General features: G+C 40.0%; 59 protein-coding genes and 4 pseudogenes (1 of these 63 running past the window's edge). 22 read left to right on the forward strand and 41 right to left on the reverse strand.

Features of this window, described 5'->3' with window-relative positions; all coding sequences use genetic code 11:
* Positions 1–118 (forward strand): annotated as a pseudogene (locus tag EAE89_RS13335) (RNA-guided endonuclease InsQ/TnpB family protein); the annotation flags it as partial.
* Positions 119–166: 48 nt separating this feature from the next.
* Here EAE89_RS13335 and EAE89_RS13340 read toward each other — a convergent pair.
* Both EAE89_RS13340 and envC read right to left on the reverse strand, forming a co-directional pair.
* A complete protein-coding gene (locus tag EAE89_RS13340; protein ID WP_054480838.1) occupies positions 167–1075 on the reverse strand; it encodes a divergent polysaccharide deacetylase family protein in 909 nt (302 codons plus the stop codon).
* 4 nt (positions 1076–1079) lie between these two features.
* Complete coding sequence (gene envC, locus EAE89_RS13345; RefSeq protein ID WP_054480840.1) at positions 1080–2387, reverse strand: murein hydrolase activator EnvC; 1308 nt, start codon at positions 2385–2387, stop codon at positions 1080–1082.
* A 487-nt stretch (positions 2388–2874) separates the two neighbouring features.
* Between envC and EAE89_RS13350 the strand changes: the two genes are divergently transcribed.
* From EAE89_RS13350 to cysE, 4 genes are all read left to right on the forward strand, one after another.
* Positions 2875–3312 (forward strand): rhodanese-like domain-containing protein, encoded by a 438-nt coding sequence (locus EAE89_RS13350; protein ID WP_054480842.1) that lies wholly within the window; start codon positions 2875–2877, stop codon positions 3310–3312.
* Positions 3313–3384: 72 nt separating this feature from the next.
* Entirely contained in the window at positions 3385–3861 is a 477-nt protein-coding gene (secB, locus tag EAE89_RS13355; protein ID WP_015836413.1) for a protein-export chaperone SecB, read from the forward strand.
* Entirely contained in the window at positions 3861–4883 is a 1023-nt protein-coding gene (gpsA, locus tag EAE89_RS13360; RefSeq protein ID WP_054480844.1) for an NAD(P)H-dependent glycerol-3-phosphate dehydrogenase, read from the forward strand. The genes secB and gpsA overlap by 1 nt, the downstream gene beginning before the upstream one ends.
* A 52-nt stretch (positions 4884–4935) precedes the next feature.
* Positions 4936–5757, forward strand: a complete 822-nt coding sequence (gene cysE, locus EAE89_RS13365) for a serine O-acetyltransferase (RefSeq protein ID WP_054480846.1) — start codon at positions 4936–4938, stop codon at positions 5755–5757.
* Between the two features lie 104 nt (positions 5758–5861).
* Here the strand turns inward: cysE and trmL are convergent, their stop codons facing one another.
* A complete protein-coding gene (gene trmL / locus EAE89_RS13370; protein WP_054480848.1) occupies positions 5862–6350 on the reverse strand; it encodes a tRNA (uridine(34)/cytosine(34)/5-carboxymethylaminomethyluridine(34)-2'-O)-methyltransferase TrmL in 489 nt (162 codons plus the stop codon).
* Between the two features lie 255 nt (positions 6351–6605).
* Here trmL and EAE89_RS13375 point away from each other — a divergent pair, with 255 nt between their 5' ends.
* Positions 6606–6863 (forward strand): type II toxin-antitoxin system RelB/DinJ family antitoxin, encoded by a 258-nt coding sequence (locus tag EAE89_RS13375; protein ID WP_149616353.1) that lies wholly within the window; start codon positions 6606–6608, stop codon positions 6861–6863.
* A gap of 3 nt (positions 6864–6866) precedes the next feature.
* Complete coding sequence (locus EAE89_RS13380) at positions 6867–7133, forward strand: type II toxin-antitoxin system RelE/ParE family toxin (RefSeq protein WP_214086037.1); 267 nt, start codon at positions 6867–6869, stop codon at positions 7131–7133.
* Positions 7134–7187: 54 nt separating this feature from the next.
* Here the strand turns inward: EAE89_RS13380 and galE are convergent, their stop codons facing one another.
* The 21 genes and pseudogenes from galE to cpxR all read right to left on the reverse strand — a co-directional run bounded on the left by galE (position 7188) and on the right by cpxR (position 29941).
* Positions 7188–8207 (reverse strand): UDP-glucose 4-epimerase GalE, encoded by a 1020-nt coding sequence (gene galE / locus EAE89_RS13385; RefSeq protein WP_214086038.1) that lies wholly within the window; start codon positions 8205–8207, stop codon positions 7188–7190.
* Between the two features lie 36 nt (positions 8208–8243).
* Complete coding sequence (locus EAE89_RS13390) at positions 8244–10124, reverse strand: polysaccharide biosynthesis protein (protein ID WP_214086039.1); 1881 nt, start codon at positions 10122–10124, stop codon at positions 8244–8246.
* A gap of 361 nt (positions 10125–10485) precedes the next feature.
* Positions 10486–11667, reverse strand: a complete 1182-nt coding sequence (locus tag EAE89_RS13395) for a DegT/DnrJ/EryC1/StrS family aminotransferase (protein ID WP_214086040.1) — start codon at positions 11665–11667, stop codon at positions 10486–10488.
* A 10-nt stretch (positions 11668–11677) separates the two neighbouring features.
* Positions 11678–12277, reverse strand: a complete 600-nt coding sequence (locus EAE89_RS13400) for a sugar transferase (RefSeq protein WP_214086041.1) — start codon at positions 12275–12277, stop codon at positions 11678–11680.
* 272 nt (positions 12278–12549) lie between these two features.
* Positions 12550–13317 (reverse strand): glycosyltransferase family 2 protein, encoded by a 768-nt coding sequence (locus EAE89_RS13405; protein WP_214086042.1) that lies wholly within the window; start codon positions 13315–13317, stop codon positions 12550–12552.
* A 102-nt stretch (positions 13318–13419) separates the two neighbouring features.
* Positions 13420–14589: a nucleotide sugar dehydrogenase gene (locus tag EAE89_RS13410; RefSeq protein WP_214086043.1), complete on the reverse strand. Its 1170-nt coding sequence runs from the start codon at positions 14587–14589 to the stop codon at positions 13420–13422.
* A gap of 41 nt (positions 14590–14630) precedes the next feature.
* Positions 14631–15059: a hypothetical protein gene (locus EAE89_RS23630; protein WP_244866443.1), complete on the reverse strand. Its 429-nt coding sequence runs from the start codon at positions 15057–15059 to the stop codon at positions 14631–14633.
* Between the two features lie 17 nt (positions 15060–15076).
* Positions 15077–15382 (reverse strand): glycosyltransferase family 2 protein, encoded by a 306-nt coding sequence (locus tag EAE89_RS23635; protein ID WP_244866444.1) that lies wholly within the window; start codon positions 15380–15382, stop codon positions 15077–15079.
* 360 nt (positions 15383–15742) lie between these two features.
* Positions 15743–15916 (reverse strand): annotated as a pseudogene (gene tnpA / locus EAE89_RS13420) (IS200/IS605 family transposase); the annotation flags it as partial.
* Positions 15917–16002: 86 nt separating this feature from the next.
* Complete coding sequence (gene wecB / locus EAE89_RS13425; RefSeq protein ID WP_214086044.1) at positions 16003–17073, reverse strand: non-hydrolyzing UDP-N-acetylglucosamine 2-epimerase; 1071 nt, start codon at positions 17071–17073, stop codon at positions 16003–16005.
* 5 nt (positions 17074–17078) lie between these two features.
* Positions 17079–18185, reverse strand: a complete 1107-nt coding sequence (locus tag EAE89_RS13430) for a glycosyltransferase family 4 protein (protein WP_214086045.1) — start codon at positions 18183–18185, stop codon at positions 17079–17081.
* Positions 18186–18352: 167 nt separating this feature from the next.
* A complete protein-coding gene (locus tag EAE89_RS13435) occupies positions 18353–19492 on the reverse strand; it encodes an N-acetyl sugar amidotransferase (RefSeq protein ID WP_214086046.1) in 1140 nt (379 codons plus the stop codon).
* A 27-nt stretch (positions 19493–19519) separates the two neighbouring features.
* Positions 19520–20278 carry an AglZ/HisF2 family acetamidino modification protein gene (locus EAE89_RS13440; protein WP_214086047.1) on the reverse strand — a complete coding sequence of 253 codons (759 nt, stop codon included), beginning with the start codon at positions 20276–20278 and terminating at the stop codon, positions 19520–19522.
* Complete coding sequence (gene hisH, locus EAE89_RS13445) at positions 20272–20901, reverse strand: imidazole glycerol phosphate synthase subunit HisH (protein WP_214086048.1); 630 nt, start codon at positions 20899–20901, stop codon at positions 20272–20274. The genes EAE89_RS13440 and hisH overlap by 7 nt, the downstream gene beginning before the upstream one ends.
* 1276 nt (positions 20902–22177) lie before the next feature.
* On the reverse strand, positions 22178–23413 hold the full coding sequence (locus EAE89_RS13450) for a lipopolysaccharide biosynthesis protein (RefSeq protein ID WP_214086049.1): 1236 nt from the start codon (positions 23411–23413) through the stop codon (positions 22178–22180).
* The gene (locus EAE89_RS13455) at positions 23410–24483 is read right to left on the reverse strand and encodes a DegT/DnrJ/EryC1/StrS family aminotransferase (RefSeq protein WP_214086050.1); all 1074 of its coding nucleotides are present in this window, start codon (positions 24481–24483) and stop codon (positions 23410–23412) included. The genes EAE89_RS13450 and EAE89_RS13455 overlap by 4 nt, the downstream gene beginning before the upstream one ends.
* A 14-nt stretch (positions 24484–24497) precedes the next feature.
* Positions 24498–25085, reverse strand: a complete 588-nt coding sequence (locus tag EAE89_RS13460) for an acyltransferase (protein WP_054477584.1) — start codon at positions 25083–25085, stop codon at positions 24498–24500.
* 18 nt (positions 25086–25103) lie between these two features.
* Positions 25104–26153 carry a Gfo/Idh/MocA family protein gene (locus EAE89_RS13465; protein WP_054477586.1) on the reverse strand — a complete coding sequence of 350 codons (1050 nt, stop codon included), beginning with the start codon at positions 26151–26153 and terminating at the stop codon, positions 25104–25106.
* Between the two features lie 13 nt (positions 26154–26166).
* Complete coding sequence (locus EAE89_RS13470; protein WP_149616328.1) at positions 26167–27477, reverse strand: nucleotide sugar dehydrogenase; 1311 nt, start codon at positions 27475–27477, stop codon at positions 26167–26169.
* 401 nt (positions 27478–27878) lie between these two features.
* The gene (cpxA, locus tag EAE89_RS13475) at positions 27879–29249 is read right to left on the reverse strand and encodes an envelope stress sensor histidine kinase CpxA (protein ID WP_149616327.1); all 1371 of its coding nucleotides are present in this window, start codon (positions 29247–29249) and stop codon (positions 27879–27881) included.
* Positions 29246–29941 (reverse strand): envelope stress response regulator transcription factor CpxR, encoded by a 696-nt coding sequence (cpxR, locus tag EAE89_RS13480; RefSeq protein ID WP_054477592.1) that lies wholly within the window; start codon positions 29939–29941, stop codon positions 29246–29248. The genes cpxA and cpxR overlap by 4 nt, the downstream gene beginning before the upstream one ends.
* A gap of 156 nt (positions 29942–30097) precedes the next feature.
* On the opposite strand from cpxR, the gene cpxP reads away from it, so the two are divergent.
* Positions 30098–30592 carry a cell-envelope stress modulator CpxP gene (cpxP, locus tag EAE89_RS13485; RefSeq protein WP_054477594.1) on the forward strand — a complete coding sequence of 165 codons (495 nt, stop codon included), beginning with the start codon at positions 30098–30100 and terminating at the stop codon, positions 30590–30592.
* 423 nt (positions 30593–31015) lie between these two features.
* On the opposite strand, the gene EAE89_RS13490 is transcribed toward cpxP, so the two are convergent.
* Together EAE89_RS13490 and EAE89_RS13495 are read right to left on the reverse strand one after the other, a co-directional pair.
* On the reverse strand, positions 31016–31354 hold the full coding sequence (locus EAE89_RS13490; protein WP_054477596.1) for a helix-turn-helix domain-containing protein: 339 nt from the start codon (positions 31352–31354) through the stop codon (positions 31016–31018).
* Positions 31351–31710: a type II toxin-antitoxin system RelE/ParE family toxin gene (locus tag EAE89_RS13495; RefSeq protein ID WP_054477599.1), complete on the reverse strand. Its 360-nt coding sequence runs from the start codon at positions 31708–31710 to the stop codon at positions 31351–31353. The genes EAE89_RS13490 and EAE89_RS13495 overlap by 4 nt, the downstream gene beginning before the upstream one ends.
* A 237-nt stretch (positions 31711–31947) precedes the next feature.
* On the opposite strand from EAE89_RS13495, the pseudogene EAE89_RS13500 reads away from it, so the two are divergent.
* Positions 31948–32341, forward strand: a pseudogene (locus EAE89_RS13500) (phage tail protein); the annotation flags it as partial.
* A 480-nt stretch (positions 32342–32821) separates the two neighbouring features.
* Here the strand turns inward: EAE89_RS13500 and EAE89_RS13505 are convergent.
* Entirely contained in the window at positions 32822–33106 is a 285-nt protein-coding gene (locus EAE89_RS13505) for a type II toxin-antitoxin system RelE/ParE family toxin (protein ID WP_054477603.1), read from the reverse strand.
* Positions 33099–33341, reverse strand: a complete 243-nt coding sequence (locus EAE89_RS13510; protein WP_036811444.1) for a type II toxin-antitoxin system ParD family antitoxin — start codon at positions 33339–33341, stop codon at positions 33099–33101. Before EAE89_RS13510 ends, EAE89_RS13505 begins: the two co-directional genes overlap by 8 nt.
* Before the next feature lie 420 nt (positions 33342–33761).
* On the opposite strand from EAE89_RS13510, the pseudogene EAE89_RS13520 reads away from it, so the two are divergent.
* The 7 genes and pseudogenes from EAE89_RS13520 (at position 33762) to EAE89_RS13555 (ending at position 39453) form a co-directional block, all read left to right on the forward strand.
* Positions 33762–34105, forward strand: a pseudogene (locus EAE89_RS13520) (type II toxin-antitoxin system HicB family antitoxin).
* Between the two features lie 37 nt (positions 34106–34142).
* Positions 34143–34496 carry a type II toxin-antitoxin system RelE/ParE family toxin gene (locus EAE89_RS13530; protein WP_214086052.1) on the forward strand — a complete coding sequence of 118 codons (354 nt, stop codon included), beginning with the start codon at positions 34143–34145 and terminating at the stop codon, positions 34494–34496.
* A 170-nt stretch (positions 34497–34666) separates the two neighbouring features.
* The gene (locus tag EAE89_RS13535; protein WP_054477609.1) at positions 34667–35341 is read left to right on the forward strand and encodes a CDP-alcohol phosphatidyltransferase family protein; all 675 of its coding nucleotides are present in this window, start codon (positions 34667–34669) and stop codon (positions 35339–35341) included.
* Positions 35334–35975: a lysophospholipid acyltransferase family protein gene (locus tag EAE89_RS13540; protein ID WP_054477611.1), complete on the forward strand. Its 642-nt coding sequence runs from the start codon at positions 35334–35336 to the stop codon at positions 35973–35975. Before EAE89_RS13535 ends, EAE89_RS13540 begins: the two co-directional genes overlap by 8 nt.
* Positions 35972–36916 carry a phosphatidate cytidylyltransferase gene (locus EAE89_RS13545; RefSeq protein WP_188093325.1) on the forward strand — a complete coding sequence of 315 codons (945 nt, stop codon included), beginning with the start codon at positions 35972–35974 and terminating at the stop codon, positions 36914–36916. Before EAE89_RS13540 ends, EAE89_RS13545 begins: the two co-directional genes overlap by 4 nt.
* Before the next feature lie 380 nt (positions 36917–37296).
* Positions 37297–38268 carry a 6-phosphofructokinase gene (pfkA, locus tag EAE89_RS13550; RefSeq protein ID WP_054477617.1) on the forward strand — a complete coding sequence of 324 codons (972 nt, stop codon included), beginning with the start codon at positions 37297–37299 and terminating at the stop codon, positions 38266–38268.
* Between the two features lie 183 nt (positions 38269–38451).
* On the forward strand, positions 38452–39453 hold the full coding sequence (locus EAE89_RS13555; protein ID WP_054477620.1) for a sulfate ABC transporter substrate-binding protein: 1002 nt from the start codon (positions 38452–38454) through the stop codon (positions 39451–39453).
* A gap of 63 nt (positions 39454–39516) precedes the next feature.
* On the opposite strand, the gene tpiA is transcribed toward EAE89_RS13555, so the two are convergent.
* Together tpiA and EAE89_RS13565 are read right to left on the reverse strand one after the other, a co-directional pair.
* Complete coding sequence (tpiA, locus tag EAE89_RS13560) at positions 39517–40284, reverse strand: triose-phosphate isomerase (RefSeq protein WP_054477621.1); 768 nt, start codon at positions 40282–40284, stop codon at positions 39517–39519.
* A gap of 134 nt (positions 40285–40418) precedes the next feature.
* Positions 40419–41015, reverse strand: coding sequence for a DUF1454 family protein (locus tag EAE89_RS13565; protein ID WP_054477623.1), 597 nt, complete (start codon positions 41013–41015; stop codon positions 40419–40421).
* A 61-nt stretch (positions 41016–41076) separates the two neighbouring features.
* Between EAE89_RS13565 and EAE89_RS13570 the strand changes: the two genes are divergently transcribed.
* Positions 41077–41511: a DUF805 domain-containing protein gene (locus EAE89_RS13570; protein WP_054477625.1), complete on the forward strand. Its 435-nt coding sequence runs from the start codon at positions 41077–41079 to the stop codon at positions 41509–41511.
* Positions 41512–41513: 2 nt separating this feature from the next.
* Here EAE89_RS13570 and fpr read toward each other — a convergent pair whose 3' ends face one another.
* The gene (fpr, locus tag EAE89_RS13575; protein ID WP_054477627.1) at positions 41514–42260 is read right to left on the reverse strand and encodes a ferredoxin--NADP(+) reductase; all 747 of its coding nucleotides are present in this window, start codon (positions 42258–42260) and stop codon (positions 41514–41516) included.
* 318 nt (positions 42261–42578) lie between these two features.
* Between fpr and emrD the strand changes: the two genes are divergently transcribed.
* Positions 42579–43763 (forward strand): multidrug efflux MFS transporter EmrD, encoded by a 1185-nt coding sequence (gene emrD, locus EAE89_RS13580; RefSeq protein WP_214086053.1) that lies wholly within the window; start codon positions 42579–42581, stop codon positions 43761–43763.
* Positions 43764–43820: 57 nt separating this feature from the next.
* On the opposite strand, the gene glpK is transcribed toward emrD, so the two are convergent.
* Both glpK and EAE89_RS13590 read right to left on the reverse strand, forming a co-directional pair.
* The gene (gene glpK, locus EAE89_RS13585; RefSeq protein WP_054477631.1) at positions 43821–45344 is read right to left on the reverse strand and encodes a glycerol kinase GlpK; all 1524 of its coding nucleotides are present in this window, start codon (positions 45342–45344) and stop codon (positions 43821–43823) included.
* 30 nt (positions 45345–45374) lie between these two features.
* Positions 45375–46205: an MIP/aquaporin family protein gene (locus EAE89_RS13590; RefSeq protein WP_054477632.1), complete on the reverse strand. Its 831-nt coding sequence runs from the start codon at positions 46203–46205 to the stop codon at positions 45375–45377.
* Positions 46206–46509: 304 nt separating this feature from the next.
* Here EAE89_RS13590 and zapB point away from each other — a divergent pair, with 304 nt between their 5' ends.
* Entirely contained in the window at positions 46510–46752 is a 243-nt protein-coding gene (gene zapB / locus EAE89_RS13595) for a septal ring assembly protein ZapB (RefSeq protein WP_054477634.1), read from the forward strand.
* A gap of 65 nt (positions 46753–46817) precedes the next feature.
* On the opposite strand, the gene rraA is transcribed toward zapB, so the two are convergent.
* The 7 genes from rraA to priA all read right to left on the reverse strand — a co-directional run bounded on the left by rraA (position 46818) and on the right by priA (position 55113).
* Positions 46818–47327, reverse strand: a complete 510-nt coding sequence (rraA, locus tag EAE89_RS13600) for a ribonuclease E activity regulator RraA (RefSeq protein WP_054477635.1) — start codon at positions 47325–47327, stop codon at positions 46818–46820.
* Positions 47328–47435: 108 nt separating this feature from the next.
* Positions 47436–48353, reverse strand: a complete 918-nt coding sequence (locus EAE89_RS13605; protein ID WP_054477636.1) for a 1,4-dihydroxy-2-naphthoate polyprenyltransferase — start codon at positions 48351–48353, stop codon at positions 47436–47438.
* Between the two features lie 94 nt (positions 48354–48447).
* Complete coding sequence (hslU, locus tag EAE89_RS13610; RefSeq protein WP_054477637.1) at positions 48448–49779, reverse strand: ATP-dependent protease ATPase subunit HslU; 1332 nt, start codon at positions 49777–49779, stop codon at positions 48448–48450.
* Positions 49780–49790: 11 nt separating this feature from the next.
* Positions 49791–50321: an ATP-dependent protease subunit HslV gene (hslV, locus tag EAE89_RS13615; RefSeq protein WP_054477639.1), complete on the reverse strand. Its 531-nt coding sequence runs from the start codon at positions 50319–50321 to the stop codon at positions 49791–49793.
* 123 nt (positions 50322–50444) lie between these two features.
* Positions 50445–51248 (reverse strand): cell division protein FtsN, encoded by an 804-nt coding sequence (gene ftsN, locus EAE89_RS13620; RefSeq protein WP_172910552.1) that lies wholly within the window; start codon positions 51246–51248, stop codon positions 50445–50447.
* Positions 51249–51317: 69 nt separating this feature from the next.
* The gene (cytR, locus tag EAE89_RS13625) at positions 51318–52346 is read right to left on the reverse strand and encodes a DNA-binding transcriptional regulator CytR (RefSeq protein WP_054477643.1); all 1029 of its coding nucleotides are present in this window, start codon (positions 52344–52346) and stop codon (positions 51318–51320) included.
* Positions 52347–52914: 568 nt separating this feature from the next.
* The gene (priA, locus tag EAE89_RS13630) at positions 52915–55113 is read right to left on the reverse strand and encodes a primosomal protein N' (protein ID WP_214086054.1); all 2199 of its coding nucleotides are present in this window, start codon (positions 55111–55113) and stop codon (positions 52915–52917) included.
* Positions 55114–55333: 220 nt separating this feature from the next.
* On the opposite strand from priA, the gene rpmE reads away from it, so the two are divergent.
* On the forward strand, positions 55334–55549 hold the full coding sequence (gene rpmE, locus EAE89_RS13635; protein ID WP_054477645.1) for a 50S ribosomal protein L31: 216 nt from the start codon (positions 55334–55336) through the stop codon (positions 55547–55549).
* A gap of 137 nt (positions 55550–55686) precedes the next feature.
* Here the strand turns inward: rpmE and metJ are convergent, their stop codons facing one another.
* Positions 55687–56004, reverse strand: coding sequence for a met regulon transcriptional regulator MetJ (metJ, locus tag EAE89_RS13640; protein WP_054477647.1), 318 nt, complete (start codon positions 56002–56004; stop codon positions 55687–55689).
* Between the two features lie 283 nt (positions 56005–56287).
* On the opposite strand from metJ, the gene metB reads away from it, so the two are divergent.
* Complete coding sequence (gene metB / locus EAE89_RS13645; RefSeq protein WP_054477649.1) at positions 56288–57448, forward strand: cystathionine gamma-synthase; 1161 nt, start codon at positions 56288–56290, stop codon at positions 57446–57448.
* A gap of 2 nt (positions 57449–57450) precedes the next feature.
* Positions 57451–57671 carry the 5' portion of a bifunctional aspartate kinase/homoserine dehydrogenase II gene (locus EAE89_RS13650; RefSeq protein WP_214086055.1) on the forward strand. 2215 nt of this gene lie beyond the right edge of the window, so 221 of the gene's 2436 nt are visible here — the first part of the coding sequence; the start codon lies at positions 57451–57453; the stop codon falls past the right edge of the window.

Genomic DNA, 57671 nt, shown 5'->3' on the forward strand with positions numbered 1-57671 from the left:
TATCAATGCGGCGCTCAACATCCGGCGCAAGGGCATACAGGAATTACAGGCGGCGGGACTCGTCGTTTCTGCCCATGGAGGCCAGCGTAAATCCGTCACACAGACGGTTGCGGCCTGAGAAGTGGGAAGCCTCGCCGTTTACGGCGGGGAGCAGTCACGTGAGTTTCTATTTTGTTTTATCCTGAGATTTATCTCCGGTCAATTTCTGAATATATTGGCTCACTGTATTCACAATAGGGTTATCAACCAGAGTATCGCCAATGATTGCCAGATAGTCTTTGCTGGTAACGGTATCTGGTGCCTCTTTTATTTCACACTGCTTGCCCCATTTATGCTGATTGCCACTAGCAGGTGTACCACTTAACAGCATGCTTGGGCTGACTAATTCAATATCAGCGGGAAGTGTTGGCAACATTTTTTGTAATGCACGAATGGTTGTTGGGTGAGGATGGCCGATAGCAATAGCTGAGCCATTCTTACGGGCAATAGAGATTGCCCGGTTTAACTGATAATGAGTTTCCGCCTCTGATTGTACATCGTCTAGAAAAATATTCCGGCGGATAACACGGACAGGCGTGCCTTGCGCTGCCTTTGTTACTTGGGAATTACCAATCGTTACACTATCGAGAAAATAGAGATGATAGCGGGACAGTGAATGCATAACTTTCTGCATTCCCGGCAAGCTTGAAGTCATGGCGCTGCCCATATGGTTATTCATTCCTACAGCATAAGGGACTTTTTGTATTGCTTGCTGGATGATACGGTCAATTTCTTCACTGCTCATTGTTGTCAGGAGTGTATCTGGCTCTAACCGTTGTTTACTGAGCGGTGCCATTGGTAGATGAATTAAGATTTCTCGTCTTTGCTTATGTGCTTTTTCCGCCATTTCCCTGCCATGTGGGGAATCTGGCAGAATGGCGATAGAAATCGCAACGGGCATCTGCAATATTTTGCTTTCATTATGAGGACGGTAGCCAAAGTCATCAATAACAATGGCCAGACGAGAGGCATTGGCTTGCAGACTCAAAAATAACAGAGCGATAGCAATGAATTTTGTGAACCAAAGTTGTCTCATCTGATTATCTCCCAAGCCATGGTTGTGGGTTTACAGCTCTTCCCTGACGGCGGATTTCGAAATAAAGTGCGGGTTGATTTTGGCCGCCGCTGTTACCGACCAGTGCGATAGGTTGCCCGGCACGAACTTGTTGACCAACGCTGACCAAGGCACTTTGATTATAGCCATAGAGACTCATATCGCCTTTACCGTGTTCTATAACGACGACCAGCCCATAGCCTTGCAACCAGTCAGCTAATAGTACCCGGCCATCGGATATCGCTTTGACTTCAGTACCTTCTGTGGCAGAAATCACCATACCTTTCCAGCGTAACTCACCTTGCAGGGCTTCCCCAAACCCATGTATCACTCGGCCGTGGACAGGCCAGATTGCCTGACCAGCCGGGCGTCCGAGGCCACCGGTACGCGCCATTAATGCACGTTCATCTTCAGTAGGTTTATAGCTAGAACCTCTTTGCTGTGCTTGCTTCTGTTTCGCTGCAACTTGCGCACGGACACGAGCTGCTTCTCTGGCTTCCCTTTCAGCACGAGCTTTCGCTTCTCGCTCTGCTTTGGCAATTTTATCTCTCAGACGGGTTTCATTTTGTTTTAACTCAGCAAGGTATTGCTGGTCTTTCTTCAGGGAAGATTCCAGCTCCGTTAGGGTTTTTTGCCGGGCATTGCGGGCAACTTCCATCTGCTGCTTTTGTTGCTGTTGTTCGGCCAGAATTTGTTTCTGTTCTTCTTGTTTTTGCTGCTCAAGTTTTTTCTGTTCAGTTAAATCAACGGTGGTTTGCTCAAGCTTAACAATAGTGTCTTGGCGGGCTTGATTAAGATAACTATAGTAAGCGAGGATGCGCTCACCACGTTTGCCTTCCTCACCTTTGAACATAAGTTCAAGCCCTTGATGTTGCCCCTGACGAAATGCTGCATCTAACTGGCGTGCCAGCATATCTTGTTGCAGTTTTTGCTGTTTTCTCAGTTTCTTGATATTGGCATTGAGAATAATAATTTCTTTATTCAGCTTACTGAGTTGAGTTTGGGTACTGTATAGAGAGCGACCAACTTTAGAAATTGTATTTTCCTGATCTTCCAGTTGACTTAACAACGTGCCGCGTTGTTGTTGTTGTTGTTGCACGCTCTTCTCTTTTTCTGCGATGTTTTGCTGAAGATCTTTAAGTTGGTTTTTATTGTCGGTAATCTGGTTGGCAAAGGTATTAAAACTGAAAACAGCAGACAGGAAAGCACAGAACAATAAGACATGGATTTTGTTCTGCCATAGGTTCTGATTGAGCCGATAATTACGGCTATATATTTCTTTGTTGTCAGCCATTTATATATACCTGTTATCTTTCAAGTTGCCCCTTTGTTGGCTGCACTCACTCACCCCGGTCACAGAGTTATCTATGCTCCCGGGGATTCGCTCCCTTGCCGTCGCGATGCATCTTGAAATCTATTGGGTATAGACATACCTTGCTACGATATACGCCATATTATTCCATGATGAACAATTACTTACCAGATGCTGTGTTGATTTTTTACACTTTCAGATAATGCTGTCTTAACATTGAAATTGGATAATAATAAACATATTAGCTACTTTAGCCTATTTATTGCCGAAATTCCTTATGTATTCAGTGTGGCAGAGAATATTCTGGGTATGAACTTAAAACCCACCACTTTCAAGATATTTTTATTTTTCTCGAAACTCTCCGCAAAATTTCATTGAGCTTGCGCTATTTGGCTGTAATTGACGCAACACAAAGGTATACTCTGGAACCTTAGCTATTTGTTATTAACCAACGGGAGTTTTTGCCCCCATGCTGCAAGAAATCATGCAATTTATTAACCAGAATATGATCCTTAGCCTCGCTTGGATTGCGTTGCTGGTTGCCGTTATTGTGACTACGGCGAGAGGTTTCTTCTCTAAAACCAAAGAGATAACCCGTGTACAAGCTATTAATTTGATCAATAAAGAAGAAGCTATCGTTGTGGATTTGCGTTCCCGTGAAGATTTCCGCAAAGGGCATATCATTGGTTCAATAAATTTGACTCCATCTGAAATTAAAGACAGCAATCTGGCAGAGTTGGAAAAACATAAAGGACAGCCTGTGATTGTTGTTTCAGCTAATGGTACTGAATCTCGTACTCCGGCTGAAAATCTTATCCGTGCTGGCTTTGAACACGTATGTTCTCTGAAAGAAGGATTAGCTGGCTGGACGGGTGAAAATTTGCCATTGGCGCGTGGTAAAAAGTAATCATTTGGGTGTGAGTGGTTACACTCACATAGAGAATTTAATAAGGACATCTAAAGAAAGGTAACAATTATTATGTCAGACCAAAACAACACAGAAATGACTTTCCAGATCCAACGTATCTATACCAAAGATATCTCTTTTGAAGCACCAAACGCGCCACAGGTGTTTCAGCAGGAATGGCAACCGGAAGTAAAACTGGACTTGGATACGGCTTCCAGTGAGTTGGCTCAAGGGGTTTATGAAGTTGTTCTGCGTGTCACTGTGACGGCAACTCTGGGTGAAGAGACTGCATTCTTATGTGAAATACAGCAAGGCGGTATTTTCTCTATCGAAGGTATCGAAGGAACCCAGCTGGCTCATTGTCTGGGTGCATATTGTCCAAATATCCTGTTCCCATATGCCCGTGAATGCATCACCAGCTTGGTGAGTCGTGGTACTTTCCCACAACTGAATCTGGCTCCGGTAAACTTTGATGCTTTGTTCATGAATTACCTGCAACAGCAGGCAGAACAATCTCAGGATGGTGAGCAGGCTCAACAGGAAGCCTAATGAATAACACTGCTTCTATGACAGTTATCGGTGCCGGTTCATACGGCACCGCATTAGCCATTACGTTAGCTCGTAATGGTCATGATGTTGTGCTCTGGGGGCATAATCCAGCGCATATTCAAGCTTTGCAGCAGGCACGTTGTAATCAGGAGTTTCTGCCGGATGTGACTTTTCCTGATAGTTTATTGCTTGAAGCAAACCTGACAAAAGCACTGGCGGCAAGCCGCAACATTCTTGTTGTCGTTCCCAGCCATGTGTTTGGTGAGGTGTTAAAGCAGGTGGAATCGCATCTGCGACCTGACTCTCGTATTGTCTGGGCAACTAAAGGCTTGGAAGCTGATACAGGCCGATTATTGCAGGATGTGGCTCGAGAGATACTCGGTAATGAAATACCGTTGGCGGTACTTTCTGGTCCAACGTTTGCCAAAGAACTTGCGGCGGGTTTACCCACTGCGATTGCTATCTCTGCTACTGAACCTGCTTTTGGTGATGAGCTTCAGCAATTATTCCATTGTGGCAAAAGTTTCCGTGTTTATAAAAACCCTGATTTTATTGGTGTTCAGCTTGGCGGTGCCGTAAAAAACGTCATTGCTATTGGCGCCGGAATATCTGACGGTATGGGATTTGGTGCTAATGCCCGCACAGCATTGATTACCCGTGGATTAACAGAAATGAGTCGTCTTGGTACAGCGCTTGGCGCTGATCCTTCCACCTTTATGGGCATGGCAGGACTGGGCGATTTGGTTTTAACTTGTACTGACAACCAATCACGTAACCGTCGCTTTGGCATGATGTTGGGGCAAGGAATAAATGTTGAAGAAGCCCAGAGCCAGATTGGGCAGGTTGTTGAAGGTTACCGCAACACCAAAGAAGTACGCGCATTGGCTGAACGTGCTGGTGTGGAGATGCCGATTGCAGAACAAATCTATCAAATACTGTATTGCAATAAAAATGTAATAGAAGCTGCTCAAGCACTGTTAGGAAGAGCCAGAAAGGATGAGAGCGATGATGTACGCTCTTAAATCAGAATAAAAATTTAAAGTAAGATAGGTTCTAATTGTGAGAGTAAACGTTATGTCACTAGAAGAATTGGACGAAGTTTGGAAGAACATAAAAACAGAAGCGAGAGCACTGGCTGAATGTGAACCGATGTTGGCCAGTTTTTTTCATGCGACGTTACTCAAGCATGAAAATCTTGGTAGTGCCTTAAGTTATATGTTGGCTAATAAACTGGCCACACCGATTATGCCGGCTATTGCTGTCAGAGAAATTGTAGAAGAAGCCTATGGCTCAGATCAGAATATGATTGTCTCAGCTGCTCGTGACATCATAGCCGTACGTTTACGTGATCCTGCGGTAGATAAATACTCGACTCCTCTGCTTTACCTCAAGGGATTTCATGCTTTGCAAGCCTATCGTATTGCCCATTGGATATGGGGAGAGGGAAGAAAAGCATTAGCGATTTACCTGCAAAACCAGATTTCAATGTCTTTTAGCGTTGATATTCATCCGGCGGCGAAGATTGGCTGTGGCATCATGCTTGACCATGCTACCGGTATTGTCATTGGTGAAACAGCTGTGGTGGAGAATGATGTTTCTATCCTGCAATCTGTAACCCTTGGTGGTACAGGTAAATCAGGGGGTGATCGTCACCCTAAAGTCAGGGAAGGAGTGATGATTGGCGCAGGTTCAAAAATACTTGGCAATATCGAAATTGGTCGTGGGGCAAAAATTGGCGCCGGTTCGGTTGTCCTTCGCTCTGTACCTCCACACACAACAGCTGCTGGTGTACCTGCCCGGATTGTTGGTAAACCTGAAAGCGAAAAGCCATCACTGGATATGAACCAGCACTTTAATGGAATCAACCATGGTTTTGAGTATGGTGATGGGATTTGATTTTTTGAACAACTGTATTGAGAAATATTGTTCACAAAGCTGAATACTCAAAAATGCCGTGTTTAATGGGTTAGATGCACGGCATTAACTTTAGTCAATGGCAATTACTCTTTCAATAAAGCACCTGAATAACCCAATTGCCGCCAGGCTTCAAAAACCACAACAGCAACTGAATTAGAGAGATTCATACTGCGGCTGTCCGCCAGCATTGGAATACGGATCTTTTGTTGGGGGGGCATATTATCCAAAACATAAGATGGTAGCCCTCTGGTCTCTGGCCCGAACATCAAATAATCCCCATCCTGATAACTTACCGCACTGTGTGCTGATGTTCCTTTCGTCGTCAGAGCAAACAAACGGGCAGAAAACTCTCCTGTAAACCCTTCATTCTCTAAAAAAGCGTAATAATCATGATGTTGCTTGATATTGGCAAACTCATGATAATCCAGCCCGGCGCGACGTAGCCTTTTATCATCCCAGGTAAAACCCAAAGGCTGAATCAGATGCAACTGAAAGCCGGTGTTAGCACAAAGACGAATAATATTACCGGTATTAGGTGGGATTTCAGGTTCAAATAAAACGATGTTTAGCATATGCCCCCCAGAAACAAGGGGCACAGATTAGCAGAAATTGAGTAGGGATGCAGAGGGGATTTCATCTCTGGTTTATCTGTTGGAAAATCTTTCAGAAATTTCTCATCACTCGGATATATTCATTTGTTTGTGGCTACAATATGGCTATTATATACCCTTCATCTTTCAAGCTGCTGCTTTGTTGGCTGCGTTCACTTGCCGCCGCGCTGCAATTTGAAATCTATTGGGTATAGACAAAAAATGAGGGGTTTTTTTATGGCTGATACTGTTGTACGTGCCCGTGTTAACTCTAAATCCAAAGCGGCGGCGATGGCTAATGCGAAAGCCATGGGACTGAATCTTTCCACTATAATTCGTATGGTGGTTAATCGTCTGGCTGTTGAGCCAGAATTACCTACTGAGTTGCTGCAACTTAATCAGGAGACATTACAGGCTATTCGAGATCTGGAAAATGGCGTAGGTGTTCATCGAGTTGATACGATAGATGAACTAAAGCGTGATCTTGGATGGTAAATAATGTTAAAGATTGTTTATCAGAGTCGCTTCAAAAAAGATGCAAAGCGTTATGCTAATAATAAAAAGGCTCAATCTGTTATCTTGAAAGCTATTGAGCTTTTACAGACTGGTGAACCTTTACCAGAGCGTTACCGTGAACATTCATTAGCAGTTCAATATATTGGCTACCTTGAATGTCACGGAGCGCCGGATATTTTGCTTATTTATCAGCGTACAAGGACTGAATTAAAACTATATCGGGTGGGTAGTCATTCGGATTTATTCTGAATCTTACTCCTTATTAACTTACTTAAGGAACCAGACAGTATAGAGAGATACATCTCAATTAGAGCGAAAACCATTGGGGTTATTCATCTGCCAGTTCCAGCTATCGCGCATCATATCGTCAATATTGCGTGTTGCTTGCCAGCCGAGAATTTCATGGGCTTTGGATGGATCAGACCAACACTCAGCAATATCTCCAGGGCGTCTATTTGTAATTTTGTGAGGAATCTTCTTACCTGCGGCTTTCTCAAAAGCATGAAGCAATTCAAGTACAGAATAACCGGTCCCGGTTCCTAAATTGAAAACTTCATAGGATGGTTGTTTATCCAGATAGTCAATAGCAGCAATATGGCCTTCAGCCAAATCCATCACATGAATATAATCACGAACACCGGTGCCATCTTTGGTTGGGTAATCATTGCCATAGACTGATAAACATTCCAGACGACCAATAGCAACCTGAGTGATATAAGGCAGCAGATTATTGGGAATACCGTTAGGATCTTCGCCAATCATACCTGATGGATGTGCACCAACAGGATTGAAATATCTCAAGCTAGTGATTTTGAAACTTGGCTCGGCAGCGGCAAAATCTTTTAGAACTTGCTCGACCATCAGTTTAGAAGTGCCATAAGGATTAGTTGTACCGCCTACTTTGGCATTTTCAGTTAGAGGGACAAACTCAGGATCGCCATAAACCGTTGCAGATGAGCTGAAAATCAGTTGATATACGCCATTGGCACGCATAGCCTGCAACAGAACCAGGGTACCAGTAACATTATTCTGATAATACTCAAGTGGTTTTCTGGTGGATTCACCAACTGCTTTTAATCCAGCAAAATGGATGACGGTATCTATTTTATTTTCTTGAAAAATCTTATTTAATAAATTTAGGTCAAGAACATCACCTTGGTAGAACTTTACTGATTTGCCTGTGAGTTTTTCAACTCGGCGAAGAGATTCAGGTGATGAATTGCAGAGATTATCAATAACAACAACATCAGCTCCTCTTTCCAGAAGTACTAATACTGTGTGTGAGCCGATGTAGCCGGCTCCGCCGGTGATTAATGTAGTCATATTATTTCTGTTTTAGTAGATTAGAATGTTTATGTACTATTTTAAAACATCGTAAATATGATCTTTGGGATAAAAGTCAATAGGCGCATTAATAAGAATATTCCTAATATTATCAAAGCCATAATTTTCACAAGATGTTTTTAAGTCATTTAATAATGAATTTAATTTATCCCAAGTCAGAAATATTTCATGGGCTGTCATAATTCTCGGGTGATTTGTGCCAGAAACATTATCACCAATTAATAATTCTTCATAAAGCTTTTCACCGGGCCTTAATCCGGTAATTTTGATTTCGATATCACCATGAGGATTGATTTCGTCTTTCACTGATAAACCGGATAGATTAATCATTTTTCGGGCAAGATCGTATATTTTTACTGGCTCTCCCATATCCAGCACAAAAACATCACCATTGTTGCCCATTGCTCCGGCCTGGATAACTAACTGGGCGGCTTCTGGGATTGTCATGAAATAACGGGTAATGTCTTTGTGAGTGAGGGTTATTGGCCCGCCACTTTCTATTTGTTTCTCGAAGAGAGGGACAACAGAGCCAGATGAACCAAGAACGTTACCAAAACGGACCATTGAGAATTTTGTATGGCTGTTTTCTTTAGCAAAAGCTTGCAATATAAGCTCTGCAAATCTTTTCGTTGCTCCCATAGTATTGGTGGGGCGGACAGCCTTATCGGTAGAGATTAATACAAATTTATCAACTTTTTGATTGATTGCTGCTTTGGCAAGTGAAAGAGTGCCAAAAATATTATTGTTAATGCCCTCGATGGTGTTCATTTCTACTAGAGGAACATGTTTATATGCAGCAGCATGATATATTGTATTAATGTTGAATTTATTTATTATTTTATTTATCTTATCTGAGTCTTTTATATCACCTAAAATTGGAATAATAGTTATATTTAAATCGCTTTCTGAATTTATCTTTTGTAACTCTTTTTCTATTGAATAAAGGCAGTACTCGGTTAACTCAAATAATATCAGCTGAGTGGGAGATTGAGTGATGATTTGTCTGCATAACTCTGAACCTATTGAACCACCGGCACCTGTAACAAGAATATTTTTATTTTTAATATTTTTACATAGCAAATCTTGTAGTGGATTAACTTGCTCTCTTCCCAAAAGATCATTAATAGAAACCCGTTTTAGTGAGTTTATTTGGGCTTTTCCTTCAACTAGATCATTGAAGCTTGGGATTGTGAGTATTTCACAATGCTTTTTTTGTAGTCTCTCAATTATTTTTTTTCTATCAGATATTGAAGCGCTGGGTATGGCTAATAATATCTTCTTTATATTATATCTTTCTACTAAATATGTTATTTTCTCTGGAGAGAAGACGCAAACCCCATGAATAGATAAATTATGTAATTTAGCATTGTCATCAACAAAGGCAACAGGGTTGAATTCTCTATGCTCTTTCAATATAGGTAAAAGTTGCCGACCAGATTCTCCTGCTCCATAGATAATAACTGGAACTCCTTTATCTTTTAGTAAATTACGTAGTGTTCTATATAAAAATCTTGTACCGCAGAGTGATGTAATCAGAAAAGAAAAATAAATAATAGGTACGGTTCTTGGTAGAAATGCCTGCTGATATAAAGAAAATGCTGTTAATAATAGAGCAGATAGAAATGAACCAATGACCGCCCATTTTAATATACTCATATTAACGTATTTTAATATCGATCTATAAAAACCAACTTTTAAGAAGATAAATAGAGTACAAGGTATTGTGAATATGATTGCTAGCCAATGCTTAAAGCTATTAATTGGGATTTCTCTATCTAAACGTAACCACATGCTAAGCCAATATGAGGCAATAATCATTAGTATATCAGCTATCAGAAGGATTATGGTTTTTATTAACCTGTCTTTACTTTTATTAAGAATTGTTTTTTCATTCATGATTTTTGATTAAATTAGATAATATTTTAATAAATATGGAATTCTTCTGATAAGAATATTAAAATCTTAAAATAATATATAGCCAATATTATAATAATGTATTTATCAGATAGATTTATTAACTAAATATAATGGTTAGAAAATAAACCAAGGTTGATTTGATCGAAATAAGTATTTTTTACTCATTTATCAATAAGAATTATATTTTATTAGATTGTAGATTGAAACTTCATGATAGGCTAGAATTTAGTAAAACAGATTCATATAATAATCTCTTCAGTGCCTTATTAATATAGCCCAAGATCACTAAAGAGATCTGACTAATTTGGTTTTGTAATTAAATTTTAAATAAAAAATGATACTATTTTTTTATTTGAGCATTATTTAATACCTGACATATCAAATTGCTCATTAATTCCATCTCTTCCATAGTTAATGTTGGGTGTACCAGAAACATCAAGCTTGTTTCACCAAGCTCTTTTGCATTCTTTAGTCGAACTTTGGGACGCCAGATCGTATTATCAAATGCTTTTTCTAAATAGATTTCAGAACAGCTACCTTGATAACAAGGAACACCAAGTTTATTAAGCTCTTCAATTATGCGATCTCGTGTCCAATTTTCTGATAATAAGTTAGGTTTAATAAATGCATAATACTTATACCAAGCATGTTGTATATAGTCAGGAACAATAGGAATTCTGATAAAGTCAAATTTTTCTAATGTATTGGTAAGTATTTTTGAGTTTTCAGAACGTATTTTAATCCATTCTGGTAATCTTTTTAATTGAATACGTCCGATAGCTGCTTGCATCTCTGTAAGACGCCAATTAGTGCCAAAACTCTCATGCAGCCATCTAAAACCTGATTTACTCTCTTGATTATGTACTACATCAAAATTTTTTCCATGATCTTTATAACTCCACATTATAGACCAAAGATTAAAATCATTTGTTGTTACCATACCACCTTCACCACCTGTTGACATAATTTTATCTTGGCAAAAGGACCATGCACCAATATGACCAAAAGTACCTACAGAACGGCCCTTATATTTTGCACCGTGAGCCTGTGCGCAATCTTCAATAATAAAAAGATTATGTTGATTGGCAAAATTGATGATTTCATCCATGTCTGCTGGCATACCTGATAAATGTACAACTATTACAGCTTTAGTTTTTGGTGTTAGAGCATTATTAAGAGTAACAGAGGTGACATTTTGGCTATTTAAATCAACATCAGCGAATATAGGGTTGGCTCCAGCATTGACAATACATGATGCGGAAGCTAAAAATGTTCTAGAAGTGACTAAAACATCATCACCAACACCAATATTCAATGCGTGTAGTGCAATATCTATGGCAACTGTCCCATTAGCAAGAGCAATCGCATATTTTGACTTAGTAAATTCTGCAAATTCTTTCTCAAAAGTCTTGCATTCATTTCCAGTCCAGTAATTAACTTTATTAGAAAGTAATACTTTTTCAACTGCTTTGGCTTCTTCATTTGTAAAAGATGGCCAAGGGGAAAAATGTGTATTTAACATTTTCATCTCATTATTTTAATGTATACATAATATATTTTATATCCTTAAGGAAGGAATATTTTAGGTAATATTCCTTATTAATATTTACCTTATCAGGCCAGATAACGAGGTCATTATATTCTTTAGGATTAGATTTTTCTTTTAGTAATGCCTCTTCATTCTTATATTTTATTGATGCAGGACCTGTTATTCCTGGTTTTAATTTAAGAATGATTCTATCATCCCCAATTAACTTATCTGCATATCCAGGAACGTCAGGTCGAGGCCCAACAAAACTCATATCACCAATTATCACATTAATTAATTGAGGCAGTTCATCGATTTTGTACTTCCTAAAAAAACGACCACTTTTAGTAATCAATTGGTTATTCTCAGAGGTGATTGACGATCTGCTTTCATTTTTAATAATTGGTCGCATTGTTTTTATTTTAATAACTGAAAATATTTTCCCATTTCGTCCTATTCTTTTTTGTAAGAAAAAACCATTAGATCTTGTTTCAACGGTAGAAATAAGCCAGCTTATAAATATTAGAGGAAATATAATCAAAATAATTGATATTGATAATATAAGGTCAAACGTTCTCTTAAGGGTAGTTTGTGATTTTTTCATATCAGTTAGACATCGAATAGCGTACATATATTTAACCTCAGAATTTTTATAAGAGCATGATAATATAAAATTTAGAGGTACTTATATTTAGAGTTTCTTTAAGGATTAAAATAATATATATAGACTTATAATCGCTAAATTCATAGTAATAGATTAATTATTTAAACTTAAGAAGAGATAAGCAAAATAGATGGAATATAATTATTCAACTTAAACTATTTCTTCATAAATTCTATTTTGTCAATTCTAGAAAAAAGAAAGAGATAAGTTTATTATTTATTTAATCTTTTTAATATTCCATTGATGCTATAATATATAAAGTTAAATAATCTATTTTTCCAAGGAATTTCTTTAAAAGACCAATATAATTTTAGTATTTTTATTGCTGACATGAATTTATTGCCAGATATCTGATTAATTCTAACTCTATATTTAACTAGGTCTTCTTGTAAACCGGCTATTTTGAAGCCTTGTGATAATAAGTTTATCCATAAATGGGCATCTTGGTGTAATCTTATTTTGTTTAAATAGAATTCACCTGTGACATTTTTGTTTATCATTGATGTTGAGAAGCCAATACATGTATTCTGCATATAGTTATCAAGGGTGATTTTTTTGTTGGGAATAACCTTTCCACGAATAACTTCATTTTCTTCATTTATAAAACTATAACCTGTACATATAGCAGCTAATTCCTGATTGTCTATAATATAATTAATTTGAGTTTCTAGTTTTTTAGGTAGCCATAAATCATCGGAGTCTATAAATGCAATATATTTACCTTTAGCTAATCTTAGGCCAGCATTCCTTGCCTCACCTGCACCTATATTTTTGCTTAAAGGGAGAAGTTTAATTCTATCATCTTTGAATCTTTCTATTATTTCAATAGAGTTATCTTTAGAGCAATCATCAATAATCAATAGCTCCCAATCAGAGAATGTTTGTTGCAATACCGAATTTATTGACTGTTCAATAAAATTAGATGAATTATAGCTTGGCATAATAATGGAAACTATTACTTTATTGCTACCTTCTTTCATGATATAAATTTTTATCCTATTAGTTTTTTATATAATATATATTGAAGAATATATTAAAATTTTACGTAGGGATTAATATGTAAATTATAATGCGTTGGCTTATTAATCACTACCAAACAGATCCCTAGTATAGACTTTATCTTTTACGTCATTGAGCTCTAAAGTCATTCGATTTGAAATGATAACGTCTGAGATATCCTTAAAATAAGTGAGATTCCGTATAATTTTTGAATGGAAAAATTCTTCTTCTTTTATTTCTGGTTCAAAAATTACCACTTCTATTCCTTTGGCTTTGATACGTTTCATGATCCCTTGAATGGATGATGCCCTGAAGTTATCTGAACCAGATTTCATAATTAAGCGATAAACCCCAACAATTCTAGGATTTTTGCTGAGAATAGAGTCGGCAATAAAATCCTTACGAGTACGATTTGCTTCAACGATGGCACCAATAATATTATTAGGCACATTTTGGTAATTGGATAAAAGTTGTTTAGTATCTTTTGGTAAACAGTAACCACCATAACCAAAAGATGGGTTGTTATAATGATTGCCAATTCTGGGATCTAAACATACACCTTCGATTATCTGACGAGGATCTAAGCCCTGGGCCTCAGCATAGCTATCTAATTCATTAAAATAAGCAACGCGCATTGCCAAATAAGTATTTGAAAATAGTTTTATGGCTTCTGACTCTGTTGAGTCAGTAAAGAGGATTGGAATATCTTTTTGAACAGCACCTTCAACAAGCAAATTGGCAAAAACTGTTGCTCTTTCTGAGCGTTCACCAACTATAATTCTTGATGGGTGCAAATTATCATACAATGCTCGACCTTCACGGAGAAATTCTGGAGAGAAAATGATATTTTCTGTTCTGAATTTTTTTCTCATTTGATTTGTGAAACCTACAGGGATTGTAGATTTTATTATTATTACAGCTTCTGGATTATATTTCAGAACATCTTTAATAACCGCTTCAACAGATGAAGTGTTAAAATAGTTAGTTTTCGGATCATAATCAGTTGGAGTAGCGATAATAAGGAAATCAGCGTTATCATAAGCATCTTTTTTATTCAAAGTTGCTCTGAAATTTAGAGTTTTTTCTTTTAAAAAATATTCTATTTCCTTATCATAAATAGGAGATCTATTCTGATTAAGGAGGTCAACTTTTTCGCTATCAATATCTAGAGCAATAACTTCATGGTTTTGTGATAAAAGAATTCCGTTTGATAAACCAACGTATCCAATCCCTGCGATAGCTATTTTTTTCATGCTAATTTTTCTTTATATAATGATTTTTTACGAGTAAGATATTATTTTATTTTTTTTAGGAATCCAAAAAAAATATGTGAAGAAAAATAAATTAATGATTTTATTAATCCTAAATTTAAAACCTTATGATAGAAATACCATTGTGATTTTTCTGTTTTATATTTATTACTAGACAGGCTATTTTTAGATATTCTATAATAAGCTAAAACATCAGGTATTGCATAAGCTTTCCCTGACATATCCATTATTTTAAGCCAAAGAGCCATGTCTTGTCTTTCTCTTATTAAAGGCATATATACCTTCCCAACTTTCTCAGTGTCGTAAATAGCTGTCAAACAACCTATGACATTTGTAAATAATAATTTTTTACTGCTTGTAGTTATCGGTAGATTAATAATACTTAATAGTTGACCTTTTTCGTCTATTTTTTGGTAATAACTATCAGAGATAGCACAATTTTTGTTGATCATAAAATGAATCTGTTTTTCTAGTTTGGTAGGATGCCACATATCATCATTATATAAGAAGGCAATAAAAATCTACCACTTGCGTTTCTTATGCTATTATTTCTTGTTGCCCCAGCACCTAAATTTTTTTCGTTTCTAAAGACCTTTATTCTAGAATCCATAGATGCATATTTTGAAATTATACCAAAAGTATTATCAGTTGAACAATCATCTGTAATTAACAATTCCCAATTAGGGTATGTTTGTTTTAAAACCGAATTAATACTATGTTCAATATATTTAATTGAATTATATATGGGCGTTATTATATAAATTAAACTATTCATATTTCATTGCGATGTTTTTGATATATAAAGATATGGTCTTTACTAATCTGTATTAGTTAGAATCCTATCTCAAATAGGTGTAATTATTGAGGATAGTTCGGGCACTGCCAAAGTTCAAAGTGACAAATAAAATAGTCTTATGGGATAGGAAGTAAGATATTTTTATATTCATAATAGATGATTATAGAAAATGATTTTATCAAGATTATACTTTAATATTTAGAAAATTTTCATAGTGATTTATGAATACTCAACAACCATCGACTAAAATCGGTGGGTTAGTGATTAACGGACTGAAAGTCCGGATACGCATCGGCTGAACGATGCGTCAATTGTCCATCCTGAAGTTATCATCCGGGTTTGGCTCACTACCCCTTTTAATATCTTGATTTCAAATGCTTCACATGTCTGACAAACTAACTCATGCACCCGTATTGCTACTTCACCTGTCAGCACTTTGTGTCTGTATTTCGTTACCCACACAAAATGATATTCAATCTGAAATACTGTGTGACTACCGTATCTGTAATCCATGTTGCACCTCCCATGCAACACAGTATCTTAGCTAAAGCTGACCGACTACAGTCGGTGGTTTTAACCTTTCATATGGAAGAATAAATTCATAGTAATTGTTCTAATTCACTAGCAATTCTTAGAGCAGCGACACCACCACCGTACATGGATTGAACTGTATTTATATTAATTCCCATAATATCATGAACTGATTGAGTTATTTTTTTACTGTCAGCATCTGAGAGTTTGTTCACACCAGCTTCAATTAATTCTATCCATTCAGTTTGATCCCTAACTGTTACACAAGGCTTCCGGAAGAAGAAAGCTTCTTTTTGTAGTCCTCCACTGTCTGTGATAACTATAGTTGTGTTTTTAAGTAGCCAGAGCATTTCTAAATATCCAATGGGTTCAATTAAATGGACATCTAAATGTAAATCATATTTTTCTAACATTTTTTTAGTTCTTGGGTGAAGTGGAAAAACAACCGGATAAATTGTTTTATGTATATAATTTAATGCGCTCACTATTTCAGTTAAACGTTTTTGATTATCTGTATTTTCAGCACGATGCAGTGTAGTTAATATAAAATTTTGTATAGAGTACAGCCCATCAGGTTTTTTTGCCATTTGGCTAAAATATAAAGCTGCATCTTCCATCACATCCCCGACGTTTTTTATCTTAATCGGCTTTGAACCGAAACCTTCTCTTTGCAGATTATTGGTGGCGGTATCTGTTGGGCAGAAAAGTATTGAACTCACATTATCTGTTAATATTCTATTTATCTCTTCTGGCATTTTTATATTAAAACTACGCAAACCGGATTCAACATGTATAACCGGAATATGTAATTTAGACGCCGCTAATGCACCAGCTAAAGTGGAGTTAGTATCACCATATACCATGACCGCATCGGGCTTTTCTGTAATTAGTACTTTTTCAATATCAATGAGCATTTTACCAGTCATTTCACCATGAGAGCCGCCATGAATATTAAGAGTGTAATCAGGATGAGGAATTTTTAATTCATTAAAAAATATATCAGACATGTTAGTATCAAAATGTTGACCTGTATGAATGATAATTTCTTTAAATTTATTATGCTTTTTTAAAGCACGAGATACTGGACTTGCTTTAATGAATTGCGGCCTGGCGCCTAATACGGTTAGGATTTTTTTCATATCGATTAATATCTAATTTGTTGGTAAAATTTAATTAATTTACTCTGTTCAATATTCCAATTGTATTTATTATTTACTGCGAGACATCCATTGTTACCCATTTCTTCCGCTATATCATGGTTATTTGATAAATAATCGATCGTATGAGCTAATTCTTTAGGATTCAATGGGTCGATGCAAATTCCACAATTGTTTCCTATAATGATATCTTTCCATAATGTAAAATTTGAAGCGATGACAGGAATACCTGCACTCATATATTCGAACATTTTATTGGGTTGTGCATCTATATGATTTGGTTGTGGATGAAATAGAACCATTCCAGCAATAGATTTAGATAAAAGCTCCTTTGTTTCTGTGCGATTTAAGAAGCCAAGTTCATCTATTTTATGCCAATTCTTCATGCTTTTTATTTTATTTTCTAAATCTTTGTTAGAAAAATTGCCAGCTAATTTCATTTTTGTATCAGTGGAGAGGTGAGAGATTGATTCAATCATCTCTTTTATGCCTCTAATACGGGAAATTCCGCCTACATAGCATACTTGTTTTTCTTTTTCACTCCATTCAATGTTACTATTATGTAACTCACCTAATATGGGATAATTATTTATATCTATGGTTCTTTTATTTATTAATAGAAATTTATCACGTATAATAGGGGTTGCCGTAATGATACCACTAAATTTAGGTATTGCCCATCTTTCATATAATGAAAACCCTTTTGATAGAAATCGAAGTATGTATTTATTTAGATATGGTTTACTTAGTAATTGTTTTGGTACATCTTCATGAGCATCAAATATTACTATTTTATTTTTTTTAAGTAATTTAAGTCCAATTGGGATTAGTTCTGGATCATGAAGGTGATAAATGTCTGCACTTAGTTCACAGGCTTTCTTATAAACTAGCTTTGTTGTTCTGAATATTCTATTTAAGCGACCAGGTAAGAAACCAACATCATAAATATTAATATTTTTATTTGTTTCATTTCCCCTTCCGTCAGCAACAATAAGAGAGACATCATATTTTTCTTGTTGTAAGGAAATACATTCTTTGAAAAAAATCCTAGTATCGTAACGAGAATGAACAGATGTCATATGAGCTATTTTCATTAATATTTTCCGTGTCGAAGTATCTTCTGGTTTTAATTTTATAAGTTGAAAAATATAAATTTTATGAAAATTATAAAATTATAAAATTATAAAATAGAAATAAGGTTTATGCATAATATACTTAAAATTATCTCTGAAAATGGTTTGATTTTATCATTTGCAATTGTCTAAGAGTAGTTTTTTATATTCTTGTTGATTGTTTTTTCGGCAATTTGCTGGATTTTTTTGAAAAATCTAAAGTAACTATCCCAGTTTTTATATTCACTATAATTTTTCCCAGGTGATCGAATGAATTCATTTAGATCATTTTCAGAGATTTTTAATTTCTTTGCAATATATGAAAAATCTTCCCGTAATTCATTATCATCATATAAAGGCTGTTCTAATTCTAATAGTGATTCTTCTCTAGTTAATTGTTTACTTAATATAAGGCTAGATAAATGAGGCCTTCTTTTATCATAATTAAATTTAGTGGGTAAATAATAATTTTGGAAAAATTTTGTAAATATTGATTCGCCATGTTTTCTACCGTAGTCCTTATAATCTATTTTTTCTTTTAGAAAAGTTAAGGCATCTTTTTTATTGTAAGGAAGATAATTCAATGGTCTTACAGTTCTAAACTTATGTATAAATGGATAAGTAAAGTAATATTGAAATATGCTGATAGTTTTATAATATTTTAATTTTGTAACTCCAAATTTTTTATGTATATCATGGAGATTAATAGCATCCATTGCTGAGTGATGCCAGCTAGTTGGAACGACTGATTCTGTTGCTATATTACCACCACTGATTACATATTTGATTTTATGTTTTATAGCGTAGTGATATAAGGTGGAGAAAAATGCATGATCTTGTACTACATCTTGGTTTGCAACACCAGATTTTAAATACGCTACTTGAAGATCCCTAATTTCATTCCAATTCATAACATGTGTATGAAAATCGAATCCAGTATGCTTTATAACCTGTTCTATATTGTAGACAGCCAACTCACTATTCCAGCCAGCATCAATATGAATTACTAATGGATTTAATCCATAATCTTTTAATATAACTGCTAAATATGCACTATCTATCCCACCACTGAGACCGATTATACAATCATACTTTTCGTTTTTCTTAGATGCTTTTATTTTCTTAATTATATTATTTAGCTTTTCTTTTCCAAGATCAGTTGGATACCATGATTTGCTCGTCTTATTATCAAAATCATTACAATGATTACAGACTCCATTGCTATCAAATGATATTGTTGGATCTGTGGTATCCATTACACATCTAGTGCACACTTGATATTTTTTCATATAAATTTGCTCTTAATAAAATTAGTACTACGATGATAAACTGTTAATTTCTTTATAATTAGGGTAGGTTAGTAGAATTCCATCATTAGGACCATAAAAGGTGAACATGGTTCCTATTGCTGAAGCTTGAGCTCCAGAATTAATTGCATCTCTTATATGATTAAATGAGCCTGCGCCACCAGAAATAACTATAGGAATATTTGTGAAATGAGATGCTTCTTTTATTAAAATGGTGTCAAATCCTTTTTTTGTTCCTTCATTATTAATTGAGGTTAAAATTATTTCTCCTGCACCAAGATTTTCTATATTTCTTATGTGTTCTTTGAAGTTCAATGTACACTTTTGTGTCCCAGATTTGGTATATATAATATATTTACCTATAAAATTCTTTTTGACATCAATGGAGACAACTATACTTTGAGAACCAAACAGTGAGCTTGCTTCTTGAATGAGCTTAGGATTATTAACTGCACTTGTATTCAAAATAATTTTTTCAAATCCTATAGAAAATATTTTTTCTATATCTTTAATATTTTTTATTCCTCCTCCATATGAAAGCGGCATAAATGCTTCTGAAGCAATTTCTTTTAAAATATCAAAATTAATTTCCCTATTTTTCACACTTGCTTCTATATCTAATAATACTAATTCATCTACTTCTTTATTATTAAATATTTTTACAGCGTTGATCGGATCTCCTATATAACGATGATTTTTGAATATCCTACCTTTTTGGAGACCATCGTTATTGAATAATAGTACGGGGATAACTCTGTGTCTTAGCATTTACAGTGAGACTCAATTAGATTCTTAAAGAAAAACATTCCGAATTTATGGCTTTTCTCTGGATGGAATTGAACACCATAAATATTATCTTTTTTAACTGAACTTACAAATTCATTAATATAATTTGTCGTTGTTAGTATATTTTCATTATCTTGGCATTCTACATAATAAGAATGTACAAAATAGAATCTATCGGGATTATCAGGATTTTGTTGAAATAAATTATTGTTAGTTTTTAATGATATATAATTCCATCCCATGTGTGGAATTTTTAGATTCCTATCTTCTTGGTTGTTAAATTTTTTAACGTTACCTTTTAACCAGCCTAGTCCGTTTGCAGTACCTTCTTCACTAGTATTAAATAATAGTTGCATTCCTAAACATATTCCAAGGAATGGGGTTTTTTCTTTAATTACTTTTTTACTAAGTATAGTCTGTATACCAGAATTGGATAATTTTTTCATCCCATAGTCAAAACTTCCAACTCCGGGTAAGATGATAAAATTAGAATTTGATATAATTTCTAAATCAGAAGTAATAACAGAGTCATATCCAACTTTTCTGAGTATATTTTGAATGGAACTGCTATTACCCATTCCATAATCTATTATTGTAATTAACATGTTTTATCTTCTACTATAAATGTTATCCGATTTTTTTGTAATTGATAATATAATTATGAGCAATAAAATGCCCGAGCTTATTAGAGCAGTTGTAAAAGATTGTTCTATTAGGAGAAAGCTATATAGAATTGATGTGGCTATTATTTCTACGTTTTTTGTTTTTAACCATAATAGATCTAGATATATGAAAATTATAAAGATACAAATTAGGTTTATCATATATCCTATTAGTCCATATTTTAAAAAATAATATAAAAAGGTATTTGTGTTGGCATTGGTGCTTTGATTCTGAAAATATTTTTCACCGATGTAAAAAGTAACATCAGAGTTGGTGAGCCTTTTTCCATATAAAAAATTATCAGGAATGCTGATTTCATTAAGATAATAATTCTGTATTAAGGATGCAACAAAAATCAACCTCCTTATGAAATAATCAGCAAGGTATGAGTACTCAAATATGAATGATTCTATGAGTGACGTTAGGCTAATAAAAACTAATAATTTTATTATGAGTAAAGCCATATTTTCTATTTTATTTTTCTTCATATAAGCAGCAAAAATCATCATAGCTATGACATATAAAAAGGGACTCTTTAAACCTATAAACCAAAAAGTTATAAATGGAAATAACAAAGAAGCAATGAAGCATTTTTTATTTTTGTATATTATACTATAAAAGGCTAGTAGCGGAATTAATCCATTTGTTGTAATATTTAATATATAAGGAAATAGTAGGTCCTTCCCTAAATAATCTCTTGCTAATAGTCTTCGTTGATACATTGAATCTAGAGATAAAGAACCAACTGGGATTTCAATGATTAGATTGCATATAGTGATTATAGAAAAAAGTATTGATATAAGAAATAATGTATTTCTTGGTAAAATAGGATAATATAATTTTATCTTTCTTAACTCATGTGCTATTTTCTTTTTTAGAATTGCTATTAATATTGGAGGAATATATAGGAATAAATAAAATAACATATAGTTATTATATGCTAGTTTAGTGATATTAGAAAAGTAACTGGTATATAATAGGCTAAATATAGTATATATAATAATGAAGATGTCTGATGGAGTTCTTATCTTTCTTGATATTAGCAATGTACATATAATACAGCTTATTATACAATAAAGTGTGCTATATTGATTCCATGTTACTTCTTTCATTCCAGAATATGAATTATTGGGCTGTATTTGATAATTATAAATTAAAAGGGTTGTTATTAGAAAAACCTGAATTAACATAAAGTTAATTATCAATCTATGAATATATTTAATTGACATATTTAGAATATTTATATGAAATATATAGATAAATAATATATAGGGTTGTATAGCATAAAGAATATGAGATTATGCTTATCTTAACTGTCGAAATAACAGTAAAAGAGAATAATGTGAAAGTTAATAAAGAAAGCTGCCAGATAAGATCTATGTGCTGTTTCTGTGCTATATACAAGGTATAGCTTAATGGACTTGAAACAAAACGCAAAGCAAACATTGGCATTAACCATACACCTATTAGCCCAGATATTTCCCATTCTTCACCAAATAATAACGAAAATGTTGGTCTTAGAAGAAATATAGAACATACTATCATGATGATTGATAATATTATTAATACATTAAAGGTTTTCTTATATTCATCTCTACATGAACCTTTGACACGATAGCTTGTAGATGCACTTTTAATGAAAACATCTCTTACTGCACCTCCGAGTAGAGATATTGGTGCACCAAGTGTTCTGATAGTTAAGGAAAGGTATCCTGCCCATTCTGCACCGAATCTATAATTTACTAAGATAATTGGCAATTGAGCAGATAAGTTGTTAGTTGCATCGGCTGGTAAAGAATATAATAGGAAATTTTTATGTTTTCTCCATTTTTTCTTGAATATTGGAAAAGTAAAAGCTTTTAACTCTTTTCTAGTTATAGGTAATACTTTTAGGCAAAAAATACAAGAAAATATACTTCCTGATACATATCCTATGATTATATTTGATAAGTTAGGTTCTATATATCCAGATATTATTTGTGGAACTGTAATAAAGAAGTTCTGAGAGATTCTTATAATTCCTAACTTTTTAAAATATCCTCCACATGAGAGCCATGATTGAGTTGTTGTATAAATGGAATAACAGATACTTACGGGAATAATTGTTATAAGGAAAATATTCTTTGAGGTTTCGGGACTTTCTATATAAATATAGAATAACATTAATATTATTAGTGAAAATGATATTAGTGTTATATTTATTAAAGTTACTATTAATGTATTATTCCTTTCATAGCCATCTTCTTCTATACCAAAGGAAGACTCAAATCTGGCTGTGAGTATTATTGAAAGTAATATAGTAATACTAAGCCAGGTTGCGAATTCACCAATATTACCTGGACTATATAGTCTGACTATTAGTAAAGAGCCAAAGATTGGAATTAATTGTGATATCAGTGTTCCTGAAAAAACTGTCCCAACCTTTGACCAATAATCATTTACTTTTATAGTCATAGTATTTGCTTGCAGATATCTATGATCGAAGATGTTTCTAAATAAGGATGCATCGGTAAGCTAATCACTTCCTGGGCGATTTCATCACCCACAGGCAGAGTGATATTACTGGCCACCGCAGGTTGTTTATTCAAGGGAATAGGATAATGAATGGCGGTTGGGATGCCTTGTTCTTTTAATTTTCGCTGTAATTCGTCCCGGTTTTTAACCCGGATAGTATATTGCGCATAGGCAGAGAGATTGTGTGGCTCAATATAGGGTGTGGTCATGATGCCAATGTTATTCAATGCCTGATTGTAGTTTGTGGCAACTGTCTGACGTAATGCCATTTCTTCATCAAATATGTCCAGTTTGGGGAGTAGAATGGCCGCTTGCAGGGTATCTAAACGGCTATTCACTCCAACTCTGACATGGTGGTATCGCCTGTCTTGTCCATGGCGGGCAATTTGACGAATAATTTTCGCCAGCTCTTCATCGTGGGTGAAAATAGCCCCGCCATCACCGTAACACCCCAGGGGTTTACTGGGGAAGAAACTGGTACAAGAAATTGTGGTCAGGTTACAGGAGCGTTTTCCTTTATATGTTGCGCCGAAACTTTGGGCCGCATCTTCTATGACGGTCAGGTTATGTTTTGCTGCAATGGCATTAATTTCGTCAAAATCGGCACATTGTCCATATAAGGAGACCGGAATAATTGCTTTGGTTTTGGCGGTAATCGCGGCTTCGAGTAAAGCCGGGTCTAAGTTGTACGTGGTGGGTTTGACATCCACATAGACCGGTATGCCGCCCAGCAGTGCGACGGTTTCAGCGGTGGCAATGTAGGTAAATCCGGGGGTAATGACCTCGTCACCCGGTTTGATGCCAATCGCCATTAAGGCAATTTGTAACGCATCGGTACCATTCGCGCAGGTAATACAATATGGCGCCCCGGTGTATGCAATCAGCTTTTCTTCTAATTCGGCCACTTCCGGCCCTAAAATATATTTGCCGTGGGTGAGGACCTTTTGGATATTCGCGTCAATGTTATCTTTAATTCTGCGTTGTTGAGCAGCCAGATCGGTAAATTGCATTCTTTTATCCTTGCTTATTTAATTCGCACGACGGTCTGGTTATTGAGCTGATAAATATGGTGTGTGTGTGGACAAATGGTGGTGGCTTGTCCATGTAGCGGTAAATCGAGTTGTTCACCAAATTCACTCATCCAGCCAATCTGTTTGGCCGGTACACCCACCATCAGGGCATAATCGGGGACATCTTTATTCACGACCGCACCGGCGCCAATAAAGGCATAAGCGCCAATGGTGGTGCCACAAATAATGGTGCAATTGGCGCCTAAAGTGGCGCCTTTTTTTACCCATGTGTTTTGATATTCACTTTTTCTTTCAATCAATGAACGGGGATTATAAACATTGGTGAAAACCATGCTGGGGCCACAAAATACGCCGTCTTCCAGATGAACGTTGTCATAAACAGAGACGTTATTTTGTATTTTGCAGTGATTGCCGAGGGTGACTTGATTGCCAATAAAGACATTTTGTCCTAACGAGCAGCCTTCGCCAATTTTGGCTCCAGAACAGACATGCGTAAAATGCCAGATACGGCTGTTTTTCCCGATTTGTGCCCCTTCATCAACGATAGCACTGGGATGTATCATTACGTGTTCGGCTGACATGAGGCTGGTTCCATGGGGTTAATAGGTTAGAGGCAAAGAAATGGTTTTATTATCTCTGGCCGATAGGTAGGCGGCGATAAGCAGCTCTAAGGATTTTAAGCCTTCCCGGCCATCCGTGATGGGCTGGGCTTCGCCTTTCATGACATCAATGACATTTTTATAGTAGAGGGGATGACCAAAGCCATAAACGGAGGTGGTTTCATAGTTGGCGGTTTTGACGTGTTGGTCATACTCTTTTTCGTCAGCGAAATGCCATTGCTGGATTTCATTGACCGCTAAGCCGCCTACTCTAACGGTGCCTTTTTCCCCCAGAATGGTGATGGAACCTTCGAGATTCTGCGGATAGGTACACATGGTGACCGCCATTGAGCCTAAGGTGCCATCCCGCCAGCGGATATTCAGTACCCCGGTATCTTCCGTTTCGATATCCAGGTGGGTAGATGTCATGGCCTGAACATCTTTGACCGGGCCGATTAACCATTCAATTAAGTCAACATAGTGGCTCGCTTGATTCATGAAAGCGCCACCGTCAAATTCCCAGGTGCCCCGCCAGGCGGCCTGGTCATAATAGGCTTGGGGGCGGGTCCAGAACACATTGAGGTGAACCATATAAATTTTGCCAAAACGTTTTTCACTGACTGCGCGTTTTAATAATTGTAGCGTCGCGTTGAGGCGGTTCTGTTTGACCACAAAGAGGTATTTACCGGCTTTATCGGCGGCCTTAACCATATTTTCACCATCTGCCAGCCGGGTAGCCATCGGTTTTTCGGTGACGACATGAAAGCCTTTATCGAAGCAGGCTATTGCCTGCTCTGGATGGAGGCCGGATGGGGTGGTCAGGATAATGATATCGGCGGTGATAGTCTCCAGCATGGTGTTTAAGTCGCTGAACCCCGGGACACCGGTTTTTTCTACCGCGGCGTTTAATGCGTCTTGATCGTTATCACAGACGGCGACTAATTCGGTCTCTTCTTGATGGATTTCCAGCGCATTGAAATGATTTTTAGCGATCCGTCCACAACCTACTAAAGCAAACCTTATCTTTCTGTCTTTGATGATGTTCAGCATGGTTTATCCTGAGTTAAGCTTTTGTAATGTTTTTATGATTGGGAGAATATTTGCCACGAGTATCAACGACTAATGTGGCGTTATTAATAATTAATTCATAATCAAATTTATCGTGATCAGTGGCTAAAATAACGCAGTCGAAGGTTTGGAGATTATTTTCCGTGATGGGCTGGCTGATTAAATTAAAATGATGTTCCCGCATTTTAGGAAAGGCCGGAACGTGCGGATCTGAATATTCGATATTTGCCCCCAATGCCTGGAATTTTTCCATAATATGTACCGAGGGGCTTTCCCGCATATCATCCACATTCTTTTTATAGGCGATACCGAGGATTAATATACGGCTGCCATTAATGGATTTATTCGCCTTGTTGAGGGCTAATATGGTTTTATTGACCACATAATCGGGCATGGAGGAATTGACTTCACCGGAGAGTTCAATAAAGCGGGTATTGATACCATATTCTCGGGCTTTCCAGGTTAAATAGAAGGGGTCAATCGGAATGCAGTGACCGCCTAATCCCGGGCCGGGGTAATAAGGGACAAAGCCGAAGGGTTTGGTTGCGGCGGCGCGAATCACTTCGTGGATATCAATCCCCATTTTATCGGTAACGAGTTTCATTTCGTTGACTAAGCCGATATTGACCGCCCGGTGTATATTTTCAAGCAGTTTCGTCATCTCGGCGGCTTTAGTTGAACTGACCGGGACAACCTGGTCAATGGCGGGTTGATAAACGGCGATACCGGCTTTTAAGCAGTTTTCCGTGTGGCCGCCAATGACTTTAGGGATAGTTCGGGTTTCGAAATCAGGATTACCGGGGTCTTCCCGTTCGGGAGAATAGACCAGGAAGATATCTTCACCGACGGTTAACCCGTTTTCTTCGACCCGGGGTAATAATTCTTCTTCCGTGGTACCCGGGTAAGTGGTGCTTTCTAAGGAGAGGAGTTGCCCGGCTCTTAAATACGGTTTTACCCGGTTGGTGGTGTTAATGACAAAGCTGATATCGGGTTCGCGGTATTTATTTAGCGGCGTGGGAACGCAAAGAATAATGGCATCACATTCCGCGATTTTGGTGAAGTCCGTAGTGGCTTCAAAACCGGTATTTATCGCTTTACTGATTTTGGATGAGGAAATATGTTCGATATAACTTTGGCCTTGATTTAATTTATCTGTTTTTTCTTTATCAATATCAAAACCAATGACCTTAAAACCGATATCGTTATATCGAAGCATTAACGGTAAGCCAACATAACCCAGGCCAACAATGGCAATAATGGCGGTTTTATTATCAAGTTTCTCGGTGAGAATGTTAAGTGAGGACATATTTTGCCTTTTAAAATGATGATTTAAAAATGAAATCATGAAAATAAGTCACATTTGGTTTTTAATAGAATGTTATCTATTTTCATAAGTTTTATTTGGCAAGTGAAACTTTAACAACCTATTTTAAATAGGTTTTATAAGATATATTATTGGAATAATAAATAATGTAATAACAAAGCTACCGCACTAGGTTATTGGCTCCCAGAATTCCTTGGAATTTTATAATGTTATCTATTATTTTGATTTTTCAATGCTTTTGCCTGCTGTAATGGAAAAGCAGTAAAAATATAAGTGTTTTTAATGAATAAAGGGGAGATTAAACCGTCAGACTCTCTGGGTCAAGCATAATAAAAATTTATCTATTTAATTATTTTGTATAATAAGGCCGGTGAAAATCTGTATCACCGGCCATGAAGTGGTAGCCAAATAACCAAGCGTAAGCCGCCTAGTGGGCTGTCTTCAGCACATACCCAGCCACGATGTTGGCTGACTGCGGTTTCTACAATGGCTAAACCAAGGCCGGTGCCGCCAGATTCTCGGTCGCGGGCTTCGTCTGTGCGGTAGAAAGGACGGAATATATGTTCGCGGTCTTCTGGGGTGACGCCAGGGCCGTCATCGTCAACGGTGATGGTGATCCCTTGATTATCGGTGTGGAAACCCACGGCAATGTGGTGGTGGGAGTAGCGTAAGGCATTGCGTACAATATTTTCAAAAGCACTGCTAAGCGCTGATGGGTTGCAGTAAATAGTCCAGGAACCCGGTGGTGAGGTTGTTTCAAGGATTTTATCCATTTGTTCAGCTTCAAAGCTGGCGTTATCAAGAATATCGTTCCATAACTCTGTCATTTTGATATTTTCTCTCAGCAGCTCATTTTTATGCTGGCTGCGGGAGAGCACTAACAGATCGTTAATCATGCTGTCTAGTCGTTGGGCTTCTGTCTCAATTCTTTCCAATTCTTTACTTTCACCATGACGACGGCGAAGTAATGCTGTTGCAAGTTGTAGGCGGGTGAGGGGCGTGCGTAGTTCATGGGAGATGTCGGAAATGAGTCGTTGCTGTGCGGTGACCATGCGCTCTAATACACTGATCATCTGATTGAAGCTGTTACCTGCGGCCAGAAACTCTTGTGGGCCAGCTTCCAATTCTGGATGCTGGCGTAGATTGCCTTTAGCAACATCGTCTGCGGCATTTTTTAATTTACGGGCCGGTTTAGCCAAACTCCAGGCTAGCCATAATAGGAGTGGCGCACTGATTAGCATAGTGGCAATTAATAGCAATAGTGGTCGGTCAAACATCAGGTTAATAAAGTCTGACTGTGGGCTGTTTGCTGGGCGAACTAAGTAGAGTTGGTAATGATCTTCTCCGTCCCGGATAGAAAATGGCCCTAACATCTCAGAACGGCCATATTTTTTCTTTTTAGGGTGATCTGCATTATCTGATTGTCCGATAAAATTGCGGACAACTTGCATTTCACTTCTCTGGGCACCAATAACCCGTCCTTCACTGGTGACTAATATCAGGCGTTGTCCTGGTGGCGCCCATTTTTCAATTGCGCGAAATAAACGGCGCCACCAGAGTAAATCATTAGCTGGGTCTTGTGCTAATTCTGCTTCAATATGTTGTTCCAGCATAACTCCCTGCCGATATTCATTTTCCAGCAGAGAGGTCAATTGTCTGGAATCCAGTTTTGGTACCATCAATACCAGCATCAGGACTAACGCGAGAGTAAACCAGAAAATTGCGAAGATGCGTGCTGTTAAGCTGTTTATCATGTTGCAGAAACCATTAAATAGCCGCGGCCACGTAAAGTTTTAAACCAAGGCTGACCATCTTCCCGTTCAGGTAATTTACGACGCAGGTTAGAGATATGCATATCAATTGCCCGGTCAAATGGGGTCAGCCGTTTACCTAATACTTCTTGGCTTAGGTGTTCGCGGGAAACAACTTGCCCCAAATGTTGAGCTAATAAATAGAGCAATGTGAATTCAGTACCTGTTAAATCTAATATTTGATTAGCGAAGCTGGCTGCCTGGCGGCCAGGGTTTAATTGTAGGTTATCGACCAGAAGCGTGGGCAGGCCGTTGTCTGTCTGTTGTTGTTCACTCCAATTTGAGCGGCGAAGAATAGCGCGTATACGAGCCACGAGTTCACGATCATTAAATGGCTTGGCAAGATAGTCATCAGCGCCTAATTCCAGTCCCAGAACACGATCCAAATCGCTTCCGCGTGCTGTCAGCATAATTACCGGGGTTTGGTGATGTAGCCGAAGTTCTTTTAATGTTGAAATACCATTCTTACGCGGCATCATAATGTCGAGTAGTAGTAAATCAATCGAGTCGTCAAGGAATTTTAATGCTTGTTCTCCGTCATAAGCGATAACAACGTTAAATCCTTCCATTTCAAGTAATTCTTTTAATAGTGATGTCAGTTCACGGTCATCATCAACTAATAGGATTTTATGCATCGATTACTTCCTCCAGGAACAAAAATACGATAACAAACTTTGTTATTCCACGACTTTACGTTCTTTTACAAGCTCTGACGCTAGTTTGCAGCCGCACAGGTATAGTTGTCTACATTGAATCGAATAGCATCGTTCGGGGAAACGAGGAGTTGTTTAATGCGTAACATAGCAGCGTTGGTTCTTGCGTCAATATTTGTTGTTAGCTCGGTAGCATCTTTAGCTGAAACAGCAAATACAGCTCACGCTGCTACAGTACCTGATATTTGTGCGTCGTGTGGTTATAAGAGTGGTGAAGCTCATCATTATCGTAATAATAATGAAACCAGTGACAATGATCATATGTTCAATGGTATCACTTTAACCGAGCAGCAGCGCCAGCAAATGCGTGATTTGATGGTGCAAAAACATCAGCAGCGCTCATTGATGTTGATTAATCGCGCAGAACGTGAAGAGATGCGCAAATTAGTAACGGCGAAGGATTTTGATGAAGCGGCAGTAAAGGCTCAAGCTGAAAAGATGGCTAGATATAGTGTTGAACGTCAGGTGGAAATGGCCCGTATCCATCATCAGATGTATCAACTGTTGACTCCTAAGCAGCAAGCACAATTAGAGCAACACCATCGGCAGCGTATGTCTCAGTTACCGAACTGATTTTGTAGTATCCATAGCATAGTAGTAAGTTAGTAGTAAACGAGAATTTTTCCTTGCCATAGACACCATCCCTGTCTTTCAGGCCCTTTTTAGGGCCTTTTTTTTCAGTCACTTACAACACATTTCTTTGTAAAACAACAACATAAAAAAGTATGAAGGGGTTAGAAAGTATACGAAAGTTTTTGAGTGTGGACGCTTGCCACAATATCAGATGCGCCTTCCAGAAAAATTTCGCGAGCAATTAGAAGAGCAAGCGTGTAGAGACGGTGATTTTTCTCTTGTAACATGGATCAAGCGGATTTTGCGTAAAGAACTACGGGAACGAGGTATTGAACCGAAAGGTTGAATCTTGTGAAATGCCAAGAAGCACCCATTCTAGGTGCCTCTTGTTTTGAATTGCTCTAACACCTTTATATGTGGGTCTTAGCCTACCGTAATCTGAACAGGTTTTCCTATACGGGTTAACATATTAACCAATGCGTCAATGGTGAATTTACTTACCTTTTTATTCACAACATCAGATACTCTTGGACGAGAAATGTGCAACACCGTTGCTACTTCAGCTTGTTTCATTTTTTTATCTGCAATCCATAAAGTAATTTCTTCCATTAGCTGTTCTTTGATTTGCAATGTGTTTTCTATTTCTCGTAAAGAGGTTGCATGAAGTTGCTGAGCCTCTTGCTCAGTAAAACCTAACTCAGAAAATATATTATGTCCGGCTGGAGTTACCCTACGAATTTCAGTGTCAATTTTAGTGGTCATTTGATATTTCTCCGTTGCTGGATAACTGCGTTGTATCGTACTTTAGCGATATCCTTATCATGTTTATTCGTTTGTTGAGTTTTTTTCTGAAAACTATGCAATACATAAATAACTTCATCGAATTTAGCAACATACATAATACGATAAATACCTGTATTGTCTCTTAGCCGTATTTCTTTTACGCCAGAACCGATGTCAGAAAAGGGTTTCCAATCTTCAGGATCTATTCCATGCTGTATTCTATGAAGCTGATAGCCTGCGTCTTTACGTGCATCTGTAGGGAAGGCTAACAAATCTTCATAAGAAGAGCCAATCCAGGCAATTTCTTTCTCTGTACCGCTCCTGATTTTCGTCATAGTTTTCCCTTCCTTACCTGATTGTATAAAATTTTATACAATTCTGTGCAAAGTTACAAGAATTGTCGCTTCATTTATCGTGCGCGGCATGAGTCTTTTGATTACTCAAGGATGAACATCTCTAATACTCTTTTTATATCCTCCACTTTGTGCTATCCCTGATACTTACCCAATCAACTGAATTTTATTGTCACAGTGATCACCATAGCGAAATCATCATTACGGGAGTCTTTCGCTATGGCACAAGATTATCATCATGGTGTCCGCGTGCAGGAAATCAACGAGGGTACGCGCACTATTACCACTGTCAGCACCGCTATTGTCGTGCTAGTCTGCACAGCGGATGATGTTTGACACCAAAACTTTTCCCTTAAACACGCTAGTCTTGTTAACCGACGTTCTGACTGCCAATAGTAAGGCCGGCAAAACGGGCACATTGTTCCATGCTCTGCGAGCGATTGCCGACCAGTCCAAACCCGTGACTGTTGTTGTGCGTGTGGCTCAGGGGAAAACTGAAGCAGAAACCACGTCGAATATCATTGGCGGCGTTACCGACGAGGGCAAAAAAACGGGAATGCAGGCGCTGCTTGCGGCACAAGGTCAGCTTGGCATCAGACCGCGTATTTTGGGTGCTTGAGCACGTTATTTTAGCTATGAACGATTTCAGCAATATTTGACATGTGAAGATGTTGAAAAGAGACAACGTGCAATAATCAAAATCATCGGCGCATCAAATCTTATTGGTAAATCTGAAAGTTGACTTTTGGATTCTATCAACTAGAGTACGATTATTCCCCATGAGGGCTTTGTTAAAAAATTTCTCCCGCAAAGGGCTTATAACCCCTCATACATAGTATGAGGGGGTTTCAGACCGCTGACAAACTTCGTTGAAAATAACGGGGTTTGTTTCCTTCATTATGAATCATAATGTCTCCATTTTCCTCATTAACCCGGTCTAATCCCCCGCTAAGGCGTTATTTTCACTTCTCCCGTAATAAAATGCTTGTTCTCCAGAAATAAAAACAACAAAGCATTGCGATCAGCAATGGCAGCTCGCAGGACGAGACAGCTATGCTGGCTTGATGCACAGCACAACATAGCACCCGCCCGCTCAAAGAAGATGACGGGGGTGATTCATCTGTTGATGAAGGATACGCGCAATCAGAATATCGGTATCCCGGATAGTATAGAAAACCGTGTGACGGTGAAACTCAACCCGCATGACACTTGGGACAGATGGGTATTCCCTCCCTATATGTGGCATTTCAGCTAGTGTGTCAAAAAATGCTTCCAGTGCCTCCGTATAATGGTCAGCCTGAACTTCACCGAATTGCAAAAGTGTATAATCATAAATCCCAGCAAAATCTTCAGCAGCCTGATCCGTGAGCTTATACATTATGTCTGTGTTTCCGTTGTTCCGCTATATCCCGTAGGGTCAGCGAGCTTTCCCCACTTTCCAAGCCAGCAATAACCGCTTTGCGTACAATCTCATCGTAAGCTTCTTGTTGCTCCAGCAAACGCAGCGCCGAACGCATAACTTCACTGGCATTTCCATAACGGCCACTTTCAATCATATGCTGTACGAACCTGTCAAGTTGTTCGCCCATACTGACAGTAGTAATTTTTCTCATATTTCACCGATGTATTAATAGTTAATACATCAAGTGTACAGCAAATGAGGCTGCATTACCAATGTCCTGAAGCCCCGAAAAAAATCGGGGCTTATGTCGATGTGGTCAAGGTGTGGACACTTACTTAAATAAATCATTTTATTACAATGTGTTATGTTTGAAAAACAAACGCCATCCCTGTCTTTCAGGCCCTTTTTAGGGCCTTTTTTTTCGGTCATTTACAATGCATTTCTTTGTAAAACAACAATATAAAAAAGTATGAAGGGGTTGGAAAGTATACGAACGGCAACGGATCACGCCGGAAGTTTATCCTCATGGACTCAGTCTATCAGACTCCTCAACCTCATCCTGGTAACGTAATGGATAAAGGCGCAGTAAATGGCCTTCGTGAGTGGTTCGAAAATGTAATAGGAGTCGAACATGATTAAAAGCAACAACATTATGACTATCGACGGTCATCCCGCTTCTGTTACCTACGAAGCAGAAATTAGGGCCTTTCGCGGCAAGTTTCTGGATGTCACCGGATATTGTGATTTCGTATCAAACAGTATTGACGGGCTTGAAAAAGAGGGACAAATCTCACTGGCTGAATATATAGAAACGTGCGAGGAAGAGGGAATTAACCCATTCAAGGAAGAGGACAGGATAAAATCTTTTACTCTTCGTTATCCTGGCTGGAAGCTCGTTTGACTGCGGCGACAATATCACTCGCAGTCTCAAAGAACCAGTTCATAGTTCAGCTGCTTGAGCGGGAACTTCAATAAAATAGATAACGCCGGACAGTAACAAAACGTGTTTTTAGTGATACGTATTTCATGGGAAGAAATCGCCCAAACTGACCGGGAGCAAATTTATCTCTACTTCTTTGAACGGGCTGGGCTGTTATTGGCTGATACAATGGATACAAAATTTTCGGAGATGGCTGAACTTCTGAAAGTTAGCCCATACGCAGGCATAAAGGCTCGTAACAGCCCTGATGAACGTTATAGAAAACTCGTTGTCCCTCATTTTCCTTTCATCATGCTCTACCGTTACGATGAGGATATAGAAAATATAAAAATTCTCAGAATATTGCACATCTCATTAAGCCCCTCGGCATGCGAAGGACTTTTCTTGTATATCGATGTGGTCACAGTGTGGATATTTTTGTTTTAAAATCCTTTTGTTACAATTCGTTATGTTTGGAAAACAAACACCATTCCTGTCTTTTTCCCGCCTTCTGGTGGATTTTTTTTAATTGTTGTTATTCTGACCAATCCTGTTTATCTTACTTCATTTAACTTAAGTTGATTTAATTATTCATGGTTCTCAGGAAGGGAAATAGTATGTCTGGTAACGAGATAAAAGATCGACGTCCGATCAAAACGCGCAATTCAGTATGGGCTGGGAAAGCGGCTAAGTGGCTGCAATATCACGGGGTGACACCAAATAGCATATCTATTGCTAGTGTTGTTTTTGCTGCATTAGCTGGATTGTGTTTCGCGGCCTGTTTTAAGGACCAACCTTTCTGGTTAACTTCAGTATTATTGGTTATTGGGGCTTTATTTATTCAGACTAGGTTAGTGTGTAATTTATTGGATGGAATGGTGGCTGTTGAAGGTGGTTTGAGAACATCTGCCGGCACTGTTTTTAATGATCTTCCAGATCGTATCGCTGATTCTTTTATTTTGATTGGATTGGGATATGGTTTAACTCTTTTCCCATTTGCAATTTCCCTTGGCTGTATTGCGGCATTATTGGCCGTTTTGACCGCTTATATTCGCTTATTAGGTGGTACTTGTGGTTTGCCTCAGCGTTTTCTTGGCCCAATGGCGAAACAGCATCGTATGGCATTAATTACTGTTGGTTCAATTATCGCGGCTTTTTTACCTCAGTTATGGGGCCAGTATCTTTTGTTTGTGGTATTAGTCGCTATCACCTTGGGTTGTCTCTGGACATGTATTCGTCGAACTAGAGTCATATTAAATGAATTGCAAGAGAAGGATGCTTGTAATGAATAAATCCCAAGAAGTGACACTGGTAAGTAAAGGCATGGGTTCTTTTCTGTCCGGGCTTTGCCGTTTGTTAACCGGTGTGAGAATTCGTTGGATTGGATGTAAGCCATCAGTGGCTTCCCGAATTTATTATGCTAATCATACCAGTCATCTGGATGGGTTAGTTATCTGGGCTGGGTTTCCTCGGGCATTACGTTATCGGGTGCATCCGGTTGCTGCTCGTGATTATTGGAGTAAAACTCGTCTGCGCAGGTATTTTATCAATAAAGTTTTTCGGGCTGTGCTTATTGATCGTAGAGGAGAGGATTGTTTAAAGGGAAATACTCTTACGCCAATGGAGGATGTATTAAAACGAGGGGAGTCTTTAATTTTGTTCCCAGAAGGGACACGAGGAAATGGGGAACAAATTAATAAGTTTAAAGGCGGTCTATATTATTTAGCGAAGAAATATCCTGATGTTGAGCTTATTCCTGTTTATCTGGAAAATTTAAACAGGGTTTTGCCAAAAGGTTCGGCACTTGTTGTTCCTGTTATTTGTTCGGCAACATTTGGTCAGCCTTTGGAGAAATTAGGCGAAAAAGAGGAGAAAGCTGATTTTCTCCAGCGGGCTCGTCTGGCATTGGAGGTGTTAATATTATGACTATGCTTAATAATAAACTACTCCTGTTGCTGGGTGGTATGTTCGTGCCGTTAATTATTGCCAGTATTGTTGGCGCAATACTATCTTTCAAATATTCAAAGGATAACAGTAATGCGACAATCGATAATCTGAATGCCCGCATCCGCGGCTGGTGGGGGATGTGTGTTGTTTGTTTGTTATCAGTGATTATTGGGCCAATCGGTTCAGTTTTATTATTTGCAAGTATGTCATTTTTCGCTTTACGGGAATTTTTTACTCTGACACCAACACGACGAAGTGATCATGAAGCCATGTTTTGGTGTTTTTTTATTTTTATGCCATTGCAATATATTGCCGTTGGTATTCAGTGGTATGGTGTGTTTTCTATTTTTATTCCTGTTTATGTTGTCCTGTTTTTACCTGCCCGTATTGCATTGGCTGGTGATACGACTAATTTTCTAGAGCGGACGGCTAAAATACAGTGGGGGATGTTAGTTGCTGTATTCTGTATTAGCCATGCACCTGCGTTATTGATGTTGAATATTCCTGGTTATGAAGGGGAAAATGTTGAATTACTTCTGTTTTTGATGATTGTGGTGCAGATGTCGGATGTTTTGCAGTACGTGTTTGGTAAATTATTTGGCAAACATCCTATTGTGCCTAAATTGAGTCCTAATAAGACAGTTGAAGGTTTTGTCGGCGGCATTTTGGCGTCAGTTTTATTAGGAATGTCGCTTTATTGGGTTACGCCATTTTCTCCGTGGGAGGCAGGTTTGATGTCGTTAGCGATTACGCTGATGGGCTTTATTGGTGGCTTGTGTATGTCGGCGATAAAACGCGATAGTGGCATTAAAGATTTTGGTGAAATGATTGAAGGTCACGGCGGCATGTTAGACCGAATCGATTCTTTGTGTTTTGCTGCCCCAGTATTTTTTCATCTGACACGTTATTTTTATACATAGTGGAGTGGAAAGATACCAACGTAATGAATGAGGGTTATAGGTGTGAGCACTGTGGCGTTGGTTGTTGCAGTGCTGGTTTCTGTTTTGTTGGTGACTTGTGACAATTTGCTGATAAGGTGTATTTTTGCTGAGTGTGTGAAATGTGGGGCGGTAATTAAATTATTTTCAGTTAAGTTGATCTCAAAAAGGGACTCATTGTTAATGCAGACTTGGTTTTTTACCGTATTATATGTACGGTTGAATCAATTCAGCATGATTGCCTCAGTGCGCTAGGCAATGACAGGTTAAAAAGGCAGATTTCTGTTTCAGGCAAAGTGATAGCATACGAAATCCGCTGTTAGCGGGTTTGCAAATATTACATCTACAAGTCAGAGGTCATCATGGTCAATGAGATCAAAAGAATCGGTGTCTTAACGAGTGGCGGTGATGCGCCGGGTATGAATGCGGCTATTCGCGGTGTGGTTCGTGCAGGATTAACCGAAGGGTTAGAAGTTTTCGGTATTTATGATGGTTATCTTGGCTTGTATAAGAACCGCATGAAGAAACTCGACCGTTTCAGCGTATCCGATATGATTAATCGTGGTGGTACTTTCCTAGGCTCAGCTCGTTTCCCTGAGTTTAGAGATGAGAAGGTGCGAGCTATCGCTATTGAAAATATGAGAAAGAATGGTCTCGATGCGCTGGTCGTCATTGGTGGTGATGGTTCTTATCTTGGGGCGAAGAAGCTGACAGAAGCGGGTTTCCCATGTATTGGTCTGCCAGGGACTATTGATAATGATGTGGCGGGTACAGATTATACTATCGGCTATTTCACTGCGCTGGAAACGGTTGTTGAAGCCATTGACCGGCTACGTGATACTTCGACTTCCCATAAACGTATTTCCATTGTTGAAGTGATGGGGCGTTATTGTGGTGATTTGACTTTGTCTGCCGCGATTGCGGGGGGATGTGAGTTTATCGTGTTGCCCGAAGTTTCATTTAGCCGTGATGAACTGGTTGCTGAAATTAAAGCAGGTATCGATAAAGGTAAACGCCATGCGATCGTTGCGATTACTGAACACGTTTGTGATGTGTATGAACTTGCGAGGCATATTGAAAAAGAGACTCAGCATGAAACTCGTGCAACAGTCTTAGGCCATATTCAGCGTGGTGGTTCCCCGGTTGCTTATGATCGTATTCTGGCTTCTCGCATGGGAGCATATTCTATTCAATTGCTGCTGGAAGGTTATGGTGGTCGTTGTGTTGGTATCCAGAACGAGAAACTTGTTCACCATGACATCATTGATGCAGTGCAGAATATGAAACGTGTGTTTAAACAGGATTGGCTGGAAACCGCGAAAAAACTGTATTAATTATTCCCTGTTGCCTGTAAATGCAGGAAAATTTGTATCTGTTGCAGCCTCGTTGGAGGCTGTAATTTTTCCTCAGTATATTCCTCTGGCGTATAAGTGAATGCTTTTAATTATTTCTGAGAGATAACGCTTTCTGTCAGCCTTGAATTTCATAATAGTTAAAACCGTTTGGGAGAAATCCAGATGAAAGTCAGATGGCATGTGGGATTGGCGTTACTTTTTGTTGCTAGTAGCAGCCTGTGGGCAAAAGATATTCAGCTTCTTAATGTTTCCTATGATCCAACCAGAGAGTTTTATCAGCAATATAATCAGGAATTTAGTCATTATTGGCAGCAGAAGACTGGGGATAAAGTGATAATTCGGCAATCTCATGGCGGTTCCGGTAAGCAGGCAACTTCTGTGATCAATGGTCTTGATGCGGATGTTGTGACGCTGGCTTTGGCCTATGATGTGGATGCGATTGCCGAGCGCGGTCGGATAGATAAAGCATGGATTAAGCGGTTGCGAGATAACTCAGCACCTTATACTTCAACTATTGTTTTTCTGGTGCGGAAAGGCAATCCTAAACAGATTAAAGACTGGTCAGATTTAATTCGTACAGGTGTATCTGTTGTGACACCCAATCCAAAAACATCAGGTGGAGCGCGCTGGAACTATCTGGCTGCATGGGGTTATGGGTTGGCTCATAACAATCAGGATCAGAATAAAGCGAAAGCGTTTGTGAAAGCACTTTACCACAATGTTGAAGTGTTAGATTCAGGTGCAAGGGGAGCGACCAATACTTTTGTCGAACGTGGCCTTGGTGATGTATTAATTGCCTGGGAGAATGAGGCGTTATTGGTTATTAATGAGCTTGATAAAGACAAATTCGAAATTGTGACGCCAAGTTCTTCAATTCTTGCTGAGCCAACAGTTTCTGTTGTTGATAAAGTGGTTGATAAACGTGGTAGTCGTGATCTGGCAACGGAATATCTACAATACCTTTACTCTCCTGCTGGGCAAGAGATAGCCGCTAAAAACTATTATCGTCCACGTGATAAAGCGGTTGCCGATAAATACCGGTCTGTTTTTCCTGAATTGGAATTATTTACTGTCGACGAAGTATTTGGTGGTTGGGGAAAAGCTCAGAAGGTACATTTTGTGACAGGCGGTGTGTTTGATGAGATTATTCAGCGCCAGAGATAAATAGCCGCCGTAGTTATACGGCGGCCAATGACTATTTTATGGTCATATTGATAAAACGATGAATTATACTTTTTTCGCTGTTACCGCGGCTTTTACGATAACAGCGAAAGCGTCAGCTTTCAGGGAAGCACCACCAACCAGAGCACCGTCAATGTCTGGTTGAGCGAATAGTTCAGCTGCGTTATTTGCATTCACAGAACCACCGTACTGGATAATGACTTGTTCTGCGATTGCTGCGTCTTTCTTCGCAATATGATCACGAATAAATTTGTGCACAGCTTGAGCTTGTGCTGGTGTTGCTGATTTACCGGTACCGATCGCCCAGACAGGTTCGTAAGCGATTACTGCTTCTTGGAATGCTTCGACTCCCAGTAAGTTCAGCACAGCATCAATTTGCCTTGCACATACAGTTTCAGTCTGACCGGCTTCGTTTTCCTGTTCCGTTTCACCGATGCACAGAACTGGGATCAGACCTTGTTGTTTAAGAACAGCAAATTTTTTCGCAATGAATTCGTCGCTTTCTTTGTGGTAAGTACGGCGTTCGGAGTGGCCGATGATAATGTATTCTGCGCCAATGTTTTTCAGCATTTCGGCAGAAGTTTCACCAGTAAATGCGCCAGACAAGTTTACATCGACGTCTTGTGCGCCCAGAGCAATGTGACTGCCAACCAGCGCTTGTTTAGCCTGAAAGAGATAAAGTGCTGGTGGCGCGATAGCAATTTCACAGCCAGCAACATGGTTCAGTTCTTTACGCAGGCCAGTAATAAGTTCGTTAACCATGTGGGTACTGCCGTTTAATTTCCAGTTACCCATAACCAGTGGATGCCGCATGTTTTTTCCTCCAACCAGAGAATTTTTAAGTAGTGGATTGAATGAAATTCATTCTTGGAATAGATTCGGTCGTCAGGGTCCACAGTATAGTGATCATTACAAACAATAGCTTTGTTTTTTATCACTAATCTTGATTAGTTGTCAGGTTCAGATAGTGATAGCTTAATCGGTTCAATAGCGAAAGTTAGTATCTTTTCGCTACTACTTATCACAATATAGCGAATTGCCCCAATATTTTGGCTGTAAAATGGTGATTTTTTGCCGTTTTTCAATAAATTATCAATATTCTCTTTGCCTTGCTCCAGTGAAAGGGTCGGGTTAAAGTGGCGCATCAGAGCTATCATATATTGCTTTATCAAAGTTTGATTTTTTTGGGTTTCTATTTCATTTTCTGATGGTAACAACGTGAGTTGCAGGCTTTTGATTTTCTCATTTCCCCGTTCCAAAACGGCAGAAGAGTAAAGTTTCTCATTGATTTTGCTGGCTGCCCGTGTCAGTGGCAGAAGAATGTCTTTGCCGGTGATTACGCGATACTCATGTAGTGGTAATGCCGGATTACGGCGATTATATTTTTCACGAAACAGTGGAATGGTTTCATCAAAGGATGGTGCATTCGGTAGAAGATAAATCGCCTGAGTTGCTGTTGATCTATCAGCATTGGCTGCCAACGGCAGGTTGGCGCTGATTGCTATTAATAGCATGGCCAGAAATTTATTGACGCCGATTTTCATGTTGCCACTCGCTTAGGTTAAACTGCACTGAAAAACAGCATACACGATTGGAAAAGAATAAATGACATTACAACAATGGGGTTTTTCATTCAAAGGGCGAATTGGGCGACGTGAATTCTGGATTGGTATCGGTATTTGTCTGGCTCTGATGTTGGTTATCTTTACTATTCAGGGAATGAGTGATTTGCCCATGCATTATGCGGTTTTTGCCGTTGTTTTGGTGATGTATCCAGCAGTAGCAATAATGGCTAAGCGTTTGCATGACCGAAACAAACGGGGAGGTTGGTCACTGCTTTTATTACTGGCATGGTTGCTGATCGCTGTTGATTGGGGTGGCATGGAACCATTCTGGCAATGGGGGATTGGACGTTTTATCCCCACATTGATAATCGTTATGATGGTGCTTGATTGTGGTGTATTTCGTGGCACCGATGGGCCAAACCAATTCGGTAAGGTGGCAGAAAAAGTCGATTTTGTTTCTGCTAAAGATGACTGAAATCACCAATATTGCTCGCTGGTGATATGCCCAGCTTTGCGGCGCAGGTGTTTTGTCATTCCACGCTGTTCTTTCAGCAGGTTTTGGGTGTCTTTCACCATTTGAGGATTACCGCATAACATAATATGGCTGTTGTTGCTGTTCATAGGAAGCCCGACAGCCGCTTCAAGTTCGCCATTTCCGATTAATGCAGGGATACGGCCAGTCAGCGAAGTGGGGTTTTGCTCGCGGCTGACGATAGTTTGAATCCGTAATTTGCCATTGAAACGCTGAACCAGTTGCTGCATTAGGGGCAGATAACTTAAATCTTGTGTGAGTCTGACCGCATGTACCAATACGATGTTCTCGAATCTATCTAGATAATCCCCTTGCTGGAGGATTGACAGATAAGGACCAATGGCTGTCCCCGTTGAAAGCATCCATAATGTTTGACAATCAGGTATTTCATCAAGAATGAAAAATCCCGCAGCTTGTTCTGTGACTAATAAATCATCACCGGGTTGTAATGCAGCTAACCGTGGGCTGAGTTTACCTTCAGGAACCGTGACTAGATAGAATTCAAGATTATTATCTGTCGGGGCATTAACATAAGAGTATGCACGCTGAATTCGTTCATCATCTATTTCCATAGCCAGTTTCGCAAACTGACCAGCGGTGAACTCTTCAACCGGTGCATGCACTTTGATACTGAATAAAGTATCCGTCCAGTGAATAACTTGTGTGACTTTTCCTGTAACCCAGTTGGCCATTGAAACTCATCCCCTATCCTGAAATCCCGGAACAATTTTTTACGCTGTTATTCTAATCTATGGATACCAATACCATTATCGATTCTGTGTCATAGGGAAATTGACTGGTTTTTTCTTAATATCTGGTTTTGTATGTACAAAATTGTTGCCATTTAAGGCGTAATTAACTGTCATTTTTTATGAAAATAAAATTGTGTACTATCTCGAAAAAATTTTTAAATTTGTTAAGTTAGTCACATTGATGGAGTAAGAGACTACAGCTGTTTTCTAATCGCTGGGTAATTCTGTTGTTAATTATATGAACTTGTTGTGAATTCGATGAGAAAATTAGATAACTTTAATTTATTGCTAATATTGATTGCATTGGCTGCTGTGGGGCAGATGACACAGACAATCTATGTGCCTGTTATTGCAGATATTGCTAAAGACTTTAATATGCCAGCCGGTTCTGTACAAAGTGTGATGGCGGCATATCTGTTTTCTTACGGGCTTTCACAGCTTTTTTATGGCCCTCTTTCAGAGCAGATTGGCCGTCGTCCGGTGATTCTGGCTGGCATGATGATTTTCCTGTTTGCTACGGTTTGTGCTTTATTTTCTCCCAATCTGGATGTATTGGTTGTTGCCAGTGCCTTACAGGGGTTAGGGACGGGGGTTGCTGGCGTCATGTCCAGAACGATGCCGCGGGATTTGTATACGGGTACTGCGCTACGTTATGCCAACAGTTTGCTAAATATGGGGATTTTAGTCAGTCCGTTATTAGCGCCAATGATTGGTGGTGTTATCGCGCATTTTTTTGGCTGGCGTTCTTGTTATCTGTTTTTGCTGATTCTATGCGCGGGTGTTGTTTATTATGTGTTTCGTAAGCTACCAGAAACCCGGCCACAGCAAATTGAAAAACGAAAAATGTTCACTTCTTTTCGTCATCTTTTATCGAACGGGCCATTCACTTCTTATTTGATGATGTTAATTGGGGGTCTGTCAGGTATTGCTGTTTTTGAAGCCAGTAGTGGCGTGCTGATGGGGGGAGTGCTTGGATTGAACAGTATTACTGTCAGCATCTTATTTATTCTGCCAATTCCAGCAGCTTTCTTTGGGGCGTGGTATGCAGGGCGGGAAGGAAAACCTTTTTATAACCTGATGTGGCATTCGGTGATTTGCTGTTTACTGGCTGGGGTGCTGATGTGGTTGCCGGGATGGTGCGGTGTCATGAATATCTGGACGTTATTGGTTCCCGCTGCGCTCTTTTTCTTCGGTGCCGGGATGTTATTCCCACTGGCAACAACGGGGGCAATGGAACCATTTCCTTATCTGGCCGGTGCAGCTGGTGCGTTGGTTGGCGGTTTACAGAATGTTGGTTCTGGTGTAGCGACCTGGTTATCAGCAATGTTGCCACAAAACGGCCAATTCAGTGTGGGTATGCTGATGTTCTTTATGTCAGTTTTTATCCTGCTTTGCTGGTTACCTTTGGCGCATAGGATGCAGCATCAGGAACATGTAGCCTAATATGTGTTCATGTAGTAAGACAAGGGTGGAAGATTCCACCCTTTTATCTAAGGAAACTTAGCTTTTATCTTCCCAATCTTGCGCGCGGGCAACAGCCTTTTTCCAGCCATTATATTTGTAATTACGTTCAGTGGTTTCAATGCCTGGACGGAATTCTTTTTCAATGGTGGCTTTGCTTTTCACTTCATCCAGATCTTGCCAGTAGCCTACAGCTAATCCTGCGAGGAATGCCGCTCCCAATGCCGTGCTTTCACGCACAACAGGGCGTTCTACGCGGGTGCCAAGAATATCTGACTGGAATTGCATCAGGAAGTTATTGGCAACTGCACCACCATCTACACGCAGTGCTTGCAGTCTGGTCCCTGCATCAGCCTGCATTGCATCCAGTACATCACGAGTTTGATAGGCAATTGATTCTAGTGTCGCACGAATGATGTGATTACTGTTGGTACCACGGGTCACGCCGAAGATTGCACCACGGGCGTAAGGGTCCCAATAGGGTGCGCCAAGACCGGTAAAAGCTGGAACCACATACACGCCGTTACTATTTTTAACTTTAGTGGCAAAGTATTCGGAATCAGCAGCATCTGCAATGAGTTTTAGTTCATCACGCAGCCACTGAATAGAGGCTCCACCAACGAAAACTGCACCTTCAAGTGCATAGTTTACTTCGCCGCGGGGGCCGCAAGCAATGGTGGTTAATAATCCATGGTTGGAACGTACAGCATCTTTACCTGTGTTCATCAACAGGAAACAGCCTGTCCCATAGGTGTTTTTCGCCATACCGGGCTGAACACAAAGCTGACCATATAGTGCAGCTTGCTGGTCACCCGCGATTCCTGCAATAGGAATACGGGTGCCGCCTTTACCGCCAATGTTGGTTTGACCATAAATTTCAGAAGATGAGCAAACCGTTGGCAGTAAGGCGCGTGGGATTTGTAATTCATCAAGAATGTGCTGATCCCAATCCAGATTGTGAATATTGAATAACATTGTACGAGATGCATTCGTGAAATCCGTAACGTGAACACGGCCTTGAGTCATTTTCCAGACTAACCAAGTGTCCACAGTACCGAATAGCAGTTCGCCTTTTTCGGCCCGTTCACGTGCGCCTTCGACATGATCCAAAATCCATTTTACTTTGGTACCGGAGAAGTAAGGGTCCACAACTAGCCCTGTATTCTGGCGAATATATTCTTCCAGCCCCTCTTTCTGCTTCAGTTTAGTACAGACATCCGCAGTACGGCGACATTGCCACACAATAGCATTATAGATAGGTTTGCCAGTTTCTTTTTCCCAGATAATGGTTGTTTCACGCTGGTTAGTAATACCGATGCCTGCAATCTGATCAGAGCTAATATCCGCTTTCGCTAATACTTCTACCAGCGTTGAGCTTTGGGTTGCCCAGATTTCCATCGGATCATGCTCGACCCAGCCGGGTTTCGGATAAATCTGGGTAAATTCTCTTTGTGAAATAGAGATAATATTAGCATTGTGATCAAGAATGACAGCTCGTGAGCTGGTTGTTCCCTGATCAAGGGCAACGATATATTTTTCCTCAATCATATTCTTTGTTGTCATGATAATAACCTGTTTTGGAGATCCTCTACTTTAAGCTTTCTTTTTGTTCTGGTTTTCAGTTTTACCAACACTAGTTGGCAGATTGCGGCCAATAAGTTTACGGTAGCCAAATGCCCCGATAATGCCGCCGATAATTGGAGCGGTCAGAGTAACCAGGCAGTAAGGGATTTCACGTCCACCAGTTAGCGCAATATCTCCCCAGCCAGCCAGATAAGCAACTAATTTAGGGCTAAAATCACGGGCTGGATTCAGGGCGAAGCCTGTTAGTGGGCCAAATGCACCACCGATAACGGCAATCAGAATACCAATCAGTAATGGAGCCAGAGGACCACGGGGAACGCCGTTACCATCGTCAGTCAGCGCCATAATCAGACATAGTAAAACGGCGGCAATGATGGCTTCTATCATAAATGCCTGAGAAATAGAAAGTGATGCCATTGGATAAGTAGAGAATACGCCCGCAGTAAACAGACTTTCAGAGGTACCACGAACGATATTATGTACCTGTTCGTAATCAAGGAATATATTGTAATACATCGTATAGACGATAGCCGCAGCGACAAAACCACCAATCATCTGGGCAATAATAAAAGGAATAACTTTTTTGCCGCTAAAACGGGCAAACAGCCATAAGGCAATGGTTACAGCTGGGTTAAGGTGACCGCCGGAAACACCTGCGGTAAGATAAACAGCTAAAGCAACTCCCAGACCCCAAATAATACTGATTTCCCACAAACCCAGTTGTGCGCCGGCAATACGGGCAGCGGCAACGCAACCCAGACCAAAGAAGACCAGTAGTGCGGTACCAAGAAACTCAGCGATACATTGCCCGGTTAATGTCGTGCTAGTAGTTTGGCTCATATGTTCTATCCTACTAAGAAGATTTTAGAGTGATAATTATTCTTTTCGCCTTTCAGACATTGAAAGGTGGATTATGTAAATTTATCGTTAATGCGCGCAAACGAGAAATAGCGCAATTGAAATGTGTGTGTTGTGTCAACAAAATGAGCGAATTCGCATCTTTTTATGATTGTGCTAAAAATTAAAGTATGAGCCGCTTTGTGCTTTTATTTGAATAGTTATTTTACTTGTACTGGGGATGTTGCTAGACAGGGGCGCTTTGGCTACATACAATCAGACAATTGCTTATAAGGGGGAACCGAGAATGTCATTTGAAGTTTTTGAAAAGCTGGAAGCCAAGGTTCAGCAGGCGGTTGATACTATTACCCTGCTACAAATGGAAATTGAAGAATTAAAAGAAAAAAACAGATCTTTATCTCAGGAAATTCAGAATGCAACCAGTAGCAATGAGTCTTTGGCTCGTGAAAATGAGCAATTGAAGCAAGAGCAGCAGGGTTGGCAGGAGCGTCTTCGTGCCTTGTTAGGCAAAATGGAAGATGTTCAGTAACGACAATTTCTAGCAGACAAAAAAGGGCGATTCAAAAAAATCGCCCTTAATTTTATACATTGCTGTCAGATGATCTCATCTTCTTCGCTATCATCAAGCCCCAGCGGCTCTTCGGATAGGATGATACCAGTATTATCAGCATACAGATAATCACCAGAGAAGAAAGTTACACCACCGAAATTTACCCGGATATCGCTTGTTCCGGTACCTTCATCACGACAGCCAGCCGGAATAGCCGCTATAGCCTGAATACCAAGGTCAAGCTCTGCCAGTTGATCAACTTGACGTACAGCACCGTAAACGACAATGCCTTCCCATTCATTTTGCACAGCGAGTTGTGCAAGTTCTGCATCAATCAATGCTTGGCGTACAGAACCACCACCATCTACCAGCAAAATGCGACCACGACCGTTTTCTTCAAGCAGGTCATAAAGCAACCCGTTATCTTCAAAGCATTTAACTGTGATGATTTGACCACCAAATGAAGTACGTCCACCAAAATTGGAGAACATAGGCTCTACCACATTTATTTCTTCCTGATAGATATCACAAAGCTCGGAAGTATCATATTTCATAGGATTTACGTCTGGTTAAGGTATGGAACGATAAGTATATCCCTTCCAGGCTGGTGTTAGCAAAATCATCAATTGATAAAATGGTACAAAAGATCAAATTCTGCCTGGTTAATTAAGAATAAGACCGATAGAAAAAAGAATGTTAGTCAGTAGTGCTGTTTTGACCATCTGTTCTAGCATTGGACGCATTCCTTCTGATGTGGGTTCATTAAGTACATACCACATGTGCTTGAGTAATAAGGGTAGAGCGAGCAGGAATAGCCAACCGGTCCAGCCAGGCAAATTTCGTATGGTAAATAATACCAAGCAGAATATTGCTCCGATTATCAGACTGACATGATAGTAACGGGCTTTTTTAGGGCCGAGACGGACAGCCAAGGTGTTTTTGCCATGTCGTTTGTCATCTTCAATATCGCGCAAGTTATTAATATTCAAAACAGCAGTAGACAGAAAACCGCAGGCCGTTGCCGGCAACATAACAATTGAGTCAAAAAAACTAGCTTGAAGATAGTAAGTCCCGGCAACACTTAACCAGCCAAAGAAAATCATTACTGAAATATCACCGAGTCCCATATAACCATAAGGTTTTGTACCGACTGTATAGGTAATTGCGGCAACAATTGCTAGCAAACCAAGTACCAAGAAACCTAATATGTCCCTAGGTTCTTCACAGGCAATAGCAATCAGGGTAGCACCAGATAGGCAAGCCAGCAGCACCATAATCTTCAGTGCCCTTTTCATCTGTGAAGCAGTAATAATTCCTTTTTGCATACCGCGCAGTGGTCCGATACGTTTTTCGGTATCACTTCCTTTAACAACATCACCGTAGTCATTGGCGAGATTGGATAAAATTTGCAGTATGGCGGCTGTTAATAGAGCAAGTAAGGCAACAGGGAGCTTGAAATGCCCGTTCCAGGCAGCAAGGGCTGATCCGGTCATGATAGCGGCAAGTGCCAGCGGAAGCGTTTTAGGACGCAAACTTTCCAGCCATGCTTGGGTTTGACTAATGGAAGTTGATGAGTTCATTTCTGCGTTAACTCGCTCCTTTGGATGTTATAAAAAAGTGATGGGAGGCAAGCCTCCCATCATTTATAGCGAATCAAGGAATCACATACCCCGATTATAGAATAAATCGGCTTAGATCTTCATCTGCAACCAGTTCATCTAAATGTTCTTTAACGTAGTCAGCATTGATGTCGACTGACTGACCGTGACGTTCGCTAGCTTCAAAAGAGATATCTTCCATCAGTCGTTCAAGAACAGTATGTAAGCGACGAGCACCGATATTTTCGGTTGATTCGTTTACCTGCCATGCTGCTTCAGCGATTCTGCGGATTCCGTCAGTGGTGAAACTGATGTCCATTCCTTCTGTTGCCATCAGTGCTTTGTATTGTTCAGTCAAAGATGCGCTAGGTTCAGTTAGAATGCGTTCAAAATCTTCTGTGGTTAATGCTTGCAGTTCCACGCGGATTGGCAAACGCCCTTGTAATTCGGGGATCAGATCAGAAGGACTGGAAACCTGGAATGCACCGGATGCGATAAACAGGATATGGTCTGTTTTTACCATGCCATGTTTAGTGGATACAGTACAACCTTCCACCAGTGGCAGTAGGTCACGTTGAACGCCTTCACGGGAAACATCAGGGCCTGAAGTCTGACCGCGTTTACAGATCTTGTCGATTTCATCAATGAAGACAATGCCGTGTTGTTCAACTGAATCAATTGCCTGCTGTTTCAACTCTTCAGGGTTAACCAGTTTAGCGGCTTCTTCTTCTACCAACAGTTTGAAGGCATCTTTGATTTTCAGCTTACGTGATTTGTGTTTCTGACCGGCAAGGTTCTGGAACATGGATTGTAACTGATTGGTCATCTCTTCCATGCCAGGAGGGGCCATGATTTCCACGCCCACGGGTGCGGTAGCAACGTCGATTTCGATTTCTTTATCATCAAGCTGACCTTCACGTAATTTCTTACGGAATGCTTGGCGTGCTGCTGATGGTTCAGACTGAACTTCTGCTTGCCCCCAGTTATTTTTTGCTGGTGGGATCAACACATCCAGAATACGCTCTTCTGCCAATTCTTCAGCCCGGTAACGGTTTTTTTCAATGGATTGCAGCCGAACCATTTTAACCGCAGCGTCTGTTAGATCACGGATAATAGAATCGACTTCTTTACCAACGTAGCCAACTTCTGTGAATTTTGTTGCTTCAACTTTGATGAATGGTGCATTTGCCAGTTTTGCCAGCCGACGTGCGATTTCGGTTTTGCCTACACCAGTCGGGCCAATCATCAGAATATTTTTAGGCGTCACTTCGTAACGCAGCATTTCATTCAACTGCATACGACGCCAGCGGTTACGGAGTGCGATAGCTACAGCGCGTTTCGCTTTGTCCTGACCAATAATGTAGTTGTCAAGTTCACTGACAATTTCGCGTGGAGTCATTTCAGACATACTATCTATCCTTACGCTTTTGAAGGAAGTTCTTCGAATTTGTGATTATGGTTGGTGTAAATACAGATATCACCGGCAATTGTCAGCGCTTTCTCTGCAATTTCTCTGGCATTGAGATCAGTATTTTCCAGCATTGCCCGTGCGGCGGCCTGCGCGTATGGGCCACCAGAACCAATAGCAATCAAGTCATTTTCAGGCTGAATAACATCGCCGTTGCCTGTGATGATAAGGGAGCTGTTTTCATCTGCTACTGCCAGTAATGCTTCCAGTTTGCGCAACATACGGTCAGTTCGCCAATCTTTGGCAAGTTCAACAGCTGCCTTTGTCAGGTGGCCTTGATGCATTTCAAGTTTACGTTCAAACAGCTCAAACAGAGTAAAAGCGTCTGCTGTACCGCCGGCAAAACCCGCGATTACTTTGTCATTATAGAGGCGGCGAACTTTCCGGACATTGCCTTTCATGACGGTATTACCCATCGTTGCCTGTCCATCACCACCGATTACGACTTGGCCATTACGGCGAACACTTACGATTGTAGTCACGAGTAAGCCCTTGGTTACAAAATAGATAAATGTGACGCACGGTATTTTCGGCAGTGTATATAGCTATCGAAAATACCGTGTGCACGGTGCTAGGAGTTATAAATGGGGGAGGATTATAATTTTTCAACCCCCTGTTACACGGAGAATACAACCGGGTACTCCGGCACCTTTCAGACGTTCCTGCATTTTTTCAGCGGTGCTTTTACTGTAGGGACCAAGAATAACACGATGCCAGCCGCCCCCCGTTGTGATTTGGCTTTCAATACCGGCAAATGCCAGTCTGGCGCGTACTGATTCAGCCTGATCCATATTACGGAATGAACCACACTGTAAAATCATGCGTTGTGCGCTTTCTGCTGGTTTAGGTTTACTGGTTTCAACTGATGGTGTTTGCGGTTGAATTGTTTGAACTTGTACTTGTTGCTGAGGTTGTAGCCTTGCTTCCAGCGGTTGTTGCGTCTCTGCTGGTGGCTTGATGATAACTTGTGAACGTGGCACTTGAACGCCATTGTATGGAACTTCTGGCAATGAAGTTGCTGGTTGTTGCATATCTGCCTGCATCTGTTCAAGTAGCTGCCGTTGTTCTGCGGTTAACTGGGTTTGTGAATTTATTTGTCCGCTAGATGATGGATCACGCGGAGTCGCTATGCCGACAGGGCGATTTTCCAACTCTTTGATGTAGCGCCAGCGCTCTTCCGGTTTTGGCGGTAAGCCGTGATTTTGCTGAGGATGTTTTGGTAGTGTGTCTGGAGCGCTTTCCTGTTTATTGTGGGTAATAAAGTAAAGACCACCAATAAAGATGACCACCAAGGCTATTGCTACTGCCAATGTTGTTTTTGGCAAACCTTGGGTTTGGTGTTTTTTCTTGTCGGTATTTTTACGGCGGGGGTTTGAACGCCCGCGGCTCACATAATCTCGTTGTGCCACTGTCTAATTCGCTGAGTTATTTAAATAAAAGAAAATAAACAATATATTACTTAACCTGCGGTTATTTGCCTAGCTTTTAGGCGAACAGGCACTTTGTCGAATGATGAGTTCAGATTCTAATAATTGAGAACCGCCAGATGTTGTGTGGCCCTGGATTTGATCGAGTAATAGCAGCATTGCTTTGTGACCAATCTGATAACGAGGTTGGCCAACCGTGGTCAGAGGTGGATCGCTGTACGTGGCTAAATTTAAGTTATCGAACCCAATAATTGATAAGTCTTCCGGTATTTTTAAGCCCATTCTTTTAGCTTGCCACATGACGCCAATCGCCATCACATCGCTGTGGCAGAAAATGGCGGTAGGAGGCTCTGGTAGAGACATCAACTGTTCGGTCAGCTTTGCACCGCTTTCATGGGTAAAATTACCCTGGACAATATAATCTTCACGAATTGTCCCACCAGAGCGCCGCAATGCTTGTATATATCCCTGAAGGCGATAACGGCAAAGTAGCATATCTTCCGGTCCGGAAATGCAGGCAATATGTTTATGACCCAGTGTTTGCAGGTAATGGGTGGCGTTGAATGCTGCGGTCAGGTTATCAATATGAATAGTTGGAAGTTCTAGATCAGGTGCAAATTCGTTTGCCATCACCATTGGCGGCAGGTTTTTTTGTTCTTCTTTACTGGCATCAAATGGAATGTTAGAACCGAGCAGCAACATACCATCAATCTGTTTAGTGATAATCAGGTTGAGAAATGCGTGTTCTTGTTTATGCTGATGTTGACAATCACCGATTAACACTAGATAACCATGTTGCGTGGCTGTCTCTTCGATACCACAAATCACATCTGTGAAAAAAGGGTCACTGATATTCGGCACTATTACCAGGATCGTTTTCGACTCACTGCGTTTGAGATTGCGGGATAAGTTATTAGGATAATAGCCCACAGCCAGTACAGCTTGCTCCACTTTTTGTCGTGTCTGAGAGGAAACCTTTTCCGGATTCATGAGTGTTCTTGATACTGTTGCGGTAGAAACGCCAGCCACTTCAGCGACATCTTTCATCGTTGCGGAGGTGCCATTCTTTTTCTGCTCCAAAACTCACTCCTCATTTCCTGACTGATTAGTTATACCTGTTATCTTTCAAGTTGCCTCTTTGTTGGCTGCACTCACTCACCCCGGTCACAGAGTTATCTATGTTCCCGGGGATTCGCTCCCTTGCCGTTGCGATCCATCTTGAAATCCATAGGGTATAAACGATTGTCATTTTTGGGTTGCCGGAAGCCATCAGTCATTTTAAGTAAAATAATGACATTTGGTTTAGGATTATGACAATGTTATTAAGGGATCATTCTAAACAGTTTGGCAAATTCGTTTATTCCTTAGTTTGCAAAAAAAGGTGATATAAATCATTTATTCGATGTGGCTCGCAAATTAGTAAATAATTTTTCATTGATTGCGTTTATCAAGTGTGATTTTTCCGAGTAGTTAATAGAAGAATGTTTTATTTGATAAACTTATACCTGTTATCTTTCAAGTTGCCTCTTTGTTGGCTGCGTTCACTTACCCCAGTCACATCGTTATCTATGCTCCTGGGGATGCGTTCTCTTGCCGCCGCCCTGCAACTTGAAATCTATTGGGTATATATGCTTAAAAATAAAGGTCATTAACCATCCGTTGGGTCCACATCAATACTCCATTTCACTTTTCGAGTTTGCGGCAACGCGGTTATTTGTGGGTAGACCATTGCCATTATTTTCTGTAGAGAAATTCTAGATGGATGTTGAATGAGTAGCTGCCAGCGATAACGACCGCTTCTTTTTGCCTGTAATGCAGGTACTGGTCCCATGATCCATAAGTTATCCTCGCGCAGAGGATGATTTTCAAAAAGCAAACGTAATTGCTGTAAAAAGGCGGGTGACTGCTGATTATCATGATCTTCTGACCGCAAGATAATATGGCTGGTAAATGGCGGCAAAAATACGTTTTGTCGTTCATCCATAGCTTGGGCAGCGAATGCGTCGTAGCCTTTGTTCAACAGAATTTGCAATAACGGATGATCAGGATGATGGGTCTGGAGAACCACTTCTCCCTGTTTACCTGCCCGACCAGCACGGCCAGATACTTGCGTATAAAGCTGTGCGAAGCGTTCCGCTGCCCGGAAGTCTGCAGAAAATAGGGCGCCATCAACATCCAACAAGGAGACTAGCGTGACGTTAGGGAAATGGTGACCTTTTGCCAGCATTTGTGTGCCGATTAATATACGGGCACCTCCGGCATGAATATCAGTCAATCGTTGCTCCAGTGCTCCTTTACGACTGGTGGTATCTTTGTCAATTCGGGTAATAGGCACACCGGGAAACAGGTCTGAAATACCACTTTCAAGCTGTTCTGTGCCAAGGCCAGCAGGTTGAAGATGGGTAGAGCCGCATTGTGGGCACTGGTGAGGAACTGAGCGTTGGCTGTCACAATGATGGCAACGCAACTGACGATGGTGCTGATGTAGCGTGTAATAATGGTCACAGCGTTGGCATTCTGCAATCCAACCACACTCATGACAAAGTAAGGCCGGTGAATAACCACGGCGGTTGAGGAACAGCATTATCTGGTTGCCCGCTTTTAGATGTTCCTCAATACGCTTTATAAGTGGCTGAGATAACCCGACTCTTATCGGCAAACCTTTTAAATCCAGTAAATGTTGAGTGGCGGGTTGGGCATGACCTGCCCGTTTGGATAATGTTAGCTGGCGGTATTTGCCTTGTTGCACATTATAAAGTGTTTCCAGTGCTGGAGTAGCAGAACCCATGATAACCGGGATATTTTCTTTTTTTGCCCTGAATACTGCTAAATCACGGGCATGGTAACGCCAGCCTTCCTGTTGTTTATAAGAGCTATCGTGTTCTTCATCGATAATGATGACACCCAAACAGGCAAATGGTGTAAATAGGGCTGAGCGTGTACCGATGATAATCGCATTCTCACCGCGTTGTGCTCGCAGCCATACAGCCAGGCGTTCACTGTCATTCAAGGCTGAATGGAGAACGTCAACCGGTGCATTGAAGCGTTTTCTGAAACGGCGGATTGTCTGTGGTGTCAGGCCAATTTCCGGTACAAGGATCAGCGCCTGTTTACCTTGTGCCAGAATATTCTCCAGTACGCTAAGATAAATTTCTGTTTTACCTGAGCCGGTGACTCCAGCCAGTAACCAGGCAGAAAATTGCTGATCCTCTGCGCGGATCGCACCAATTGCTGTGGCCTGTTCTGTATTCAATTTCAGGCGTTCGCCGGTGATTTGAAAATGGTTCCTCCAGTCTTTAGACTCAGGTTGCATAGGATACAAATCGATAAGTGCTTTCTTTTTAAGTGACTGAAGGGCGCTTTCGCTCAATTCCAGTTCTGTAATCTGATGGCGATATATCGTTTTCTGGCGCAGTGTTGCCAGCGCTTGCTGTTGTTTTGGTGAGCGTTTCAGTTGCGCCAGCGGTATTTCAGCACCTGTCGGAGTCACTCGCCATTGCCAGAGCGGAGTTGGTTCAGCAGGTTTTCCCTGACGAAGCAATACCGGCAATGCATGAAACAGGACTTCGCCTAGCGGATAATGGTAATAGTTGGAAGCCCAGAGTAATAATTGCCAAAGATCTGCTGAAAATAAAGGGCGAGTATCGAGAATAGATTCTATTGGTTTCAGTTGTTCTGCTGGAATATCACTACTATCGGTTGTTCCAGTGACGATACCAATCGCTTTACGTTTGCCAAAAGGTACTGTTACCCGCATCCCGGCAACGGGTAATTGGCTGTTTGCGGGTAGTAGATAGTCAAAAGAACGAGTAAGAGGGACCGGCAAAGCAACCTGAACAACAGCCATAAAATTATTCCATAAGATCAATGAGTAAGTCAGAGTATAGTCAAAAATTGACTATAGAGTATCACAGACCATGAACGGATTTCATTGCGAGATAGATGGATATTCTGTATGATCCGCCGCCTTTGGTATGGAAGATGCCAAACTTATTTTATCAACGCGACGTGTGGTGTCTGGCGGCAACAGGGCTGGATAGCGACACGGCCTTAACAGAGGTTATCCCATGAAAAAAGGTATTCATCCTAAATATGAAGCAGTTACTGCAACTTGTTCTTGCGGTAATGTAATGCAAATCAGATCTACCGTTGGTCACTCCCTGAATTTGGACGTATGTGGTCAATGTCACCCATTCTATACTGGTAAACAACGTGATGTTGCTACCGGTGGTCGTGTTGATCGCTTTAACAAACGTTTCAACGTTCCAGGTGTTGGCAAGTAATTGCGGATTTGTGTCTGCTTATAGAGCAGGCCACTGGTACGAACAAACGCCCGGTGCTTTGCATCGGGCGTTTTGCATTTAAAGTGAACATAACAACAAAGCCCCTGAATTTTGCAGCGGGCTTTGTTGTGCCACCATCAATATTCCCAGGTATCGGGATCAATACCCAATTCACGCATGATCTCTTTTGCTGCTTCTGGGATTTCATCGTTACGCTCTTTGCGTAAGTCATTATCATCAGGAAGTGGTTGCCCGGTAAATGCATGCAGGAATGCTTCACACAGCAATTCACTGTTAGTTGCGTGACGCAGGTTATTTACCTGGCGACGGGTACGCTCATCAGTGAGAATCCTCAACACTTTCAAAGGAATTGAAACTGTGATTTTCTTCACTTGTTCACTTTTTTTGCCATGTTCAGCATAAGGGCTGACATATTCACCGTTCCATTCAGCCATGGGGTACCTTAAATAGTCGTATAGTCATAAAATTAAGCCAGATAACAGAGCCAGCTTTCGTTGTGAAATATTGCCATTTTATCGTGATTTCCTTATCAATTATACAGTTATAGTATATTCGATAAACTAATTGCTACTAATAAAAGTATCATAATTATGATGGATAATTATCCCATTGGTTAATCTAACTGCAAAGAAGTTTAGATGTCTAGATGTGTTGACGTCCATTATGGTAGAGGATATTCTTCCTTGACTCAATTTATGGCAGACAGTGGTAACTGATATGACACGCAAACAGGCAACGATAGCAGTTCGCAGTGGGCTGAATAATGATGAGCAATATGGCTGCGTTGTTCCACCTATTTATCTTTCCAGTACTTATAATTTTACTGATTTCAATCAGCCGAGGACACATGATTATTCCCGGAGGAGCAATCCTGGTCGTGATATGGTGCAGAGAGCATTGGCTGAATTGGAGGGAGGGGTAGGTGCTGTAATGACCAGCAGTGGAATGTCAGCGATTCACCTACTATGCACCGTTTTTCTAAAGCCTGGTGATCTGTTGGTTGCTCCTCATGACTGTTATGGCGGTAGTTACCGATTGTTTGACAGTCAGAGTAAACGTGGTGCTTATGAAGTCGCTTTTGTCGATCAGGGGGATGAACAGGCGTTAAAGCGAGTATTGTCCAGAAAGCCAAAGCTGGTATTGATTGAAACGCCGAGTAATCCTTTATTACGTATTGTCGATATTGCCCGTATATGCCAGCTTGCCCATGAAGTAGGTGCGATAGTCATTGCTGATAATACTTTTCTGAGTCCAGTATTACAGAAACCGCTGGAATTAGGAGCGGACTTGGTTGTTCATTCCTGTACTAAATACCTTAACGGACATTCTGATGTTATTGCTGGAGCGATTATTGCTAAGGATGAAGAGATAGCAACAGAACTTGCTTGGTGGGCCAATAATATTGGTGTAACTGGTGCGGCGTTTGATAGTTACCTGTTACTGCGTGGAATACGTACTTTATCGCCACGGGTACTTTTACAGCAAAATAATGCGCTAGAGATTGTGAATTATCTTCAACAGCAACCGTTAGTGAAAAAGCTTTTTTACCCCTCTTTGAAAGATCATCCAGGACATGAAATTGCTTGTAAGCAGCAATCTGGTTTTGGCGCAATGATAAGTTTTGAGTTAGATGGCAGTGAACAGGCGATACGCTGTTTTCTGTCTGAGTTAAAATTATTTACTTTGGCGGAATCATTAGGTGGTGTGGAAACTTTAATTTCCCATACGGCAACGATGACTCATGCTGGAATGTCAGCACAGGCAAGGGCAGAAGCGGGGATTACGGATTCACTATTGCGTGTTTCTGTAGGTATCGAAGATAGTCAGGATTTAATCACTGACTTAGAAAATGCATTTCAGGCAGTAGTAAAGGAGTGACCATGGGTGCACTGGCAGTAGCATGGGCGGAAAATGGCCGCCAATTACATAAGTTTGGTGGCAGCAGTCTCGCGGATGTGAAATGTTATCAACGGGTAGCTAAGATTATGGCTAATTACAGCCAACCTGGTGATTTAATGGTGGTATCCGCGGCAGGCAGCACAACTAACCAGTTAATTAACTGGCTTAAGCTCAGTCAGAACGACCGTATTTCTGCCCATCA

The organism is Photorhabdus heterorhabditis, assembly GCF_018448905.1.
GTDB lineage: Bacteria > Pseudomonadota > Gammaproteobacteria > Enterobacterales > Enterobacteriaceae > Photorhabdus > Photorhabdus heterorhabditis.

Coding starts and splice junctions, on each gene's coding strand:
- EAE89_RS13340 (WP_054480838.1), bottom strand. CDS start 1,075: ATGAGACAACTTTGGTTCACAAAATTCATTGCTATCGCTCTGTTATTT.
- envC (WP_054480840.1), bottom strand. CDS start 2,387: ATGGCTGACAACAAAGAAATATATAGCCGTAATTATCGGCTCAATCAG.
- EAE89_RS13350 (WP_054480842.1), top strand. CDS start 2,875: ATGCTGCAAGAAATCATGCAATTTATTAACCAGAATATGATCCTTAGC.
- secB (WP_015836413.1), top strand. CDS start 3,385: ATGTCAGACCAAAACAACACAGAAATGACTTTCCAGATCCAACGTATC.
- gpsA (WP_054480844.1), top strand. CDS start 3,861: ATGAATAACACTGCTTCTATGACAGTTATCGGTGCCGGTTCATACGGC.
- cysE (WP_054480846.1), top strand. CDS start 4,936: ATGTCACTAGAAGAATTGGACGAAGTTTGGAAGAACATAAAAACAGAA.
- trmL (WP_054480848.1), bottom strand. CDS start 6,350: ATGCTAAACATCGTTTTATTTGAACCTGAAATCCCACCTAATACCGGT.
- EAE89_RS13375 (WP_149616353.1), top strand. CDS start 6,606: ATGGCTGATACTGTTGTACGTGCCCGTGTTAACTCTAAATCCAAAGCG.
- EAE89_RS13380 (WP_214086037.1), top strand. CDS start 6,867: ATGTTAAAGATTGTTTATCAGAGTCGCTTCAAAAAAGATGCAAAGCGT.
- galE (WP_214086038.1), bottom strand. CDS start 8,207: ATGACTACATTAATCACCGGCGGAGCCGGCTACATCGGCTCACACACA.
- EAE89_RS13390 (WP_214086039.1), bottom strand. CDS start 10,124: ATGAATGAAAAAACAATTCTTAATAAAAGTAAAGACAGGTTAATAAAA.
- EAE89_RS13395 (WP_214086040.1), bottom strand. CDS start 11,667: ATGTTAAATACACATTTTTCCCCTTGGCCATCTTTTACAAATGAAGAA.
- EAE89_RS13400 (WP_214086041.1), bottom strand. CDS start 12,277: ATGAAAAAATCACAAACTACCCTTAAGAGAACGTTTGACCTTATATTA.
- EAE89_RS13405 (WP_214086042.1), bottom strand. CDS start 13,317: ATGAAAGAAGGTAGCAATAAAGTAATAGTTTCCATTATTATGCCAAGC.
- EAE89_RS13410 (WP_214086043.1), bottom strand. CDS start 14,589: ATGAAAAAAATAGCTATCGCAGGGATTGGATACGTTGGTTTATCAAAC.
- EAE89_RS23630 (WP_244866443.1), bottom strand. CDS start 15,059: ATGATCAACAAAAATTGTGCTATCTCTGATAGTTATTACCAAAAAATA.
- EAE89_RS23635 (WP_244866444.1), bottom strand. CDS start 15,382: ATGAATAGTTTAATTTATATAATAACGCCCATATATAATTCAATTAAA.
- wecB (WP_214086044.1), bottom strand. CDS start 17,073: ATGAAAAAAATCCTAACCGTATTAGGCGCCAGGCCGCAATTCATTAAA.
- EAE89_RS13430 (WP_214086045.1), bottom strand. CDS start 18,185: ATGAAAATAGCTCATATGACATCTGTTCATTCTCGTTACGATACTAGG.
- EAE89_RS13435 (WP_214086046.1), bottom strand. CDS start 19,492: ATGAAAAAATATCAAGTGTGCACTAGATGTGTAATGGATACCACAGAT.
- EAE89_RS13440 (WP_214086047.1), bottom strand. CDS start 20,278: ATGCTAAGACACAGAGTTATCCCCGTACTATTATTCAATAACGATGGT.
- hisH (WP_214086048.1), bottom strand. CDS start 20,901: ATGTTAATTACAATAATAGATTATGGAATGGGTAATAGCAGTTCCATT.
- EAE89_RS13450 (WP_214086049.1), bottom strand. CDS start 23,413: ATGACTATAAAAGTAAATGATTATTGGTCAAAGGTTGGGACAGTTTTT.
- EAE89_RS13455 (WP_214086050.1), bottom strand. CDS start 24,483: ATGCAATTTACCGATCTGGCTGCTCAACAACGCAGAATTAAAGATAAC.
- EAE89_RS13460 (WP_054477584.1), bottom strand. CDS start 25,085: ATGTCAGCCGAACACGTAATGATACATCCCAGTGCTATCGTTGATGAA.
- EAE89_RS13465 (WP_054477586.1), bottom strand. CDS start 26,153: ATGCTGAACATCATCAAAGACAGAAAGATAAGGTTTGCTTTAGTAGGT.
- EAE89_RS13470 (WP_149616328.1), bottom strand. CDS start 27,477: ATGTCCTCACTTAACATTCTCACCGAGAAACTTGATAATAAAACCGCC.
- cpxA (WP_149616327.1), bottom strand. CDS start 29,249: ATGATAAACAGCTTAACAGCACGCATCTTCGCAATTTTCTGGTTTACT.
- cpxR (WP_054477592.1), bottom strand. CDS start 29,941: ATGCATAAAATCCTATTAGTTGATGATGACCGTGAACTGACATCACTA.
- cpxP (WP_054477594.1), top strand. CDS start 30,098: ATGCGTAACATAGCAGCGTTGGTTCTTGCGTCAATATTTGTTGTTAGC.
- EAE89_RS13490 (WP_054477596.1), bottom strand. CDS start 31,354: ATGACCACTAAAATTGACACTGAAATTCGTAGGGTAACTCCAGCCGGA.
- EAE89_RS13495 (WP_054477599.1), bottom strand. CDS start 31,710: ATGACGAAAATCAGGAGCGGTACAGAGAAAGAAATTGCCTGGATTGGC.
- EAE89_RS13505 (WP_054477603.1), bottom strand. CDS start 33,106: ATGTATAAGCTCACGGATCAGGCTGCTGAAGATTTTGCTGGGATTTAT.
- EAE89_RS13510 (WP_036811444.1), bottom strand. CDS start 33,341: ATGAGAAAAATTACTACTGTCAGTATGGGCGAACAACTTGACAGGTTC.
- EAE89_RS13535 (WP_054477609.1), top strand. CDS start 34,667: ATGTCTGGTAACGAGATAAAAGATCGACGTCCGATCAAAACGCGCAAT.
- EAE89_RS13540 (WP_054477611.1), top strand. CDS start 35,334: ATGAATAAATCCCAAGAAGTGACACTGGTAAGTAAAGGCATGGGTTCT.
- EAE89_RS13545 (WP_188093325.1), top strand. CDS start 35,972: ATGACTATGCTTAATAATAAACTACTCCTGTTGCTGGGTGGTATGTTC.
- pfkA (WP_054477617.1), top strand. CDS start 37,297: ATGGTCAATGAGATCAAAAGAATCGGTGTCTTAACGAGTGGCGGTGAT.
- EAE89_RS13555 (WP_054477620.1), top strand. CDS start 38,452: ATGAAAGTCAGATGGCATGTGGGATTGGCGTTACTTTTTGTTGCTAGT.
- tpiA (WP_054477621.1), bottom strand. CDS start 40,284: ATGCGGCATCCACTGGTTATGGGTAACTGGAAATTAAACGGCAGTACC.
- EAE89_RS13565 (WP_054477623.1), bottom strand. CDS start 41,015: ATGAAAATCGGCGTCAATAAATTTCTGGCCATGCTATTAATAGCAATC.
- EAE89_RS13570 (WP_054477625.1), top strand. CDS start 41,077: ATGACATTACAACAATGGGGTTTTTCATTCAAAGGGCGAATTGGGCGA.
- fpr (WP_054477627.1), bottom strand. CDS start 42,260: ATGGCCAACTGGGTTACAGGAAAAGTCACACAAGTTATTCACTGGACG.
- emrD (WP_214086053.1), top strand. CDS start 42,579: ATGAGAAAATTAGATAACTTTAATTTATTGCTAATATTGATTGCATTG.
- glpK (WP_054477631.1), bottom strand. CDS start 45,344: ATGACAACAAAGAATATGATTGAGGAAAAATATATCGTTGCCCTTGAT.
- EAE89_RS13590 (WP_054477632.1), bottom strand. CDS start 46,205: ATGAGCCAAACTACTAGCACGACATTAACCGGGCAATGTATCGCTGAG.
- zapB (WP_054477634.1), top strand. CDS start 46,510: ATGTCATTTGAAGTTTTTGAAAAGCTGGAAGCCAAGGTTCAGCAGGCG.
- rraA (WP_054477635.1), bottom strand. CDS start 47,327: ATGAAATATGATACTTCCGAGCTTTGTGATATCTATCAGGAAGAAATA.
- EAE89_RS13605 (WP_054477636.1), bottom strand. CDS start 48,353: ATGAACTCATCAACTTCCATTAGTCAAACCCAAGCATGGCTGGAAAGT.
- hslU (WP_054477637.1), bottom strand. CDS start 49,779: ATGTCTGAAATGACTCCACGCGAAATTGTCAGTGAACTTGACAACTAC.
- priA (WP_214086054.1), bottom strand. CDS start 55,113: ATGGCTGTTGTTCAGGTTGCTTTGCCGGTCCCTCTTACTCGTTCTTTT.
- rpmE (WP_054477645.1), top strand. CDS start 55,334: ATGAAAAAAGGTATTCATCCTAAATATGAAGCAGTTACTGCAACTTGT.
- metJ (WP_054477647.1), bottom strand. CDS start 56,004: ATGGCTGAATGGAACGGTGAATATGTCAGCCCTTATGCTGAACATGGC.
- metB (WP_054477649.1), top strand. CDS start 56,288: ATGACACGCAAACAGGCAACGATAGCAGTTCGCAGTGGGCTGAATAAT.